Here is a 57671-nt window from a genome sequence, read left to right as displayed (position 1 = left end):
ATAATAAGCTGAATAGCCATCGCACGTCTAACCGAAGCTTCTGTTGGCGTGGTGATCGCCTCGTCGTAAGCATTGGTGTGCAGTGAATTACAGTTATCGTAGATCGCGTAAAGCGCCTGAAGTGTGGTCCTGATATCATTAAAATCGATCTCCTGCGCGTGAAGCGAACGTCCTGAAGTCTGAATATGATACTTCAGCATCTGGGCTCTCGGGTTGGCTCCATATTTATATTTCAAAGCCTTAGACCAGATCTTACGTGCCACACGGCCAATTACGGCATATTCGGGATCGATCCCGTTAGAGAAGAAGAAGGAAAGGTTAGGCCCGAATTTATTGATATCCATTCCCCTGCTCAGGTAATATTCCACATAAGTGAACCCGTTTGCCAGCGTAAAAGCCAGCTGGGTAATTGGGTTCGCACCTGCTTCGGCAATGTGATATCCTGAAATTGAAACCGAATAAAAGTTCCTTACCTTTTCCCTGATGAAGTATTCCTGTACGTCACCCATAAGGCGAAGCGCGAATTCGGTAGAGAAGATACAGGTGTTCTGCGCCTGGTCTTCCTTAAGAATATCGGCCTGTACTGTACCTCTTACCACGCTTATGGTCTTCTTTTTAATATCTTCATAAACCTCCTTCGGAAGCACCTGATCTCCGGTAACACCAAGCAGCATCAGACCAAGGCCGTCATTCCCTTCCGGAAGTTCACCCCTGTAAACAGGACGATCGATATCCTGATCGTCATAAAGCTCTTTCAGCTTGGCTTCCACCTTATCCTCAAGTCCGTTTTCCTTGATGTATTTCTCACACTGCTGATCTATGGCCGCATTCATAAAGAATCCGAGCAACATTGGCGCAGGTCCGTTAATGGTCATACTCACCGAGGTCTTAGGATCGGCAAGATCGAACCCGGAATACAGTTTCTTGGCATCATCAAGACAGCAGATAGAAACCCCGGCATTACCTATTTTCCCGTAAATATCGGGACGGTGATCAGGATCATTTCCGTAAAGAGTTACCGAATCGAAAGCCGTAGAAAGCCTTTTGGCTGGAAGACCCAGACTCACATAATGGAATCTCCTGTTGGTACGCTCAGGTCCACCTTCCCCGGCGAACATCCTGGTTGGATCCTCACCCTGTCTTTTGAAAGGATACAGTCCTGCTGTATATGGGAACTCTCCGGGTACATTTTCCTGAAGGCACCATTTAAGGATATCTCCCCAGGCTTTATATTTTGGCAAGGCAACTTTTGGGATCTGGGTATGAGAAAGAGACTCGGTATGCGTTTCTATCTTGATCTCCTTATCCCGTACCTTAAAGGAATATATGGGTTCTACATATTTATTCACTTTTTCCTGCCAGCCAAGGATCACTTCCCAATTATAAGGGTCAAGGTCCATTTTTACACGGTCAAATTCAGCGAATAAAAGCTTTAGGAAGTCTTTCTGATCTTCCTCTGCCATCTCTGAAATTCCATCCTGATCCAGGCCGTGTTTATCCAAATACTGAGACTGATCACTGTCCTTATGGATCCCGGCAACCCCTTCTATGGTTTTATAAATTCCATAGAGTCTTTGGGCAATTTCAGACTGTGTCGCTGCTTTTTCATCGTAGCTGCGATTATTCTCCGCAATTTCAGAAAGGTAACGGGTACGTTTCGGCGGGATCACGAAGATCTTTTCGCTCATCTCGCGGGAAACTTCAAAAGTCGAATTAAGATCGGAATTGGTCTTTTCATCGATCTTATCCATAATATTCCTGTAAAGGGTATTCATTCCCGGGTCGTTGAACTGGGAAGCTATAGTTCCAAAAACAGGAAGTTTATCGGCATCTTCGTGCCATAGCTGGTGGTTTCGCTGATATTGTTTTTTCACATCGCGTAGCGCATCCTGAGCTCCTCTTTTATCAAATTTGTTGATCGCTACCAGGTCGGCAAAATCAAGCATATCGATCTTCTCCAGCTGAGTTGCCGCACCAAATTCAGGCGTCATCACGTATAAGGATACATCAGAATGATCAATGATCTCTGTATCGCTCTGGCCGATTCCGGAAGTCTCCAGAATAATTAGATCGTATTCTGAAGCCTTTAAAATATCAACGGCTTCAGCAACATATTTGGATAGCGCAAGGTTGGCCTGGCGGGTTGCCAGAGAACGCATATATACGCGCTTGTTATTGATGGAATTCATACGAATCCTGTCTCCCAACAGGGCTCCGCCGGTCTTTTTCTTGGATGGATCAACCGAAATGATCCCAACATTTTTTTCAGGGAAGTCCACAAGGAATCTGCGGACCAGTTCATCCACAAGGCTGGATTTCCCGGAGCCTCCGGTTCCTGTAATTCCCAGAACAGGGATTCCTGATTTTTCCTTTTTTTCTATTTGTGAGAAGTTCTTCTCAAACTCTTCCCGGTCATTTTCGGCAAGGGAGATAAGCCTGGCAATAGTATTTACGTCTTTCTTTTTCAGGGATTCCTGAAGGCAGTCCTGTTTCGGCAACGCCGGCGTAGGTTCATCCAGCTGCTGGATCATATCATTGATCATACCCTGAAGTCCCATTTCCCGACCATCATCGGGAGAATAGATACGGGTGATGCCGTAATCCATCAATTCCTTGATCTCTTCGGGAAGGATAACTCCTCCTCCGCCTCCAAAGATCTTGATATTACCTGCCCCCTTTTCATTGAGCAGGTCATACATATATTTAAAATATTCATTGTGTCCGCCCTGATAAGAAGTCATCGCGATGGCATCGGCATCTTCCTGGATCGCGCAGTTCACAACCTCATCTACGCTACGATCGTGACCAAGGTGTATCACCTCAACTCCCGTAGCCTGAATTATACGACGCATAATATTAATAGCCGCATCGTGACCGTCGAAAAGGGAAGCGGCGGTTACTATTCTAACTTTATTCTTGGGTTTATAAGGACTTTGTTGTTCCATTTGTAACAATATCAAATTTTAGGGTCTGCAATTTACGAAAATCGCAATGAAATTCCGGGATTTTAATATTATTTCAAGAAGAGGAGGTTGAATTAAAAAGCCGTGAATTTAAGCTCAGAAAAGTTTCTGTTATATTTGAAAAAACTCTTATGAAAAAGATCCTCTTACTTTCTGTTCTTATTTTTTTCACTTCCTGTGCCGAGCTACAGGATATTGCCAGTCAACTCCCGCAAAACGGGTATGGCGTAACCAATGCAGAAATAGCCTCCGGGCTTAGGCAAGCCCTGGATTTTGGTATTGACAAGCAGGTGAGTAAGCTTACCCAAGAGAACGGGTTTTACAATAATGAGCTGGTCAGGATCACCCTGCCTCCGGAACTTCAGAAGGTAGATAAAACTTTAAGGGATGTAGGCCTGGGCTCTTTGGCCGATGAAGGTTTAAAGGTGCTTAACCGTGCAGCCGAAGAAGGTGTTAAGGAAGCTACACCTATCTTCGTAGACGCCGTTAAGGAGATCACTTTTGCGGACGCCCGAAATATCCTGATGGGACCAAATGATGCGGCTACCACTTACCTGAACAATAAAACCGAAGATGAATTATACGCGAAATTCAATCCGGTGATCACCCGTTCTTTGGAAAAGGTTGGCGCAAACAGGGTATGGAGCAATATCATTGAGCGATACAACCAGCTCCCGCTTACCAGCGATGTAAACCCGGACCTGCCGGACTACGTTACCAACGAAGCCCTGGATGGCGTGTTCACTATGATCGCTATTGAAGAAAACCAGATAAGGGAAGATATCTCCTCCAGAACAACCGACCTGCTAAAACGGGTTTTTTCTCTTCAGGACAGGGGCTAAAGCCCCAGACAGCAAGGAATTAATTAAAATTTTAACATAACCAATCCATATCTGATATTTTTTACAACAAGCTTAACTTTAGATTAGCACATCTTACAATAGCCTAACTCTATATTTGTACCGTAGAGAGAATGCAGAAAAGGATATGTTTAAGCTTTTTGAAAATAAAACCAAAGAGGAATGTATGTGCGATAAGTACACTCAGCTTATGCATCGCGCATACAAACTGGCCCTTGTGGATAAGGAGGAGAGCGACAGAGTGAATGCCAAGGCCAAAAAGATCCTTAGAGAATTACGCCGAATGAACTACGACAAGATCGATAGCTGATCCTGTAATTTTTTAAAATAGTCCATAGCGTCTATAAGGCGTGAACCATACCAGCTGAAATACTCCCCATCCACAAATAATACCTTCGAATTCATTTCAGAGAATATTTCCCTATGCTTTTCCCTGAAGGGGAAGGGTTCAGATGACAACAGGAGCAGATCAGGATTTCTTTTCTTCAGTTGATCAACACTAATTTCCGGATACCTTTCTTCCCAAATTACGTTTTCAAAGCCATTAAGTTCAAGCATTTTATCAATAAAGGTATTTACCCCTACGGCCATTAAAGGGCGATTCCAGATGAAATATGCGACCTTTAATTTTGGTCTTTCCTCAACCAGCTTTTTTAATTCTTCCTTTTTCCTTTCAATAGAACTTATAAATGTATCAGCTAAAGGTCCTTTTCCAAAAAGCTTCCCGTATTGTGCTATAAGTTCTTCGGCCTCATCTAAGTTATTGACATCTGAAACGTGAACAGGCGCGATCGTCTCCAGCTCCTCCACCATTTCTTTAGTATTCTCTTCCTTGTTACAAAGAATAATATCCGGCTTCAACTCCTTTATCTTATCCAGGTGAACTTCTTTGGTTCCTCCAACCACTTTTTTGACTTTTCGCAGAGCTTTCGGGTGAACACAGAATTTGGTTATTCCCACAAGTTCCTTCTCCAAACCAAGATCAACAAGTAACTCGGTCTGGCTTGGCACCAGGGAAACGATCCTTTCAGGCCTGGAAGAAAGCATTATTTTTCTACCTAACTGGTCCTGAAATTCCATAAAAAAGAGTTTAGAGTTGTTTCAGCTCTTCAGCCATTTGCTTCTGAAGCACTTCAGCCTTAGCTCCTGCTATTTCAGCGAAATTTGAAGATTCGGAAGCGTAGATGATCTTTCGGGAAGAATTGACCAGCAAGCCTACATCTTTGGTCATCCCGTATTTGCAAACATCCTCGAGTTTCCCGCCCTGGGCACCCACCCCGGGAACCAGAAGAAAACTATTCGGAATGATCTTGCGAATATCGGCAAGAAATTCAGCCTTGGTAGCTCCCACCACGTACATAAGGTTTTCTGAATTCTTCCAGGTTTTAGAAGTCTCCAAGACCTTTTTATAAAGTTCTTTATCTCCCACCTTCTGGGTCTGAAAGTCAAATGCTCCTTCATTGGAAGTTAAAGCCAGAAGAATGGTATGCCTGTTTTGAAATTCAAGGAAAGGCTCTACAGAATCTTTACCCATATAAGGCGCCACGGTAATAGAATCGAAACCGAGATCTTTCAGAAAAGTTTTCGCATACATCCTTGAAGTATTCCCAATATCCCCGCGTTTGGCATCGGCAATAGTAAAGATCTCCGGATACTCCTTGTGGATATAATTCACCGTTTTCTCCAGGGCTTTCCAGCCTTCCAGGCCGTTCGCTTCATAAAAAGCAATATTGGGCTTATAAGCCACACAAAATTTATGGGTGGCATCTATGATCGCTTTATTGAAACTGAAGATAGGATCTTCTTCAGACAGCAGATAAGTCGGGATCCGCTCAAGATCCACATCAAGACCTACGCATAAAAATGATTTTTTCTTATGAATTTGTTCGACCAGTTCGGCAGTTGTCATTAAAGCTGATTTTTCTTTATTACTCAGGCTAAGGTATAAAAAAAAGCTCCTGCCATAAAGCAGGAGCTATTATCTGTTTTAAAATATATCGGAATTTTCTTTGAGCTTTTCGGTGTTTTCCACCAGCTGCAGCTCGTCGATGATCTTCTGAATATCTCCGTTTATGATATTGGAAAGATCATAAAGGGTAAGGTTGATACGGTGATCGGTCACCCTTCCCTGGGAGTAGTTATACGTCCTGATCTTCGCACTACGGTCTCCGCTGGAAACCATCGAGTTCCTTTTCGCGGCATCGGCTTCCATCTTTTTAGCCAGTTCCATTTCATATAATCTGGAACGCAGTACCCTGAAAGCTTTCTCTTTGTTCTTGTGCTGCGATTTCTGATCCTGACATTGAGCTACCAGCCCAGTAGGCTCGTGGGTTAAACGTACGGCCGAATAAGTAGTGTTTACCGACTGACCTCCGGGTCCTGAAGAACAGAAGTAATCTATTCGCACATCTTTCGGATCGATCTCCACATCAAATTCTTCAGCTTCGGGCAATACCATTACTGTTGCGGCAGAAGTATGCACACGACCCTGGGTTTCGGTTTGCGGCACTCGTTGTACACGGTGCACTCCGGCTTCGAACTTTAAGGTCCCATAAACATCCTCTCCCGAAACCTCGAAGATCATCTCTTTAAATCCGCCACTGGTACCTTCGCTAAAATCCACGATCTGGTGCTTCCAGCCTTTGCTTTCTATATATTTGGTATACATACGGTAAAGGTCCCCGGCAAAAATACTGGCCTCGTCCCCGCCGGTACCGGCACGAATCTCCATTACCACGTTCTTTGCGTCCTCGGGGTCTTTAGGCACAAGCATCATCCTGATCTTTTCTTCCAAAGCGGGAAGTTCCTCCTTAGCCTCTTCCAGTTGAAGTTTGGCCATTTCGGTCATCTCAGGATCGCTGCCATCGGCGATGATCTCTTCGGCTTCCTGGATGTTGTTGGTGAGTTCCATATACTTCTCACGCTCCTCCATTAAAGCCTTAAGATCTTTATATTCCTTGTTTAATTCTATATATCGTTTCTGATCGGCAATTATATCCGGTTGAATGATCAGATCATTCACCTCATCAAAACGCTGCTTTACTACATTAAGCTTCTCAATCATATTAACCTCACTGATTTTAAGATAGCAAATTTACGATATTTTGAGGGATTTACAGGAGTCAAAAATCAGAGTTCCCCCATCAAAGGTAAGCAACGACCTTTCTCTTTCTGAACAGAGAAAGCCAACAAGCCTGAAAGCCCGACCAAATAAAAAATCCTGTCCGGATAATGGAATTCTGAAAAGCCCAAATAATAAGCTATAAATGAAGTGATATCAGAAAAAGCCAGACAAAGGCCTGTTTTACCGGAAAGAAATATGGATCAGAAAGATCCTGCTTATGAATAATTAAATTCTCCGAATTCGCTTTTTATGGTGAGTTTCTTTTCTTCTGAAGCTTCTACCCTTCCCACGATCTTCGCATCTACATCAAAAGACTTTGAAATCGTGATGATTTCATCGGCAACTTCTTCATCTACATAAAGCTCCATCCGGTGCCCCATATTAAAGACCTGGTACATTTCTTTCCAGTCGGTCTTGCTCTCTTCCCTTATAAGTTTGAATAAAGGAGGAACTTCGAACATATTGTCTTTAATGATATGCAGGTTCTCTACAAAATGAAGGATCTTGGTCTGGGCGCCACCACTGCAGTGCACCATCCCGTTTATCTCTTTATTGCTGAACTTTGAAAGGATCTTCTTGATCACAGGCGCATAGGTACGCGTTGGAGAAAGCACGAGTTTTCCGGCATCCAGCGGAGCATCTTCCACCTTATCGGTTAGTTTCTTGGTTCCTGAATAGATGAGCTCTTCAGGAATATCATTATCAAAACTCTCAGGATATTTTTCGGCAAGGATTTTAGAGAATACATCGTGGCGTGCAGAAGTCAATCCGTTGCTTCCCATCCCGCCGTTATACTCCTTTTCATAAGACGCCTGCCCGAAAGAAGACAATCCTACGATCACATTGCCGGGTTTGATATTTGAGTTATCTATCACGTCACTGCGTTTCATCCTCGCGGTAACCGTAGAATCTACGATAATGGTTCTTACCAGGTCCCCAACATCGGCAGTTTCTCCACCGGTAGAATGTATCTCCACCCCAAAATCCATTAATTCAGAAATAAGCTCTTCGGTACCGTTGATGATAGCAGAGATCACTTCTCCCGGCACAAGATTTTTATTTCTTCCAATGGTTGAAGAAAGCAGGATCTTATCGGTCGCGCCCACGCACAGCAGGTCATCTATATTCATAATAAGCGCATCCTGGGCGATCCCTTTCCAAACCGAAAGATCTCCAGTCTCTTTCCAGTACATATAAGCCAGGGAAGATTTTGTTCCGGCACCATCGGCGTGCATAATGAGGCAGTAATCATCGTCCCCTGTTAGATGATCTGGAACGATCTTACAAAAAGCTTTTGGAAAAAGTCCTTTATCAACATTTTTGATCGCCTTATGGACATCCTCTTTTCCTGCTGAAACTCCTCTTTGTGCATATCTTTTACTTATTTCCTGGCTCATAAGATAGTTTTAAAGGTCTCAAAGATAATCAGATTTGAAATTTTGGAATAATAAGTGAGCTACATATTTAAACAAAAAAACCACGGAATAATGCTCCGTGGTTCTTTCTTTCTGCAATTCAACAGATTTATCTGGTAAACAGTAATTCTCTGTATTTGGTCAATGGCCAGATCTCATCATCTACCATTAATTCCAGTTTATCGCAATGATATCTAATTTCATCAAAGAAAGGCTTCACATCATTACAGTAAGCAAAAGCTTTCTTCTCAGGATCATCGATCTTATTAGCCACTTTTCTGGCTTCAATCATTTCGTTCACCTTAGAGTTGATGGTTGCAATATGAGCTGAAATATTCTCAAGGATGTTCATCTGCTCCTTTGAGTGCTTCTTGAAATCATCATTGTAAATATGCTTAAGCCCTTCCACATTCTCAATAAGAACGTTCTGGTACTTGATAGCCGTTGGGATAATGTGGTTTCTTGCAATGTCTCCAAGGATACGGCCTTCAATCTGAACCCTCATTGCATACTCTTCAAGTTCGATCTCGTGACGTGCTTCGATCTCCACCTTATTCATTACCCCCATCTCTTTATAAAGATCGATGGTTTTCTTGGCAGTCTGAATTTTCAATGCTTCAGGAGTGGTTCTGTTATTGCTTAAACCACGCTTTTCAGCTTCTTTCTCCCACTCTTCTCCATAGTTATTTCCTTCAAAACGGATCTTCTTAGACTTCTTAATGTAATCTCTAAGTACGTTAAAGATCGCATCGTCTTTCTTCATCTTCTTGCTCTTCACAAGCTTATCTACCTCTTTCTTGAAGTCTTTAAGCTGCTTGGCCACGATCGTGTTCAACACGGTCATTGGGTTAGCACAGTTGGCCGTTGATCCTACCGCTCTGAATTCGAATTTATTTCCGGTGAAGGCGAATGGAGAAGTCCTGTTCCTGTCGGTATTATCCAGAAGGATTTCAGGGATCTTACCTACAACATTCAGTTTAAGGTCGGTTTTTTCCTGTGGAGAAAGTTTCCCGTCGGTCACTTTTTCAAGTTCATCAAGAACCTCGGTTAGCTGAGAACCAATGAAAGCTGAAATAATTGCCGGCGGAGCTTCGTTGGCTCCAAGCCGGTAATCATTAGAAGCGCTGGCAATAGCGGCACGTAATAATTCCTCATTATCATATACTGCTTTAATGGTATTGATAAAGAAGGTCAGGAACTGAAGGTTCTTCATTGGAGTACTTCCAGGCCCTAACAAATTCACACCCGTATCGGTACTAAGCGACCAGTTGTTATGTTTACCACTACCGTTAATTCCTGCAAACGGCTTTTCGTGGAATAATACTTTAAAATGGTGTTTTTCGGCGATCTTGGTCATCACATCCATAATAAGGGAGTTGTGATCTACCGCAAGGTTGGCCTCTTCAAAAATAGGCGCAAGCTCAAACTGGTTAGGGGCAACCTCATTGTGACGGGTTTTTACCGGGATTCCCAGTTTCATACATTCAATTTCCAGTTCACGCATAAAAGCAAGAACTCTTGACGGAATTGAACCAAAATAGTGATCATCCAGTTGCTGACCTTTAGCCGGAGAATGACCTAATAAGGTTCTACCTGAAAGCTGAAGATCGGGACGGGTTGCAGCCAAGGCTGAATCTATAAGGAAATATTCCTGCTCCCAACCCAGGGTTGCATTTACTTTACTTACGTTTTTGTCAAAATATTTAGCCACATCTGTAGCTGCGTGATCTACAGCCTGTAATGCACGAAGAAGCGGAGTTTTATAATCCAGAGCCTCTCCGGTATAGGAAACGAAAATCGTTGGGATACAAAGGGTAGTTCCCCAGATAAATGCAGGAGAAGTAGGGTCCCAGGCTGTATACCCACGGGCTTCAAAAGTATTTCTAATCCCCCCGCTCGGGAAGCTGGAAGCATCAGGTTCCTGTTGTACCAGCTGGCTACCGCCAAATTTCTCAATGGCTTCACCATCTCCTATGGTTTCAAAAAAGGCATCATGTTTTTCTGCTGTAGTTCCGGTAAGAGGCTGGAACCAGTGGGTGTAGTGAGTCACACCTTTAGCAATAGCCCATTCTTTCATTCCTGTAGAGATGTGATCGGCTACCACACGCTCAATTTTAGCGCCGGTTTTAATGGCATCCATTACATTTTTATACGCCTCCTTTGTAAGGAACTGGCGCATTACTCTTTCATCGAATACGTTTGTACCAAAAAGCTGAGATCTTCTGCTTGGCTCTTCGATTTCCACCGGTTTACGGTTAAAGGTTTCTTTTAAGGCTTCAAATCTTAAAGTTGACATATTGTGTTGTATAGATTTAAAATTTAGAAGCCAAATGTATGTATTTTTATTCACACCCCCTCAAACCGAGGGGTATATTCATAAAAAAATTAACATTATTTAATATCACCCCCTAAATTTAACCCAAAAATGTCAATCCCGTAAAAATAGCGTATGCTGCAAACAATATCGCACCTTTATAACGACTCATTTCATATTTACGGGGTAAAAATGTGAAAGGAATTAACACAAATGCGAAGCCAAGCATCCAAAAAATGTCATTGGTAAGAATTTCCTGTGAATTCACAGAAATAGGACTAATAAGAGCCGTAATCCCTAAAACCGATGCTATGTTGAAGATATTAGAACCAATAAGATTCCCCAAAGAAAGTGCCTTCTCACTCTTAAGGGCTGCGATCACAGAAGCTGCAAGCTCCGGCACACTGGTCCCAACAGCGATCATCGTTACCGAGATCACCCGTTCACTAACGCCCAATGCCGTGGCAAGATCTACGGCGCCGCTCACAAGCAATTCAGATCCTCCCCATAAAGCGCCACCTCCAATAAGCAGCCAGATGGCCATCCTAAAGGCAGAGGTCTTCTTCAAAGACTCATCTACTTCTTCAACAACTATGTCTGACTTATATCTTGCTCTCCTGATAAGGACAACAAGATATAAAGCGATCGCCAGTACAAGAATGAGCCCCTCTATGCGGGAAAGATCTCCGCTGTTCCAAAGGAAATAATACAGGGCCAGCGAAAAGGCCATCATTACGTGCCAGTTAAAAGTATAGAAATCCCTGTCTACAATAAGCGGTGAGATGATCGCGGTAATCCCCAGCACGAGACCTATATTAGCAATATTAGAGCCTATAATATTCCCCAGGGAAATATCAGAAAAACCATTTAGGGCTGCCTGCAGACTCACAAGAAGTTCGGGAGCAGAAGTAGCAAAAGACACCACCGTAAGCCCGATCACCATTCGGGAAATATTAAGCCTGAAAGAAAGTGCGACAGAGGCTCTTACAAGGAATTCTCCGCCAATCACCAATAGTGCAAAACCGGCTAAAATGTAAATTAAACTCATTCAAAAAATTTTGCAGCGAAGATATGAGAAAGATAAGACTTTATTAAAATAGTAGACTTAAAGAATGTTCAAAATACAGGAGTCTAAAAATTCGGTTGAAAGTATGGCAGGATATTCCAGTTTTCAGTTATTCCCTCAATTTCAATATCTTTGAAGGAAACCAACCAATTATGAAAAAGAAATTTTTCAAATTCCTGTCACGCCTTAATAAGAAAGTGCTCCCCAGTTATTCCAAGAAAGGCCTGGACCTTCAAAAAGCCAGTAAGGTTCAAATGGCCATTATTGGCTGGAAACTCTGGGTAACAAAAAACGCGCTGGATTAGCGCGCTAATATTTTAAAAGGGATTCTATCTGATATCCTTTAAGCTTTTCCCGCCCATTCAGGAATTCAAGCTCGACGAGAAAATCACACTGGGCAATTTCACCCCCCATTCTTTCCACCAGTTTACAGGCAGCCAGGGCAGTTCCTCCTGTAGCGAGCACATCGTCATGAATAAGAATTTTCTCTCCTCTTTCAAATGCATCTTCGTGAATCTCAAGAGAATCGGTTCCGTATTCCAGTGCATATTCTTCTTTAATGGTTTTATACGGAAGTTTGCCGGGTTTTCTAAGAGGAATAAAGCCTGCATTCAGCTTTTCGGCCAAGAGAGTTGCGAAAAAGAATCCCCGTGCTTCGATCCCTATTACTTTATCTATTTTAATTCCGTCCAGTTTCTCCAGAAATAATTCTACGGCACGATGCATTGCCTCTGGATCCTGCAGCAAAGGACTTATATCCTTATAGACTACTCCCTCTTTGGGAAAGTCGGGTATATCTCTTACAAACTCCTTTAGATCTTTCATAAGCGCAAGATAAAAAACTGCATAAAATCTAAGCTCAAATTCATAAGGTCATTTTTAGCCCTAATACATAGATTTATTATTTCATTTAACATACAAAACCCGGTTATTTTAAGAGCTTAGAAGCTGGACCACAACTCCGTACAGGGTATTAACCCCGTATTATAGCTTAACAAGCCTGAGAAAGATTATATTTTTTTTAAAAAAAACTTGTCAGAAGATTCTCTAACTTACGGGAAACTGAAAATTTCACAGGACTCCAATGGGCGAAACATTCTACCTCATCTCAGGGACTATACTTCTGGTCCTTCTTATTTACGATTTCTTTTTCACCACCCTTTCGGGAAGTGGAGCCGGCCTGATCTCAAGACCTATAGCCTTCTTCTCTCACTGGATAATTAAACATTCGGCCGCCTTCTTCGGAAGGAGGGTCTACAGTTTTAGCGGAATGTTTGTCAATTTAATGGTACTCGCTGTTTGGATCTTTATCATCTGGATTGGACTCTACTTTATTTTTTCTTCAGATCCTGCCGGCCTCACTAATGGAAGTGGCAGGATCGCGAATTCGGTTGAACGCCTGTATTACACAGGCTATACCCTTTCAACCTTGGGCCTGGGAGATTTCCAGCCCAAGACCTCGTCTTTTAAAATTCTTACGAGCCTTTTCTCCTTTTTCGGGTTTATCTTTTTCACGAGTTCAATGACCTACCTGATCTCAGTATCTGCTGCGGTAACCACTAAACGTTCACTGGCAAGAAGCATTCAGAACCTTGGAAAGACCCCCCAGGAGATCGCCACTACTTTTCTAAACCTTAACCAATCCTACAGTTCACAGCAGATAGCTACCCTGCAGGAACTGATAGACCGGCACGCAGTTAATCACCAGGCATACCCTGTAGTTCATTTTTACAGTCACCGGACTCCTGAAATTTGTCTTAGCATAAACATCACCCGGCTTGATGAAGCGCTAAGTATCCTGCTGAGTTCAAAGGAAGCTGAAAGACTCCATAACGAATTGCGGGTATTGCGCAGGGCTGTGACCCAGTTCCTGAATCATATTGACAAGCATTACTCCCGCTCTATTATAAAAACAGCCACGCACTCCCTTCCCCTCCCTTACCAGGTAAAAGGAGAGGATTCTGAAGAAATGCATTACAGAAGATCTATCCTGGGAGGCCTGCTCCAAAGCGAAAGTTTTACCTGGAAAGATGTGAGCGCCAAGGAAGATGAAGAATAATCTCCGGGATCCAGTTAAAATATCTCAATACAAACACCCGCCGGCCTCGCGGGTATTTTAAGGTAATAAGAGTATTGTTTACAACTTAGAAATTATTTCCTGGGACACAGTCTGCAGGGAATTAAAAAAGAAATTTAAAATGGGCTTTGAGAGTCAGCTTTTCTAGGGAAGCCTGAAGGTATAAAGTATAAGACTGAAATTAAAAGCTTCATAAAATATGGGGGAAATCCCCCATAATAAGAAAGATATATAAATAAAAAAATCCGCAGCTTTCACTGCGGATTTTTTGTTTTTTGTGACCTCGCCAGGATTCAAACCTGGAACCTTCTGAGCCGTAATCAGATGCGCTATTCAGTTGCGCCACGAGGCCTTTATTTACTGCTCTCCCGTAATGGTTAAGCGGCTGCAAATATATTGTTTATTTTAAAATCTGAAAAGAATAGAAAGATTTTTTTCCATCAAATTAATTCGGCGCTCAGTCCGGCGTCAAGAAGTTTGGAACAACGAGGCTTCAGTTCCTCATAAGGACCGGTCTTCACGGTACATTTACCTTTATAATGAACAAGAATAGAACATTGCTCGGCCTGCTCCGGAGTATGGTCACAGGCGTAAATAAGGGTCTCTATAACGTGATCAAACGTATTATGATCGTCATTATACAGAATTATCTCATTCTGTTTTTTCTTTTTGGTATCGGTTACAACCTTCTCTAAAACTTCTTCTTTCGTACTCATCATCATCTGTTTACAGTAGAAACCTAAGGCTTCAAAGATACAAATTCTTTATAAATATTTCAGCGTGAAAATTTTACAGCCACCCAGTTATCCCTTTCAAAATGTTCCACATAATCCAGGCCAAGATCGCGGCAAGCCTTCTCTATTACCGGCAGATCATCCTGATAGAAACCGCTAAGATAAAGGTCTGCTTCAGGCTTCATACTTTGTACATACACCGGAAGGTCCCTTAAAAGAATATTCCGGTTTATATTGACAAGGATCACATCAAAACTTCTTCCTTCCAGCAGTTCTGCCCCGCCTTCATCTACATTAATATGTTCGCAGTTGTTGCGCTCAATATTTTCAAGAGTATTCAAATAACACCAGTTATCAATATCTATGGCGTCTATATTCTTAGCTCCCTTGAGCGCGGTAAGAATGGCCAGCACCCCGGTTCCACAGCCCATATCCAGCACATCTTTTCCTTCCCAGTCATTCTTCAGGATATGCTGAATCATCATATGCGTGGTTGCGTGATGCCCCGTCCCGAAAGACATTTTTGGCTCTATCACTATATCGAACTCCACATCGGGTTGGGGATGGAAAGGCGCTCTCACGCTGCATTTATCATCTACCAGAATAGGACTAAAATTCTTTTCCCACTCCTCATTCCAGTTCACCTGTTCAATTTCTTCAGAAGAATAAGTGATCTCAAATTCTTCAGACTGAAGTATATGCACCCCGGCCAGAAGATCGTCTTCAAATTCTTCCTTCGGAATATAGGCGGTTACCCCGTCTTCCTCTTCCACAAAACTTTCAAAGCCCAGATAACCCAACTCGGCGATAAGAATCTCAGCAGCCGGCTGAAGCGGCTCTATCTGAAACTTAAACTCGAGGTAACTCGTAGCCATAATTAAAAGGAATTAACGATCTCAAGGAAGTCTACGGCCTTCAGACTGGCACCACCAATAAGGCCACCGTCTACGTCTTTCTTCGCGAAGATCTCTTTGGCGTTATTCGGCTTCACACTACCTCCGTAAAGAATAGATACATTTTCAGCAATATCAGCATTGAAATTATCGGCGATATTCTTTCTTATAAAAGCGTGCATTTCCTGCGCCTGTTCAGGAGAAGCGGTCTCCCCGGTACCAATTGCCCAAACCGGCTCATAGGCAAGAATGATGTTTTTCCAGGCCTCAGCAGAAATCTGGTACAGGCTTTCTTTTAGTTGTTTTTCGACTACATCAAAATGTTTATCGCTTTTTCTGTCTTCCAGCTCCTCCCCAAAACAAAAGATCACTTCCATCCCGTTCTCCAGAGCTGCATCTACCTTTTCTTTAAGGATTTCGTTGGTTTCGTGAAAATGTGCACGGCGTTCACTGTGCCCAAGGATCACGGTATTTACACCAATGCTTTTAAGCATAGCAGCTGAGACCTCTCCGGTAAAAGCCCCGTTCTTGCTCTGGTGCATATTCTGGGCGGCCACCTTAACAGGGGTGTCTTTAAGATTCTCGAATGCGGTATAAAGATTTGTAAAAGAAGGCGCCACCATCACGGTCGCTTTTGGTTCTTTTACCATTTGCATCTTAAGCTGACCAAGCAACTCCTGGGTTTCGGCAAGGTCATTATTCATTTTCCAGTTTCCGGCTACTATGTTTTTTCTCATAATTTTCTGATTGTCCCCTAGGGAAATTCTACTTGAATTTTATCCGAAAGCATTGATATTCTTCCGAAGCAATACAAATATATCGATAAGATAACACATAGCCGTCCACAGGAGACCTCATCCTCCTGTTTTTAAGGATTTTTTAAAATAAATTCGGATTGATTTATAATTTGATATCGGAAGCATCGAACCAGTGCTCTTTTTGGGTAATAGTTCCCTTTTCCAGCGTTAAGAATCCGGGGTTAGAGCGAACAATGGTCTTTAAGGCAGTTTCGTCGCTTTGATAGAATTCGAAATCAAGGTCATATTCCTCTATTATGGACTGCTGCCTCTCCTCTCCTGAGGCGGTAAGCCCAATTACCATATAGCCCTTAGAAAGCGCTTCTTCACTCAGCCTTTTTACGGCCACATAGCCGTCGCGTTCAGTAAGCCGAAGATCATAGGCAATTATCAGTAAAACCTTTTCAGCAGAAAGGACATCTGCTGTAATATTCTCTCCGTTCTTCTCTATATAAAAATCGTGGATCGGTGGTTTATAGCCTTCTCTGATCATTCTTGTCTCCACCCCCAGCAGCTCTCCTTTTCCCTGCGGGAAATTTCCGTTATTGGTAATCAGTACCTCTTCGCCATTCTGCTTAAAGCGCCAGTCATACTCATAAACCGCTTCGGGAGCTCCTTCAGGCACACTCATTTTTTCAGAAATATTATTCCCGACCTTATACGGACGGAAATCAAATAAAGGAAGATGCATCAACACCTGGTAACAGAAAAGAAAGGCCAGCATAAAAGCCAGGAAGATGATCCACCGGTGTGAAGCGGGAGCAAAGACAGGCCCGATTAGTTTTCGGTTAAAGACAAGGACCAGAATTAGCAAAAGCAAGATCACGTCCTTATAGAAAGACTGCCAGGGAGTTAAGGGAATGGCGTCTCCAAAGCACCCGCAATCAGTCACTTTATTGAAATAAGCCGAATAGAAAGTTAGAAAAGTAAAAAAGATGATCATTCCCAAAAGGCTCCAGACCGTGAACTTAGGCAGGTAACCAATAAGCAGCATTATGCCCAGGACCATCTCAAAAACTACCAGAAAGATCGCAATAACCAGCGCGAAAGGAGCCAGAAACTCCAGGTCCAGAACCTGTGGACTAAAATACTCCTGCAACTTATAGGAAAAACCAACAGGGTCATTAAGTTTTATAAATCCTGAAAAAATAAATAAAGCTCCTACCAGTATCCTGGCGATTACCACGAGTAGTTTCATATTCTTAGTTTAATTCCCTTATAAAGATAGAATTATTCCTGAGTTTGCTCATTCATAAGGATAAGTGCGAAAATGGAATAATTGATCATATCCTGGTAATTGGCATCTATCCCTTCACTAACAAGGGTTTTACCTTTATTGTCTTCAATTTGCTTTACCCTTAAGAGCTTCTGCATAATAAGGTCGGTAAGCGAGCTGATACGCATCTCGCGCCAGGCCTCCCCATAATCGTGATTCTTATTCTCCATAAGCTGCTTGGTCTCGGCAATCTTCTCATCATACAGAGCAGAAGCTTCCTCAAGGCTGAGATCGGGCTGCTCCACTACTCCCTTCTCCAGCTGAATAAGGGCCATAACCGAATAATTGATAATGCCAATAAATTCTCCGCGTTCATCCTCATCCACTTTTCGCACTTCATTTTCCTGAAGTTTCCTGATGCGCTGTGCTTTTATGAAAATCTGATCGGTAAGTGACGGAAGCCTTAAGATGCGCCAGGCGCTCCCGTAATCTTTCATTTTATTTACAAACAGACTGCGGCACGTTTCCACCACCGCATCATATTGCGTCGAAGTATCCTGCATAAAGAAGTAGTAATTTGCGTAAATTTCGGGCAAATATTCCAAACTGTCAAAGTTATTTTTTCATCCATAAAGCCACAGATTAGTAATGACGATTAATTGCAAAGGCCAGCTTATAGATCTTTCCAGCCCGAAAATAATGGGCATTCTTAATACCACTCCCGATTCATTTTACGAAGGAAGCCGTTCTCAAAATGAAAGCGACCTCCTTAAAAGAGCAGAAAAAATGCTAAAAGAAGGTGCCGATTTTATCGATATTGGCGGGTACAGCAGTCGTCCCGATGCCGAAGAGGTTTCGGTGGAAGAAGAACTACAAAGAGTGGTTCCTGCCATTGAAGCATTAGTGAAAAACTTTCCCGAGATCCTTATTTCTGTGGATACCTTCAGAAGCAAAGTGGCCGATGAGAGCCTGAAAGCAGGAGGGGCTATGGTAAACGATATTGCAGCAGGTAATCTCGACAAGGAAATGATGAATGTGGTAGCCGGACACCAGGTGCCTTATATTATGATGCATATGCGTGGCAACCCGGCTACGATGAAAAAACTGAACCAATATGAAAATATGCTTCAGGAGATCCTTCAGTATTTTTCAGGCAAGATCAGGGAAGCAAGGTCGGCAGGAATTAATGACCTGATGATAGATCCCGGCTTCGGCTTCTCTAAAAATATCGAGCAAAATTTCGAATTACTTTCTAAAGCAGACTTATTTCAAACCTTAGAGCTACCTGTTCTCATAGGCATCAGCAGAAAATCTATGATCTATAAAACCCTGGGGACAAATCCATCAGAAGCCCTTAACGGCACTACGGTCCTGAACAGCATTGCGCTTCAGAAAGGCGCCTCCATTTTAAGGGTTCACGATGTAAAAGAAGCCGTAGAATGTGTGAATTTAGTTTCACGAGTTAAAAAGTAGTTTTATATTTTCTATTTTTACAGAAAACCCATCGAATTTGGATATAATAAACCTACGCATTCTCGATATACTCGATATTGTATTTATAGCAGCCCTGCTTTATTACATCTATAAACTGGTAAAAGGCACCGTTGCTGTAAACATTTTTGTAGGGATCGTTATTATATATCTGGTCTGGAAGCTCACCCAACTACTGCAAATGGAGCTTCTAAGCAGCGTTCTCGGGCAGTTTATAGGAGTGGGGATGTTTGCTTTAATTGTGGTTTTCCAGCAGGAGATAAGGAAATTTCTCCTGATGATTGGTTCTACCAACTTTGCCTATAACGGTAAATTCTTCAAACAGCTTCGTTTCATTAAAGATGATCTTGAAGTCCAAACCGATATTGATGCCATTGTAAAAGCCTGTGAAGTGATGGGCCGAAGTTTTACCGGGGCCCTGATGGTGATCCAGAAAAGCACCAATCTTGACTTTGTAAAGAATTCGGGCGATAAAATGGATATCGAACTCAACCAGCCGATAATTGAAGCCGTTTTCTTTAAGAACAGTCCGTTGCACGACGGAGCAATGATCATAGAAGACAATCGTATCACGGCTACAAGGGTGATTTTACCTGTTTCCAACGACCGTTCCATCCCGTTAAGATTCGGGTTAAGACACCGTGCTGCTGTGGGGATCACCGAAAAAACCGATGCCTTGGCTCTTGTGGTAAGCGAAGAGACCGGGCAAATCTCCTACATTAAGGACGGTGAATTCGTGATGTTCGAGACCAATGAAGAGTTAAAAGAAAGACTTAAGGAAGACCTGCTTTAAGATCTGAGTGATTCTTCAGCCATAAACTGGACTTCATATAATTTCTTATAATAACCATCCTTCTGCTGAAGCAACTGCTCGTGATTTCCAATTTCCACGATCCTTCCGGCATCCATTACAATGATCTTATCGGCCTTCTTAATGGTGGCAAGCCTGTGCGCGATAACAATAGAGGTTCGCCCCTCGGTGATCTTATCTGTCGCATCCTGGATTAGCTGTTCGCTATATGAATCTACCGAAGAGGTGGCCTCATCCAGCACCAGGATACTCGGGTTGCTAACATAAGCTCTCAGGAAAGAGATCAACTGTCGTTGCCCGGAAGAAAGCATCACTCCTCTTTCTTTTACATTATAATGGTATCCATTAGGAAGCGTATTGATAAATTCGTGAATTCCTATCTGTTTCGCTGCCGTGATCACATCCTCTTCGGTAATATCGGGATGGTCCAGCGTGATATTGCTCATAATGGTATCGGCAAACAAAAAGACATTCTGCAGTACCACCGCGATCTGGGATCTCAGTGATTTCAGCTTCACATCTTTAATATCGATATCATCCACCAGGATCTGCCCGCTGTCTATTTCATAAAACCTGTTCAGCAAATTAATGACGGTAGATTTCCCGGCGCCGGTAGCTCCCACGATCGCAACCGTCTCTCCCGGATTTGCTTTAAACGAAACTCCTTTCAGCACCTCCTCATCGTCAACATAACTGAAATGAACATCTTTAAATTCGATCTTTCCGTTAAGTTTTCCTACTTCCCTGCTGCCTTCGTCACTGATAAAAGACCGGGTATCCAGGATTCCGAAGACACGATTGGCAGCAACCATTCCCATTTGCAGGGTATTGAATTTATCGGCGATCTGGCGCAATGGTCTGAAAAGCATCTGTGACAGCTCAATGAACATAATAATCACCCCAAGGCTCAAGGAATCATTCTCTATAGCCCTTAGCCCCCCGAACCACACGATAAGACCTATGGTAATAGAGGTGGACATTTCAGCGATAGGGAAAAATATAGAGTTATACCAAACAGTCTTCACCCAGGCTTTTCTGTGCTTGTCATTAATCCCTTTAAACTTTTCATATTCGGCCTTTTCACGGGTAAAAAGCTGAACGATCTTCATTCCGGTAATACGCTCCTGCACGAAAGTGTTCAAATCGGCAACCTGGTTACGAACATCTTCAAAGGCCACCTTCATCTTTTTCTGAAAAACCCTGGTTGCATATATAATAAAAGGAAGCACCGTTAAAACGAGAAGGGTTAACTGCCAGCTCTTATAGAACATAAACCCGAGCACCACCAGCATCTTCAAAAGATCACTTATGATCATAAAAAGTCCCTGGCTAAAAATACTGGAGATGGTTTCAATATCGCTAACCGCCCTGGTCACCAATCGACCTACGGCTGACTTATCGAAATATTTCATTTTGAACTTGAGCATATGCTCAAAAAGATTCACCCTAAGGTCCCGAACCACTTCCTGCCCCAGCCAGTTGGCATAATAGATAAAGAGGAACTGAGAGATCACCTCGAGCAAAAGCACGCCAAGCATCAGCGCCACATAAAACACAAGACCTTCATTGTCAGACGGCATTATTGCGTCATCTATAGTGACCTGCAAAAGATAAGGGCGCAGCACCGAAAAGAAAGACAGCAACACCGCCGCAACCCCTACAAAATAAAAGGTCCCTTTGTAAGGGTTTGTGTATTTAAGCAATCGCTTAAACAGATTAAAATCGAAAGCATTTCCCGTATTTGACGCCATTTAATTCACTTCTATATTAGGGTATTCAATTTTCGTAAGATAAAGTCCGTGGGCCGGCACCGAAGTACCTGCTTTCCCGCGATCCTGGCTTTTTATAACCTCGTGCATCTCTTCAACCTCTATTTTCCCAAGGCCTATTTCCAGCAAAGTCCCCACTATGGCCCGAACCATATTCCTTAAGAACCTGTCTGCAGTAATGTAAAACACAAGTTTGCCATTTTCTTTTTTCCAGACAGCCTCTTCGATTTTACAATTATAAGTCATCACATCGGTTTTAGACTTTGAAAAACATTTAAAATTGGTATAATTTTTCAGAAAGCCTGCTGCCTTGTTCATTTTTTTTAGATCCGGTTCTCTTTTCAGATAATAAGAATATTCATACTGAAAAGGATCCTTCAAATGATGAATATGATATTCATAGCTTCTGCTGGTTGCATCGAATCTCGCGTGAGCATCAGGCTTAACTTTAAAGATTCGCTTTAAAGCAATGTCCCGGCTCAGCAAAGAATTACACCTGAAGACCAAATGCTCTTCATCAAACTCCTGTTCCAGATCAAAATGAGCATACAACTGTTTGGCGTGCACCCCGGCATCGGTCCTTCCTGCACCCACAATCTCAATCTCTTTTTGCAGGACGGTAGACAATGCCTTTTCTACTGCTTCCTGAACTGAAGGAGCATTTGGCTGAATTTGCCACCCGTGAAAAGCCTTACCAAAATATGCCAGTTCTATGAAATATCTCAACCTAAATTGATTAATTTTACATTCGCGATCTGCAAAGATAAGGCATTTATTATAAGCCTGAAGCCTTCCTTGACACAGGATTTCTAAATGATTTTATAAATAAACCCGATAGTATTTTGAAAAAAATTCTGCTTTTAAGTGACACTCACGGACATATGGACGACCGCATCCTTCATTACGCCAGCCAGTCAGATGAAATATGGCACGCGGGAGACATTGGCACTGTGGCAGTAACCGATGCGCTAAAAAAAATAAAGCCATTAAGGGCTGTTTACGGGAATATAGACGGAACAGAAATCAGAAAGGAGTTTCCGCTCAACCAAAGATTCGACTGTGAAGGGGTTGATGTGTGGATAACCCATATTGGCGGCTATCCCAAGAAATATTCTCCGGCAGTCAGGGAAGAAATCAAGAAGAATCCGCCCCAGTTATTTATTTGTGGGCATTCACATATTCTAAAAGTAATGAACGATGCAGACCTCCAGTTACTACATATGAACCCCGGGGCAGCAGGCAAGCAGGGCTTTCATAAAAAGAGGACTATGCTTCGTTTCAAACTGGACAAGGGAGATATTTCAGAGCTGGAAGTCATTGAACTGGAATAGGAAACATCTAAAAATATAAAAAACCCGAAGTCTTCACTTCGGGTTTTTCACGCACTAATACTACTAAGATGATAGGCTTATCGCAATCGGTCTACAGATTTTACGAGATCTTCGTCCTTTTTAATGGCTTTATTCGCCAACACTAGAAAAACGATAGAAACAATAGGAAGAATCATCCCAATACCCTTCTCTGAGATATCCATCTCTCCAGGTAGTCTTAGAGACCAATAAACAAACACTCCTAGTAAAAAAAAGTTTAATAATATATTGAGACGCCCCAGCACGAACTGAAGCTTTCTGTTCTTGAACATAAATATACTTATTAAAGACAAAGCCGCCGAGCCAAGAAACATGGCAAGGATGGTTAAATGGTCCTGTGCGTATACCTCAACCCCATTAGCATTTTCCCAAAGAGAAAAGGCGAATATGAGTCCGGCACTACAAATAACGGCTATTAATAAGTAGATAGTTTGAATACGTTGTAGCATAGTCAAATCTGAGATTCGCAGACAAAAATAATAGATTCTTTTTAGAAAACAGGTTTAAAAATTAAAATAAAGTCGTATAATTGCAAGTACATTTCGTAACCAATTCAAAACAGGTTACTTAAGACTCCAAATTTTTCGATTCTTCCTCGAGAAGTTTTAAAATCAACCCAAACACAAATTTTTTATTCTTAGTTATTCATGTTTGAAATTTCAGAATTAAAAGCTAAAAAGCTGCCTGAGTTACAGGAAATTGCAAAATCTCTGAACGTTCCTAAATTCAGAAGTCTTAAAAAACTGGACTTGGTATACCAAATTTTAGATTACCAGGCAGCAAACCCTACAAAAGTGAAAGAAGTTCTGACAGAAGAATCTGAAGCAAAGCCACAGGCGAAACCCGAAAGGAAAAGTAAGCCTGCAAAAATTGGCGGCGACAAAAGGCCACCAAAAAGCCAGAAACCAGATTCCAAAAAACCCGAAAGAAAAGACACTTCTCATAAAACGGGGTCGGAAAAACCCAAAGAAACCGATAAAAAGGATTCGAAAGCACCTTCTAAAGACGACAGCAGCAACGCTCCCAAGCAACGCAGCAGTAACAGGGACAACAAAAAAGAGCCTCGTCATAAAAAGGACAGCAACCATAAAAACAACGGGAACCGTGATAACCGCAACCGCTACCGTGAGCCGGATTATGAGTTTGATGCCATAATCGAGAGTGAAGGAGTACTGGATATTATGCAGGACAACTACGGGTTCCTTAGATCTTCAGATTACAACTACCTGACCTCTCCTGATGATATTTATGTGTCTCAGTCACAGATCAGGCTTTTCGGATTAAAGACCGGGGATACCGTATTAGGACAAATTCGTCCGCCAAAAGAAGGTGAAAAATATTTCCCTTTAATCAAGATCAATAAAATTAACGGCCTTGACCCACAGGTGGTTCGCGACCGTGTTTCTTTTGAGCACCTTACCCCTCTTTTCCCTAAAGAAAAGTTCAATATTGCTGAAAAACAAAGCACCATTTCCACACGGATTATGGATATGTTCTCTCCTATCGGGAAAGGACAACGTGGAATGATCGTTTCTCAGCCAAAGACCGGTAAGACCATGTTGCTTAAGGATATTGCAAATGCCATTGCAGCCAATCATCCTGAAGTATACCAGATCGTACTTCTTATAGACGAGCGTCCTGAAGAGGTTACCGATATGCAACGTAACGTAAAAGGGGAAGTAGTTGCTTCTACCTTCGACAAGGAAGCTCACGAACACGTGAGGGTTGCCAATATCGTTCTCGAAAAAGCCAAACGTCTTGTAGAGTGCGGGCACGATGTAGTGATCTTACTCGACTCCATTACAAGACTTGCGCGTGCTTATAACACCGTACAACCTGCCAGTGGTAAGGTGTTAAGTGGTGGTGTAGATGCAAATGCACTTCACAAGCCTAAGAGATTCTTTGGTGCGGCCCGTAACATAGAGAACGGAGGTTCGCTTTCTATTATCGCTACCGCGCTTACCGATACCGGTTCTAAGATGGACGAGGTGATCTTCGAGGAATTTAAAGGAACAGGTAATATGGAGCTTCAGCTGGACAGAAGAATTGCCAACAGAAGAGTATTCCCGGCAATCGATCTTATCTCTTCAAGCACCCGTCGCGACGACCTGCTGCTTGATGAAAACACCATCCAAAGAATGTGGATTATGCGCAAATATCTTGCAGACATGAACCCTGTTGAAGCAATGGAATTCATTAACGACAGGATTAAACAAACCAAGAACAATGAAGAGTTTTTAATCTCTATGAACGGTTAAAACTCTGTTTCCATAAATCAAAAAAACCGGATGCTAACACATCCGGTTTTTTTATTCAATAGCAGCATTAAAAAAGCCCCAAGGTTTCCGATGGGGCTTTTCTTAGAGCGGGAGACCGGGTTCGAACCGGCGACATTCAGCTTGGAAGGCTGACGCTCTACCAACTGAGCTACTCCCGCCTTTGCCCTGCAAATATAGCCCATATGTTTTTCAACTTCCAAAAATTTTACGGGATTTTTTTGACTGAAAATTATGCCTGAAAAAATCTGAATTTAAAATCTTGTTAAATCAGGCCTTTACGGTTTAGAATTCTAATAAAATAGCCCTATTTTTAGCTGACTTAAATAGACCAATAACAAAATTATGAAAGATAAACCCGGAAAGATACAGGACCTTATAGATGCAAAATTCCTTGAAGAACGAAAAGTATTCCTTTGGGGAGAGGTAAACGATAAATCTGCCAAACATGTAATAGACAGACTGCTTTATCTTGATCTTGTAGAGAAAAAGGAAATTCAACTTTTTATAAACAGTCCGGGCGGATATGTTACCGACGGATTTGCTATCTATGACACCCTGCTTTCCCTTAACAGCCCGGTATCGACAGTCTGCACCGGTCTTGCTGCCTCTATGGGATCTATTCTGCTTTCCGCAGGCAATAAAGGACACCGTTTTATACAACCTCACGCCAAAGTGATGATCCATCAACCAAGCGGTGGTGCCAGAGGTCAGGCTTCCAATATCGAAATTCAGGCTACAGAGATCCTGAAGACAAAAGAATTGTCTGCAAAGATCCTTGCCGAAAACTGCGGCCAGCCAGTGGAAAAAGTAATGAAAGACTTTAACCGTGACTACTGGATGAATGCCGAAGAATCTATAGAGTATGGCATAGTAGATGGTATTATAAGTAAATAGTTATGGAAGTTAAGCACAAAGAAAACAACAGCCGGGGGATGTTTTACATTGAAGGGGAAAAAGGCATCATTGCCGAACTCACCTATTCAAAGAAGGAGAACGATGTAATCACCATAGATTATGTAGAGGTTGACGAGAAGCTGGAAGGAGAAGGTCTGGGCACAAAACTCGTGAAAGAAAGCGTAGATTACGCCAGAGGAAATAAACTGAAGATCGACCCTCTTTGTCCTTTTGCAGAAGTTCAGTTCGACCGAAATGCATCTTACGAAGATGTGAAGGTTTCCTGACCTGGCATTATTATCTAACCCGATACTACCAATTCCGGTCTTAAAAATCATTAAATGATCCTGATCAAAAACCTAACAAGGCTATTTCTAATTGCCTCGGTAATGCTTGCCTGCAATGATTCGGAAAAGACAGGAAATAAAAATCCGGTTCAGGGCTCGGAAGCTTCTGAAGTAAGGATAGTAAAAGAACTCACCTCTTCGGGAAAAATAAAAAACCTTCTGGAAAAAGTATCAGATTCAACTTACACCGGAAAACTTGAACTGGATAATTTCAAAGAGGTCTCTGAATTCTATGAAGCTCGTGACAACGAGCCCATCTGGAATGACCCGATACTACGCAAGAGCTTGCTATCTCAAGTAGATTCCGCGAAAAATGAAGGCCTTTTTCCTGAAGATTACCACCGGGAATATCTTTACAATTCCCTGGAGAATATCGGAACCCTTAACATAGAACAGCTAAACGAGCTGGAACTGGGGTTAACAGACGCCTACTTCAGTCTTGCAGGTGACCTGAGCACGGGGAAACTGGACCCTAAAAAGCTATATTCCATCTGGGACATAAAAAGTTACTCCCCTAACCTCTTTAAGCTATTAGACAGCGCTCTCACCAAACAGGATATCCAATGGGCCCTGGACTCAGTTAAGCCAAAGCACCTAGTCTACCAGGGGCTTAAGAAATCCCTGAAAGAATATGAGGTCCTGAAAGACTCAGAGAAAGAGATCACCCGTATCTCTTTAGGGAAACTGGTAAGACCCGGAGAAATCGATCCAAGGATCCCCCGGATAAAAAAAAGACTTCAGGAACTAAACCTGATCAGCACTATAATCAATCCCGACTCCCTAAGCACCACCTATAACCGCAATATAGAAGAAGGAATCAGGACCTTTCAAAAACAAAGCGACCTGGAAATAGATGGAATAATAGGAAACACTACCATTGAAAACCTGAACAAGAATTACGAGGACCGCTACAACCAGATCCTGGCCAACCTGGAGCGCTGGAGATGGCATCCAAGGGATTTTGGGGATCATTACATCATCATCAACATCGCTAATTACCGCCTGCATATCATTAAGGACAAGGATACAGTCGGGACTCATAAAACTATGGTAGGAACGGAAGCCCGTAAGACCCCGGTTTTCTCAAAAGACCTGGGCTATGTAGTATATAATCCTACCTGGACGATCCCTCCTACAATTAAAAAAAGGGATGTCATTCCATCAGCCACAAAAGACCCTTCCTATTTAAAGAAAAAGAAACTGAATGTTTATGACAGAGACGGAAACAAACTAGATCCCTCTACTATAGACTGGAGCTCCCCGGAAGCACTAAGGTACACCTACAGGCAGAATGCAGGAAGCACCAATCCGCTGGGGCGGGTCAAGATCATCTATCCAAACCGGTATATGATCTATTTACACGATACTCCATCTCAGTCCTTATTCAATAAGAATAAAAGAGCCCAGAGTTCGGGCTGTGTGAGAGTAGAGAATGCCATCCCCCTTTCTAAATACTTATTAAGCGACCAGGAAAAATATTCCGAGGAAAAGATCGAGGAAGTTATTGCTTCAGGAAAGACCACTGAAATAAAAATCACCCAGCCGATACAGATTCATCATTTATACTGGACGGCCTGGCGTGAAAAAGGCATCACACACTTCGCCGATGACGTGTACCACCTGGATGAAGAGATCTTTAGTAAATTAAAGAATTAAGCTTCGTAATTAAGGTAAGAAGACTTGTTCTGGTATTTTTTATCGCTTTTATGAATAAAGACCACAGATTTTCCTTTGATCCTATTGATCAGATCTTTAGCGATCCCGTTAGGAACTGCAGGACATCCGTAACTTCTTCCTAAACGCCCATACCTATTTATGAAATTCTTGGTAGCATAATCTGCTCCGTGAATTACCACATAACGCTTTCTGGCATTACTGTTAAAACCTTTCTCCATTCCGTCTATGAACAAAGACAGTCCGTTTTTACCATAGTAGGTCTCTCCGGTCACATAAAACCCAAGAGAACTCTGGTGAGAATTCACCTGATTAGAAAATTTATTGGCGAATTCCACGCCGGTATTCTTTCCGTGAGAAACAAAAGTGTTGAACAGCACCTTTTTATCTTCCATATCCATAATCCACATCCTCTTCTTACTGGAAGACATATCAAAATCTATCACCGTAAGCAGGCGGTTCGCAACGCGACCGGCCTTATCTAATTTGGCATAACCTTTCATCGCCTGCTCGAAAACACTTAATGCAGGCATACTGCTATTAGCCGCTTTAAAATCGCCATAAAGGTTTTTCACCTCTTCTTTAAAACTTAATGGAGCCGGCTTCACAGGAATCTCTGAAGCCGTAATATTGGAATTTGAAGTATTCAGTTTTTCTGTACTGGTAAAAGCAAATGAAAAGATCATTACTGCAGCTACCGTCAGGATTCTGTAATTCATATAATTTCTTTTGTTTAAGATTTTGTTAATCAATTCCAAATGTTATGCCAACATACAAAAATCAAATTATAATCCCCCAAATAGCCTTTAAAAGTTGAAATTTTAACATACAGGGCGGTATATATTGGATTTTCAAGGTTTTAGACACAAACACACAATTCCAAAAACGCCGGAAGTTTCAAATTATTACTTCAGGTTTCTTAAAATTTAATGTTAAATTTTAAGTTTGGATTTAGAAATCATAAGTCCTGTAGATCATCCTGGTAAAACATTTTAGTAAAACATTATAGTCTGGATTTTACTCGGGCAGCAATTTGTTTTTATATTTATCTCAAAATTTTATTTGTCTTATGAATAAGAAGGTGCTTCTAATGATATTAGATGGCTGGGGTATTACTCAAGACCCGAAAGTTTCAGCCATCGCTCAGGCTAAAACTCCCTTTATGGATTCAGTAACCGAAAAATATCCGCACGCCGAATTGCGTACCGACGGAATGAACGTTGGTTTGCCTGAAGGCCAAATGGGGAACAGTGAAGTTGGACATATGAATCTTGGAGCCGGAAGAGTGGTATACCAGGACCTGGTAAAGATCAATCAGGCAGTAAAGAACGATTCATTAAAAGATGAACCCGTTCTCGAGGAAGCCTTTACCTATGCCATAAAAAATAACAAGCCTGTGCATTTTATGGGCTTAGTGAGTGACGGTGGAGTTCATTCCCACATCAATCATTTAAAAGGACTTTTGACCGCAGCAGAAGAATTTGGGGTAAAAGAAAAATACGTTCACGCTTTTACCGATGGCCGTGATGTAGATCCGCATTCCGGAAAAGGCTTTATAAAAGAACTGGGAGAACACCTGGAAAAGACCAACGGAAAACTGGCTTCCATAATTGGAAGGTATTATGCTATGGACCGTGATAAACGCTGGGAAAGGGTGAAAAAGGCCTACGACCTTATCACCAAAGGAGAAGGGTATAAAACCACCAATGCTGTTGAAGCTATAGAAAAAAGCTACGAAAATAACGTAAGCGATGAGTTTATAGAACCTATTGTAATGACCAATGACGCCGGTGAGCCGGTAGCAAAACTTAAGGAGAAGGAAGTAGTGATCTTCTTCAATTTCAGAACAGACCGTGGTCGCCAGTTAACACAGGCATTAACCCAACAGGATTTCCCTGAATATGAAATGAAAAAGATGCCCCTATACTATGTGACCCTCACCAAGTATGATGATAGCTTCGAAAATATAAACGTGGTATTCAAAAAGGACAATATTAAATCTACACTTGGAGAAGTACTTGAGTATACCGGCAAGAAACAGATAAGGATTGCAGAAACGGAAAAATATCCACACGTAACCTTTTTCTTTTCCGGTGGAAGAGAGAAACCGTTTAAAGGAGAAAAGCGCATTATGTGCAATTCCCCAAAAGTTGCCACTTATGACCTTCAGCCCGAAATGAGCGCCGGAGAGATAAAGGACAAGATCATTCCAGAGATCAAGGATCATTCCGCAGACTTTATCTGTCTGAATTTTGCCAATCCGGATATGGTAGGCCACACCGGAGTATTTGAAGCCGCTGTAAAAGCCTGTGAAACGGTGGACTCCTGTGCCAAAGAAGTCGCTGAAACTGCTGTAGACAATGATTATTCGGTAATCATTATTGCAGATCACGGGAACAGTGATGTGATGATTAATCCTGACGGAAGTCCGAATACCGCACATACTACAAACCCGGTTCCGCTCGTTTTAATGGATAAAGACGTGAAAGCAATAAAAAGTGGTAAGTTAGGCAACATCGCTCCGACTATTTTAGAGCTTATGGGTATCGATAAACCCGATTTAATGACCGAAGATTCTTTAATTTAAATTTAATTATGCACAAATTACTCTTGATATTCCTGGCATTAGCACTAGGAGGAAACTCAGATAAGACTAAAGAAATATCAAAAACCACTACCGGGACAAAAATCCAGACCGATATGCTTATCGGGGAATTTGAACCTGAAGAATTGAAGGAAGAACCTTACGCAGGCTGGTTTAATTCGGTTTATGACGACTATACCCCTGAAGAAAAAGCCCTTCAGACAATAGACGAAAATATTTCGGACTATGAAATTACCGTTTTTATGGGAACCTGGTGTGGAGACAGTAAACGTGAAACACCTAAACTGTTGAAGATACTTGAAGAAACCGGATATGATATGGATAAGTTCACCATTATAGGTGTTAACCACAGCAAATCTACGCCGGGAAATATGGAAGAAGAATTTCAGGTGCACAGAGTACCAACTATCATTTTCAGTAAAAACGGAAAAGAAGTAAATAGATTTGTGGAATATGCCCAGCAAAGCCTAGCAAAAGATATTGCCAAAATAGTAAGCGGAAAAGATTATTCTAATTCGTACGCCAAATAAACAGAAAGGCGACTTAATATAAATTAAGCTTAAAACTTCTATTTTTGCACTATGCCCAGATCATTAACCATAGCAGTTGATTTTGATGGAACAATTGTAGATAACAGGTATCCGGAGATCGGAAAACCTAAACTCTTTGCCTTTGAAACCCTGAAGAAACTTCAGGAAGAAGGACACCAATTGATCCTTTGGACGTACAGACACGGACCAGCGTTGGAAGAAGCTGTAGAGTTTTGTGAATCTAAAGGCATAAGTTTTTATGCCGTGAATAAAAGTTATCCTGAAGAGGAGTTTGATCACACAATAAGCAGAAAGATCCTGGCCGATTTTTTTATTGATGACCGTAATATCCAGGGACTTTTAGGATGGGGTGAAATTTATCAGAAACTATCGAATAATAAGCCCAAAAGAATGTCCAAAAAGAAAGGCATTTTAAAATGGTTTTAAAGTAATATTATGATTATACCTAAAACAAGGGAAGAGATTGAACTTATACGAGAGAGCGCACTAATTGTATCGAAAACCCTTGGAATGCTGGCTCCAAAAATAAAACCGGGAGTCACCACCTTAGAACTTGATAAGTATGCGGAAGAATTTATAAGAGACCACGGGGCAGAACCGGGTTTTCTTGGCTTATACGACTTCCCTAATTCATTGTGTATGAGCCCTAATGCCCAGGTTGTACACGGAATTCCGAATGACAAACCTCTGGAAGAAGGAGACATTATCTCCATAGACTGCGGAGCACTTAAGAACGGCTTTTACGGAGATCATGCTTATACTTTTCCTGTTGGCGAAATTGCCCCGGAAACAGCCGAATTACTTAAGGTTACCAAGGAATCTCTTTATGTGGGGATTAGAGAATTCAGACTAGGAAATCGTGTAGGTGATGTAGGATATGCTATCCAAAAATATACCGAAGACCGAGGGTACGGGGTAGTACGGGAATTAGTTGGTCACGGCCTGGGCAGTAAGATGCATGAAGACCCGGAAATGCCGAATTACGGTAAAAGAGGAAGAGGTAAAAAATTCAAAGAAGGAATGGTTGTAGCCATAGAACCTATGATCAATCAGGGAACAAAAAGGATTAAGCAATTAGCTGACGGGTGGACCATCCTGACAGCGGACAACAAACCAAGCGCCCATTTTGAACACGATATTGCACTGGTAGATGGCAAGCCCGAGCTTCTCTCTACCTTTAAATATATTTATGATGCCTTAGGTATCGAATCTGATGAAGAAGAAGAATTTAGAGCAAAAATTTATGATTAAGAGCTATAGACAGGAGCAGTGGAAAACTCTGCACAAAGAGGAATGGGAAGATAGATTTGTCTATAAAATTTCCAACTACGGGAGACTGATAAGTTATCTGAAAAACCCCGAAGGTGAACTGGTAGGAGGTGGTAAACCGGGAAGTTACCATAACTTCGCCGTAAAACTCAAGAACGGAAAGCACAAGACCTATTATGTTCACCGTATGGTCGCAGAACTCTTTTTGAATAAAAAGGAAGACGATAAATACGTGATCCATAAGAACTTCAAAAAAGATGACAACAGGGTTTCAAACCTGGCCTGGACCAACAAGAGAGAATGGGTTAAACATCAGTTCGATAACCCGAATGTAAAAGAGAACAAGAAAAAGCGAAAGCTGAGAAAAGTGGTTTCTTACTCTAAACTCACCTATGCCCAGGCCGTGATCCTGAAGAAAAAACTTCTTGACCCGAATCGAAAAACAAGAATCAAAGTACTAGCCAAGCAATTTGGCGTTTCAGAGATGCAGTTATACCGTATTAAATCGGGTGAAAACTGGGGTGATATTGAAGTATAAATGAAGAAGCTTTTTAAATTCTTTCTTAATGCTCTCCCCCGCCCGCTTTTAATTCGATTAAGTTACTGGGTTCAACCCATCTTTATTTTCAGCCTCCGTGGGAACAGGTATACAGATCCTATAGATGGCCGCAGTTTCTCTAAATTCCTGCCATACGGCTACGAAAACCAGAGAGAAAATGTTCTCTCCCCCTCTACTCTTTCCCTTGAAAGACATCGATTGCTTTGGCTTTACCTTGAAAATGAAACAGATTTTTTTGAGAAGCCCCTAAAAGTACTTCATTTCGCACCAGAGCAGGCTTTCTATAAACGCTTCAGAAAATTAAAGAATCTCGACTACACCACCACTGACCTTAATTCCCCTTTGGCTGATGTAAAGGCCGATATATGTGACCTCCCGTTCGAAGATAATAGTTTCGATTTTATATTATGCAACCACGTTTTGGAACATATTCCTGACGACACGAAGGCAATGCAGGAAATTTACAGGGTTCTTAAACGCAAAGGCACGGCAATTCTTCAGATTCCGCAGGATCTAAACAGAGAAAAGACCTTTGAAGACAACTCTATTACCGACCCTAAAGAAAGAACAAGAATTTTTGGGCAATATGACCACGTAAGGGTTTATGGAAGAGATTATTTCAACAAGTTAAGAAATATAGGTTTTGAGGTCGATGAAGCCGATTACACCAAGGAATTGAGTCCTGCCCAAATTGACAAGTTCCGACTGGCAAAAGGCGAGATTATTCCCGTCTGCTATAAGCCCTGATTTATTCCCGTAATGCCTTCTTAAATCCTTCAGAGGCAAATACCGAAACTTTTTGCTTGTCATCTTCAGCATAGATAAAATATACCTCCACACCATCCAGCTTTTCCAACATTTCTCTGGAACGTTCCAGCCCTAGAGCCATAAACGCGGTAGCATAAGCATCGGCCAGCATACAATTCTCAGCAAGTACAGATGCGCTTAGAAGATTGCTCTTTTCAGCCAGACCAGTCAACGGATTAATGGTGTGAACATATCGGTTACCTGTTGCGGAATCAACCCGAAATTTCCTGTAATTCCCAGAAGTTGCCATAGCCTGATCTTTCAAAGCCAGGATCGCCTGGAATTTACGCTCTCCTTTTTCCTGCCTTGGATCATCTATTGCTACCAACCATTCATCTTGTTTAGCTAAATTTCGCCCTTTGGCCACCAGCTCTCCACCCAATTCAATCAAATAGTTATCTATAGCCTTCGAATCCAGATAACGGGCTATAACATCTATGGTAAAGCCCTTGGCTATTGCATTAAAATCAAGGTATACTTTTGCTGAATCCTTTTTCACCTTATTGTCGCTGCTCAATTGAAGCCTATTAAATCCTACATAGGCCCTAAGTGAATCCAAAGTAGCTTTCTCAGGCTCTTCTAATTGCTTTTCGGGACCAAAACCATAGGCATTGACAAGAATGCCAACAGTAGGATCAAAATACCCGTTGCTTTCTTGGTACACCCTTCTTGAGGCTTCAAAAACTTCCCTAAAGTGATCGTTTACCGTTACTAAGGTATCACCAGCGTTGATCCTGGAAATATCGGACTCCTCCCGATAAGTACTCATTGAAGCATTAATGTCTTCAAAAATGGAATCAAGCGCCTTTTCCATTCCTATCTGCTCTCCAAAATATTTTACCTGATAGGTAGTTCCCAGGGCCTCCCCCCTGTAGACCATTACCTCTTCTTCCGAAGATTTACAGGCCATAAACAGCTGAAAGACGCATAAAAGTACTATTGTTTTTCTCATATTTTAGATTTCCTGCCAGCCATCATAATTAACCACGTAATCATCTTCGGCCGTAATGGGTTGTTCATAATCCTTATTATTGGCAAGACCAACCCCGGCATAAAAAGTACGGGCATTGAATTTAAGCGCGTGTTGCTTTATGCTTTCCAGGAATACAGGATCAAACTCTCTGGGGTTATGGGGATATTCTATGGCCCTGACAATCACAAAATGAAGTTTCTTGTTTTTAAGAGCAACAAACTGCGGGTCCCTTTTTAGCTCACTATTCACCCCTAAGAATTCATAGCCATTAGCCTCGAGGTCCTTCCCCACAATATTCATTGCAAGATTATGTAATTCCTGATCACTTAGTTTTGCCATAGCGCAAAAATAAAAAAATCCCGCCTTTAAAGGCGGGATTTCAATTTATTAATATTATCCTCCGAAATCATCGAACCTGATATTCTCAGGCGGGATTCCGAAATCTTCTCCCATCTTCTGAACAGCCTTGTTCATTAATGGAGGCCCACAGAAATACAATTCTATTTCTTCCGGCTCTTCGTGATGATTCAGATAATTATCTATTACTACCTGGTGAATAAAGCCAACGAATCCGTCTCCTTCATCCTCAAGGCTTTTCTTCTCCTTCCAGTTATCTTCTTCCATAGGTTCAGATAACGCAAGGTAAAACTTAAAGTTCGGGAAATCCTTCTCCAGTGCTCTGAAGTGATCTATGTAGAACAATTCTCTTTTAGAACGCCCACCGTACCAGTAAGTAACTTTTCTTCCTGTTTTAAGGGTTCTGAAAAGGTGATAGAGGTGAGAACGCATTGGGGCCATTCCTGCTCCCCCTCCTACGTACAGCATTTCAGCTTCACTCTGGTTGATGAAGAATTCACCATAAGGCCCAGAAATTGTCACTTTATCTCCCTTTTTCCTTGAGAAAATATAAGAAGAAGCAATACCAGGATTAACGCTTGTCCAGGTGTTTTTAGCTCTATCCCAAGGCGGAGTGGCGATACGCACGTTAAGCATAATCTCACGTCCCTCTGCAGGGTAAGAAGCCATAGAGTAAGCACGTTCTACCGGCTCTGCATTTTTCATTACAAGTGGCCAAAGGTCGAATTTATCCCACTCTGCCTTGAACTTTTCCGGTTCTCCCGGGTGTTCTTCAGGGTGAGCTTCAATATCCATCTCCTTAAACGGCACCTCACATTTAGGAACCTCGATCTGAATATATCCTCCGGCTTTGTAATCCATATCTTCAGGAATCTCCACTACGAATTCCTTGATAAAAGATGCTACGTTATAGTTTCTTACTACGGTAGCTTCCCATTTCTTAATACCAAACACCTCTTCAGGTATCTCGATCTTCATATCTTCTTTCACCTTAACCTGGCAACCAAGACGCCATCCATCGGCAATCTCTTTACGTGTAAAGTGAGGCTCTTCGGTAGGAAGAATGGCTCCTCCTCCTTCTTTAACGATACACTTACACTGGATACAGGTTCCACCTCCACCACAGGCAGAGGGAAGAAATAATTTATTGTCACCTAAAGTAGAAAGAAGAGTTCCTCCCGATCCTACTTCAAGGTTTTTTTCGTTGTTTACGTTTATTGTTACCGGCCCTGATGGAGACAGCTTGGCTTTAGCCCCCAACAGAATGGAAACCAACAATAATATTAAAACTAAAAATACAACTACACTTGCTATTACAACTGTCATAATCTTTCTTTTTCGATTATAATTTAATTCCCATAAAACTCATAAAACCTAAAGCCATAAGACCGGTAATTATAAAAGTAATTCCAAGTCCCTTTAACGGCGCAGGTACGTTTGAATAAGCGATCTTCTCACGGATAGCTGCAATAGCCAGGATAGCAAGGAACCATCCAATTCCACTACCTAATCCGTAGGTGATGGCTTCGCTCATAGCTCCGAAATCCTTTTGCTGCATAAACAAAGAGCCACCAAGAATGGCACAGTTAACCGCAATAAGCGGAAGGAAGATCCCAAGAGCCCCATAAAGAGCCGGTGCGAATTTCTCAACAATCATCTCAACCAGCTGTACCATAGAGGCAATTACCGCAATAAACATAATAAAGCTCAGGAAACTAAGGTCTATACTGGCATATTCAGCACCTAACCAGCTTAAGGCTCCGGGCCTTAAAAGATAAGTATCCAGCAAGTAGTTAATAGGCACGGTGATCGCCAATACAAAGATCACGGCCGCACCAAGCCCAACAGCTGTCTTTACGGTTTTTGACACTGCTAAATAGGAACACATCCCTAAGAAGTAGGCAAAAATCATATTTTCGATGAAAATACTTCTTACAAATAAGTTTACTAATTCCATTTTTTATTTTTTTAAGCTGTTGCGCTATTAATTTTCTTCAATCAGTTTACGGTTACGTGCCCGCTGTACCCAAATAATGATTCCCACCACAATAAGGGCCATTGGCGAGAGCAACATTAAACCGTTGTTTTCATATCCAAAGGCATAAAGTCCTGTAGAATCAGCAAGGGTTGCTCCCTGGTGTCCTAAAACTTCATAACCGAATAATTTCCCTGAACCTAAAAGCTCTCTGAAGAATGCAACAATAATAAGGATAAGTCCGTATCCTGCTGCGTTCCCGATACCATCAAGGAAAGATTTATAAACCCCGTTACCAAGAGCGAAAGCCTCAAGACGTCCCATCACGATACAGTTGGTGATAATAAGACCAATGAAAACCGACAGCTGCTTACTAACATCATAAGCGTAGGCCTTCAGTATCTGGTCTACAAGCACCACTAAAGATGCAACCACCACAAGCTGAACGATAATCCTGATTCGGCTGGGGATTAAATTACGTAACATCGAAATGATCATATTACTAAACGCCATTACCGCCATTACCGCAATAGCCATCACCACTGCGGGCTCAAGCTGAACCGTAATCGCAAGTGCCGAACAGATACCCAGTACCTGTACGGTAATAGGGTTGTTATCGTCTAACGGATCTGATAATAACTTTCTGTTTTTCTTCGACAAGAAATGTTCTTTTTCATCAGAACTAGACAGGAAAAAGATCATTTCTTTTTTCTTTGCTTCCTTTTCTTCGGAAGTATGTGTTTTCTCTTTAGCCATAATTATCGAGTTGCTACTTTAAATCCTTTTTGCTTTTCAAAATAAGGCAGATAATGCTTCAGCCTTTCTGAAATCATATTGGAAACTCCGTCACCGGTAATAGTGGCTCCGGAAATTGCGTCTACCTTATTGTCGTCTTTGTTTGAAGGATCTATATCTCCTTTAACAACAGACACCCCTACAAGGTTTCCGTTGTCGTCAAAGATCTTCTCTTCTTCAAAGCTCTTCTTGAACCAATCCTTGGTGATTTCAGCTCCAAGACCCGGAGTCTCTCCAAGGTGATCGAAGGTTGCACCCTTAACGGTATTCACATCGTCTTTAAGAGAAATATATCCAAAGATCGCGTTCCATAATCCGTTCCCTCTTAAAGGAACTATATAGTACTTTTTCCCCTCAACATCTGCCACGTATAAAGGAAACACCTGCTTCTCTACCGGCTTTTTAAGTTCTTTAGCAAGATCTACACTAAACGCGTCCACATCTTCTGCTACAGAACCATCTTTATTAAGAGCTACCTCTTCGGTAATATATTGGTCATACAACTTCTGCGCCCCGGCCCTGTCGGTTTCAATACCTATGGTAGCAAGGATACTTTGCATTTTCTCCTGGCGCACGTTTTCTTTTTGAGTAGGTTGCAGAGAGGTTGCCGTAAAGGCAAGAACCGCAGCAACAACCACTACAAGGATAATGGCAAACATAAAAGTATAGCCATTACTATTTGTTTTATTTACTGATTTCTCTTCCATAACTAAACTGCTGTTTGAGCGTTTACACTTTTTAATCTTTTCTTTCTTCTCTTCACGTTAGCCTCAACAACATAGTGGTCTATGGTTGGAGCGAACACGTTCATAAGAAGGATCGCAAGCATTACCCCTTCCGGATAAGCCGGGTTGAACACCCTGATCATAATAGAAAGAAATCCGATCAAGAATCCGTAAATCCATTTCCCTCTATAGGTTTGTGCTGCAGAAACCGGGTCGGTTGCCATAAACACAATACCAAAGGCAAGACCACCAACAATCAGGTGATTATACCAGGCGAAATTTGTAAGATCATTTCCTTCAACTCCCATAGCCGGAAGCGCATTAAAGATAAGCCCCATAACTGCGGCTCCTATAAAGGCACTCAGCATAATTCTCCAGCTTCCAACTTTGGTCAATACAAGAAGTAAAGCTCCAAGCAGGATAAATAAAGTTGAAGTCTCAGCTATAGATCCCGGAATAACACCGGTAAACATATTCATTGAATTGTAGGCCACTTCATTTCCTGAAGCCAAAGAACCTAAGATGGTTTCTCCAGAAATCGCATCTACATTGCCTGCTTCACTAACCCAAACTTTATTTCCAGACATAAAGGTAGGATAAGCGAAGAAAGCAAAAGCTCTTGCCGTCAAGGCCGGGTTTAGGATATTCATCCCGGTTCCCCCGAATGCTTCTTTCCCCACGACCACTGCGAAAACAACAGAAACTGCCACCATCCAAAGCGGGATATCTATTGGCATAATCATAGGAATAAGCAATCCTGTTACCAGGTATCCTTCGTTTACTTCGTGACCTCTGAAGATCGCAAAGGCGAATTCAATACCAAGACCAACCACGTAAGAAACCACGATCATCGGTACAATTTTCCAGGCTCCGTGAATAAGGGCATCTATAAAGGACGGCTCCTCACCCAACTGAGTGAAATGCTGGTAACCGGCATTCCACATCCCAAAAATAAGAGCAGGAATTAACGCCAGTACCACAGTGATCATAGTTCTCTTAAGGTCTACAGCATCACGTATATGAGCACCTTTTTTGGTAGTATGATTGGGAGTATACAGGAAAGTATCCAAAGCATTGATTGCCGGAGAAAACTTTTCGTATTTCTTCCCTGGACCAAAAGGCTCTTTTATTTTATCTAATTTTTGTCTAATCCATTCCATAACTTAAACTGCTTTTTAACCTACTTCAGTAATCATTAAATCCAAACCAAGACGAATAATCTCCTGGATCTCCAACTTAGAAGTATTCACATACTCCACAAGCGCGAAATCCTGAGGAGAAACCTCGTAAATACCAAGGTTTTCCATCTTTTCGATATCTCCGGCAAGGCAGGCTTTAATAAGCTGCATCGGGTAAATATCCATAGGAAGTACTTCTTCCATTTCTCCCGTTACAACCAAAGCACGCTCTTCTCCGTTAAGGTTTGTGGTAGGTTTGTATTTTTTATTCGGAAACAACCAGGACAGGGAAGTTCTGGAGTTTGAGTGAATATTATTGTAGGTAAATGGCAACCAGCCAAACATTCTGTAATTATCTCCTTCCGGAATAAGAGTCACCTCATTGTTGAAGAAACCAACATATTGATTATTGCTAAGTTTCTGTCCTGTAAGCACATTTCCTGAAATGATCCTTACACTATCGGGAGCCTGACCAATAAGATCGCTTACGTTAGCTCCGATTTTGGTAGTGTAATATTTCCTGTTTTCAGCTTCACTTCCGGTAACGGCAACAGTTCTGCTAGCTTCATACCTTCCGGTAAGGAACAAATTACCAATTATCGCCAAATCATCAGGACTAACGGTCCAAACACGCTCTCCCTGATTGATAGGATCTATTTTATGAATCTGAACTCCAACATTTCCTGCCGGGTGTGGCCCGCTTACATTGTGAAGCTCTACTCCTTTCAGGTCCCCAAGAACCTTGGCAGAACTACTATCTACTGAAAGATGAACTTTTCCGGGAGTAAGTTTTTGCAAGGCATAAATACCTTCCTGGATTTCTGCCACCTTATCTTTAAGAATAAAGCCCCAGTCCGGAGCCAAAGGTGCAGTGCTTACTGCTGAAATAAAAATCGCTTTTGGAGTATCTTTAGGATCGGCTACAATATCATAAGGCCTTTGGTTGATAAAAGCTCCGCAACCGCTTTCAAGAATACGGTTTTTAACCGCTTCGGCATCAGAACTTGAAGCATCCATTTTCCCAAAATCCTTATAAGAATCTTCGGGGTCGGCTTCAATGATCACCTCCATTATTTTACGCTTTTCACCTCTCTTAATCTCCTTAAGAGTCCCGCTTACCGGGCTTGTGAAACGTATTTGGTCGGTGTATTTTGAAAAGAAAATTTCATCGCCTGCAAGAAGTTTAGCTCCTTCTTTTACAACCATTTTTGGTACAACAGAATGAAAATCGGGTGGTTTGATTCCAAAGGTTTTAGACCTTGGAGCTTCTACCAGCTCCTTTTCTGCCTCCCCTTCTAATCGTAGAGATAGTCCTCTTTTAATTCGAATGTCTTTTGACATAGGATGGAGTGTATGTTAAAAAGTTTATTTAAAAGTCGTGCAAATTTATGAATTTTCACCTCACTTATCCCAAGAAAACCAAGTTTTTTACGGTCCGAAATTTGTTAAAATGAAATGTTAAAAAAGCTTGTATTAATTTTGTAATTACATTTGAGTTAATCAAAACCCGCTTATGAGAACTTTTTTGCTTTTAATTCTTTTCTTCCAATTCCCTCTTCACTTCCTTGCTCAGGAAGAAAAAGAAGTGCTCCCTCCCAACTACATCAGAAGCATAAAATTTCACGGGGATTCCCTGTTTCAGAATGGTAATCCCATCTTGAGGCTTGGTGAAACCATTAACCTGAGCTTTGACGATATTATTGGTGATGAAGCCAATTATTATTACACCATAGAGCATTTCAACTATGACTGGACCCCCTCACAGCTGGCAAAATCTGAATACCTGAATGGATTTGACGATATAAGAATATTCAATTACCAGAATTCCTATAACACCCTTCAGCCCTATTCTCATTATGAGCTTCAGATCCCCAACGAAGACACAAAAGGGCTGAAGGTTTCCGGGAATTATATGCTGAAGATCTTCAACGAGAATGACGAGCTTGTCTTTTCCAGGAAATTTATGGTCTATGAGAATCTTGCAAGAGTTCCGGTGGAGGTCAAGCGTGCCCGCGACCTGAAATATATAGACACCAGGCAGGTTGTGAATTTTAGTGTGGAGTCACCAAACCTGCTGCTTAAGAATCCTGACCAGACCGTAAATGTGGTGATCATTCAGAATTACAATCTGAAAACCGCCATCAAAAATATCCAGCCGCAGTACACTATTGCCAATGACCTTATCTACAAATATGACCAGGAAACCTCTTTTCCCGGCGGTAACGAGTTTATGCAGTTTGACAATAAAGACCTTAGGGCAACCACTATAGACATTAATTATATTGAAGTGAAAGACCTTTACCATCATTTTTTGTTCCCGGACGCTATTCGGTCCGATGACCCGTACACCTATAATCCGGATCTTAACGGCGGTTTTTTAATAAACAGCATAGGGGCTCAAAACCCGGATATTGAAGCTGAATATATCTGGATGCATTTCAAACTTCAGGATTTTCAAGTTCCCGAGGGGAGCGAAGTCCACCTCTACGGTAATTTCAACAATTATACTTTAGACAACAGCACCAGGCTTTCTTATAACCCTGAAAGCGGCTATTTTGAAACCGGAAGGCTTTTCAAACAGGGCTATTATAATTATAAGTATATTGTACTGAAACAGGACGGCACTATAGACGAAGGTGTTATTAGCGGGAATTTTGACGAGACCGAAAATCAGTACCAGGTGTTGGTTTATTATACCGAAATTGGAGGGCGTTATGACAGGATTATAGGTATAGGCCAGGCCAATTCGAAGAACATAAGAAACTAACCAGGATCAAAACAGATGAAGATCAAACGCTCTTTGATGAAATATCGCGGAGACAGATGTCTCAACTGCGATTATCCATTGGAAATCAGCGACCGCTATTGCCCACGCTGCGGCCAGATGAACAGCACCAAGAAATTAACTTTCGACGATTTTTTTTCGGAATTCTTTTCCGGTCTCTTTGCATACGATTCCCGGCTGCACCGAACACTTAGAGCCCTGCTTTTTAAACCGGGTAAAATATCCAAAGACTACATCCAGGGGAAGCGAATGCGCTATGCCAACCCTTTCAGGTTTTACCTTAGCGCTTCCATTATCTTCTTTTTAATATGGAGCTTCTTAAATCCTTTGGAGTTCGACACCCAGGCCTTTGATAATGTCGCTCCCGAAGTAGCGTATATAAGCCAGGACAGTATTCAAAAACTGCAACCACGACTGGATAAAATAGCAACCGAGGAGGAAGTTCCGGCTTTTCTTGACTCCCTGAAGCTTGCTGCTGAAAAAAAGCAAAAAAGAACTTACAAAGACGTTTATATTACGGAAGCTCACCTGGACACTTTAGGCTTTTTTGAAAAGGAATATAAGAAACTGGATATTTTTTCGAGATTCAACAAAGAGACCTTAATAATGAATGCCAATACGGCAATGGACAGCCTGAAATATTCCCAGACAGGAATAAACCACTGGACTTATAAAAAAGCGGCAGACTGGAACGCTATAAAATCAAACCCGAATATATTCTTCAATTACTTCTTAAGCAAGCTCCCATTTATCATCTTCTTTTACCTGCCGGTCTTTGCAGTCTTTATCTGGTTACTTTATATAAGAAGAGCCTTCAGTTATATGGAACACCTTATTTTTACATTCCACGTACAAACCACTTTCTTTATCCTGTTCGCCCTGGCAGTATTCATAGACTTCTTTTTAAAAGGAGACTGGGGGACAATTATCGCTACCACCATATTTGCTTACTACCTTTACAAAGCAATGCGCAATTTTTACAGGCAGGGACGTGTTAAAACCATTGTAAAGTTCACTCTTTTAAACCTATTATTTTTTATTTTAGCAATAGTTGCAGGGATAATTTCAATCTTTGCCTCTTTCGCAATTTACTAGTGATGATTCAACAAGTAACAAGAGGGATAAGAATTTCGGTAGAAACCAATTTTGAAGGTGCGTTCTATAAGAACTACAAGATGCGCTTTGCCTTCGGTTACCAGATCACTATAGAAAATCAAAGCAACGATTCTGTTCAGCTCACCTCAAGATTCTGGGAAATTAAGGACGCCCTTAACCGGACTGAAATTGTGGAAGGAGAAGGAGTTATCGGAAAGAAACCAGTGCTGAAACCCGGGGAAACCCATTCTTACAGAAGCGGTTGCTTACTCACTGCTCCTTTTGGTGCTATGAGCGGGCACTTTAATATGGTCAACTTTACATCTACCAGAAAGTTCAAGGTTAAGATCCCAACATTTAAATTAAGCGCTCCTTTCGCTATCAACTAGGTTCCATTTTTCTTTAGTCACCTTATGGTCTTTCAGGTTTTCGTACCAAAAGTCTATTTCTGAATTCACACTTTTGATCTGCGTGATACTTTGGGTCTTCAAAAATCCCCGGTCAATAATAAGGTCGGTATTCTTATCTCCCGTTCCCGCATTATGATGAAATTTCAGGATGTTTTCTGCAGTGAGCTCTTTACTCCTTTTAAACTCTTCGAACCAGTCTTTTCTCATACGCTTTGCTGTTTTATCATACAAAGGCGAAGAAGACCAAATATGATCCCTTAGTTCCAGCTGCTTAAAATGCTTTTTTTGGCCGTCCCATACAAGCTGATAAAACTCCAGCCCTTTTTTCCAGTCGACAAGGATCAGCGTAAAAGGCTCGATATCCTGAAAATTATAATTTTCTATAGTATCAACTGCATCCTGAGCTTCCAGCAAGTCGGTCACGATCAAGCCGCGGCTTTTCCTGTAATTATCTTTTCTTTCGTGCTTCTCGAAAGCTCCGTTCATAAGGCAAATCGCATGCTTATATTCACTCACTCCTATCCACGTACCACCGGCGACTTTATCCTGGGGAAAAAGCGCTTTAACGCCATTTAGCGATTTAAACTCCGGAGGCAGGGTTTCACGCCCTACCGCCTCGTCTCTGTTGGACGTTAAAATAAAGGAGTTTTTAAAACCTGATAAAGGCACAAGGCTTATAGTACACATAAAATTTTCTTAAGGATAATTCATAATTTACGAAAAAAGTTAAGCTTTCGTGAATGCGATTTACAGGTCACTCAAAATCACTTAATTTTTTTACCTTTAACATCACAATTTTCAAAAACATTTAAAAACAAAATATTATTATGGGAAAAGGATTTTTTCAAGTTCCTATTGCGGTCAATGAACCCGTAAAAACTTATGCACCGGGAACCCCGGAAAGAGAAGAAGTATTACTTACATACAAAGACCTTTTTAATACGAAGACAGAGGTTCCTTTATATATTGGATCCGAGGAAATTAAAACAGGAGACACAAAAACCATTAATCCTCCTCACGACCATAAACACGAGGTGGGAACTTACCACCTTGCGAAGAAAAAACATGTTGAAAAAGCTATAGAAGAAGCTTTAGAAGCCAGAAAAAAATGGTCTAAGCTAGAATGGGAACAGCGTGCCGCTATTTTCCTTAAAGCTGCCGATCTTATTTCAGGCCCATACCGACAAAAAATGAATGCCGCGACTATGATCGGGCAGTCAAAAAACATTTACCAGGCCGAGATCGATTCAGCCTGTGAGATCTGCGATTTTCTTAGGTTCAATGTTGAGTATATGTCTCAGATTTACAACGACCAGCCGGAATCTTCTGACGGAAACTGGAACCGTGTAGAATACAGACCTCTTGAAGGATTTGTTTACGCGATCACTCCTTTCAACTTTACAGCAATTGCAGGAAACCTTCCGTCAAGTGCTGCGTTAATGGGTAACGTTGCCGTATGGAAACCAAGTGACAGCCAGATGCTTTCCGCACAGGTGATTATGGAAGTATTTAAGGAAGCAGGTCTTCCTGACGGAGTTATCAATATGATTAACGGTGACCCGGAAATGATCACCGATGCCGTACTCGCCAGCCCTGATTTTGCAGGAATTCACTTCACAGGTAGTACCAATGTCTTCAAAGGAATCTGGGAAAAAATAGGTAAGAATATTCACAACTATAAAACTTACCCTAGAATAGTTGGGGAAACAGGAGGAAAAGACTTTATCCTTGCTCACCCGACCGCCAATGCAAAACAAGTAGCCACGGCAATCTCGAGAGGTGCCTTCGAATACCAGGGACAAAAATGTAGTGCTGCTTCCCGTGTTTACATCCCTAAGAGTCTTTGGCCGGAGATCAAGGACTATGTAGTTGAAGACGTAGAATCCTTTAAAATGGGATCTCCTGAAGATATGAACAACTTCATTAATGCAGTTATTCACGAAGGAGCCTTCGATAAACTGGCCGGCTATATTGACAAAGCTAAAAAAGACGACAAGGCCGAGATCGTAGTAGGAGGTAATTATGACAAATCTAAAGGTTACTTTATCGAACCTACCGTTATTCTTACTACAGATCCGCATTATACAACTATGGAAACCGAATTATTTGGTCCGGTTGTCACGGTGTATGTGTATGACGACAAAAATTTTAATGAAAAGAAATGGGCTGACATCTGTGAAATTGTAGATAACACAAGTATTTATGGCCTTACCGGTGCAATTTTATCAGGAGACCGTTATGCAGCTGCTCAGGCTACAGATCTGCTTCAGAATGCTGCCGGTAACTTCTACATCAATGACAAGCCTACAGGAGCTGTTGTTGGACAACAACCATTTGGTGGAGCAAGATCCAGTGGTACAAACGACAAAGCCGGTTCTAAAATGAATCTTATGAGATGGGTCTCAGTAAGATTGATCAAAGAAACTTTTGTTCCTGCAACAGATTACAGGTATCCATTTATGGGCGAATAATCTGCTCAACTAAAATGACAAAAAAAGCCACAGCAATTGCTGTGGCTTTTTTTGTCTTATTATCCAGCTCTCATTCCAGCTCTTCCCATAAGGTCATTATCTGCAAATAACCATTATTAATTTTTAAGCATTAATGCTTTCCGGTATAGCTTTCAAAGCTTTTGAAATTAAAAACTGATAAGATTCCAGGCATTTAAAAATCTTTTTATCGAATAAAAGCACATTTTATCGATTAAAACTCTAGTTTTCAGTAAAATAGACTATTTTTATTTGTTAATCAGCTCTTCCCCAAAGAGATTTCTTGAGCTCTTTACCACTTAGAATTACCCCTACGTACTTGATGAAACCTTAAAATCTTTGCGATTATGGGAATAAAATTACTTGAGCAAAAACTATTCTTTCTGATCTTTATTTTGGCCCTCCTTCCTGAACTTTCGATGGGCCAGTGTACCGATATTGATAGTAATACTACGGTTAGTATTTCTACCAATGACCCCACTACTTTCTGTGAGGGTCAAAGCATAACATTTACCTCTTCACTAACCAATGCCGGAAGCGGAATCAGCTATCAATGGCAAAGAAACAATACCGATATTGGAGGACAAACAGGCACTACCTTTACCTCGACTTCCCTATCCAACAACGATAAGATTCGCTTAAAAATCATTTGCGATGCCGACAATTCGGTCACTAAATTGAGTAATTCAATCACTGTTACTGTTAACCAAAACCGAACGGGAACGGCTACAATTTCGGCTAATCAAACAAATATTTGTCCCGGCGAAACCGTGAACTTTTCTGCTTCACTCACGAATGCCGGAAGCAGCCCGGTTTATGACTGGAAGGTGAACGGAGTGAGCCAGGGTTCAGGAAGTAGCTTTAGCAGTTTAACTCTTAGTGGAGGAGACCAAGTACAACTTTTTGTACAATCCAGCCTTCCCTGTACTCCCAATTTCTCAAGTAACACTATTACTATCACAGAAAAACCAGGTACGCCGGCCCAGCCTGGAGCCATTAGTGGAACTGATGAAGTTTGTCCCGGTGTTTCGGAGACCTACACTGTCTCAACTGTAGCAGATGCTACCGAATATATATGGACTCTCCCCTCCGGCTGGAGCGGATCAAGTTCAACAAATTCGATCACAGTAACCACCGGCAGTTCCGGATCCGGAAATATTAGCGTAGCCGCAAAAAATAGTTGTGGGACAAGTCCTACGTCCACGTTATCGGTCAATGTTAAAGACGGCACCCCGTCACAACCTGGGAATATTACAGGTCCTACAGAGGTTTGTCCGGGAAGCCTTACAACTCCTGTTGAGTATTCCGTAAGCAATGATCCTACTACAACAAGCTACAACTGGACCTTACCTTCAGGATGGAGTTTTGACACCAACAACGGGTCTACAATTACAGTAATCCCTGGAAACTCAGGACAAAATGGAAATATCTCGGTAACCGCTGAAAATGACTGCGGAATAAGCTCTGCTCGCAGTATATCGGTAAGCGTTAAACCCGGCACTCCGGCCACACCAGGTCCTTCTTCCGGACCATCGGAAGTCTGCCCGGGCACATCGGTCACCTATAGCGTTTCACCGGTCTCCAATGCAACAGAATATATCTGGACTTTACCATCAGGATGGACGGGATCAAGTACTACAAACTCTATCACAGTAACCACCGGAACTACCGGAACAGCAGATTTAAGTGTCGCCGCCAAGAACGATTGTGACACCGGTGCCGCTTACACCTGGAATATTACTGTTAAAGATGGTACTCCGGTAAGCTCCGGAAGCATTACACAAACAATTACAAGTGGCAATACGGTAATCTGCCCGGGAGATGAGGTCAAGTATTCCGTTAGTGGACCTGCAGAAGCAACCCAATTCAACTGGACCGTTCCAAACGGCTGGAGCATTACTGCCGGAAGCGGAACGAGCGAAATTACTGTTAATGCAGGAAATTACGGACAAGACGGAAATATAAGCGTTAAGCCGGAAAACTCCTGCGGGATAGGGCCTGAAAGCAATCTTTCAGTTAGTGTTGATCCTCCTGCACCGGAGACGCCCGGAGCAATTGACGGCCCTGTTGAAGTTTGCCAGGGAACAAGCCAAACCTATACGATAGATCCGGTAGAGAACGCCACAGAATATATCTGGAGCCTGCCAGGTGGCTGGTCCGGCAGTAGCACCAGCAACTCGATTACGGTAACTACCGGCCCATCCGGGGATATTTCAGTCGCTGCAAAAAACAATTGCGGAACAAGCGCCCTGGCAAGTTTAAGTGTTACCGGAGTTTCCGGAGCACCTGCTCAACCGGGCAGCATTTCTGGAACAGACAGTAATGGGAACCCGGTAATAAATATTTGTCCGGTTATAAACGGGCTTACCTTTGAAGTAGCTCCGGTAGCTAATGCTGACAGTTATAACTGGGATCTTCCTTCCGGCTGGGTTATTACTAATGGAAGCGACACCGAAAAAATAACCGTGAATGTACCAGCCAATTCAAATTATCCCAACAGTGTTTTTGTAAAGGTTGCAGCGGTGAATATCTGTGGAGAAAGCAGCTTTACAACTTATTATACCGATGTCAATAATACCGAAGGTATTAATATTGGAAATTATGTAGAAGTTAATGCCGGCGAAGATCAAACGGTATGCAGAACACCAAATCCGGTGAGCATTTCAGGAAATATAGATTTCAACGGAGCCAAGCTTAAGATCGTTCCCGAAATTATTAGCGGATCCGGAACCTTTAATAATGTACCTAATGGAAAGGTTGGTAATTTCACATTTCAATATATCCCAAGTAATAATGACATTCAAAATCTCAACGAGGTAATCATTAGAGTTTCTCCGGATGCCACTCCAGGTGGTTCCTGTACCGGTGATTTTTACGATGAAATGAAGATTATCTTTCGTGATGCACCAAGTGCAAGTATTTCCGGAGATGCCACCATTTGTGAAGGAGATGCTTCTCCAATAACATTCACCGGCTCTCCAAATATCCAGGTTACTTATACAATTAACGGAGGAGCTAACCAGAATATTACTTTGGATGCTTCCGGGCAGGCAAGTCTTGACAGCGGAGTTCTGATTAACACTACAACTTTTCAGCTTGTATCAGCAATATATACTGACGACCCTACCTGCTCAGGATCAGTAACGGGTTCAGCCACAATTACGGTGACACCTACTCCTTCTGCAGCAATATCCTATGAAGATGCGTGTACCTCCAGCACAAGCCTGGCAGTAGATTTAACCGGCACCGGAGATTACACAGGTGGCACTTTCTCCGCAGATTCGGGATTAAGTATAGATGCCAGTTCGGGAGAAATCAATCCTTCCCTAAGCACACCGGGCAATTATACCATAATATACACTATTCCTGCGTCCGGAGGTTGTGAAGAAATTGACGTTACTACCGATGTAAATATTATCCAAAAGGTGGTCATTACATCTGAACCTTCTGAGGTGAGAGCCTGTGAAGCCGGAGGTGCACAATTTGAAGTTGCCGCTACAGGAGAAGGTCTTACATACCAATGGTTTAAGAGCAGCGCGACTCCAGGGAACGAGGTTCCAGGTGGTACCGCCAATGTTTTAAATTTGAGCAATCTTGACATTTCTGATGCAGGAGATTATATTGTTGTGGTTAGCGGCACGGCTCCCTGCTCTTCCGTGACCTCGGCCTCCGCAAGTCTTATCATAGACCAAAATATCACTATAGATACCCAACCCGAATCACAGAGCGTTTGCGAAAATGGGGTTGCAAGCATTAGCGTTTCGGCATCAGTTGGCGGAGCTGCTTTAGGTTCAGGTTTCACTTATCAGTGGTTTAAAGGCAGCCCGGGTTCCAGCTCAGCTGTTTCAGGAGGAACCTCTGCAACTCTGAATATAGATCCTGCTAGCCTGGCCGATACAGGGGATTATTATGTAGAAATTACAGGGCCTTCAGATTATGAATGTGAACCTGTTTCTTCATCTTCAGCTTCACTAATTGTAAGACCTACCCCTACGGTAACAATTAGCGGTGATGCTGAAATCTGTAGCGGATCTGATGCAGACATTTCCTTTAGCGATGGAATTCCTAACGGGATAGTAACTTATACCATTAACGGCGACAACACCAACCCATATACTTTCAATCTCGACGCTAACGGGGACGGTACTTTAAATACCGGTGCCCTTTCAGCAACTTCAAATAGTGATACAGATTTTGTATACGCAGTACAATCGGTAGCATATCCGGATGCCCCGGACTGTTCCACCGGAGTGAGCGGATCGGTTACAATTACTGTAGCTCCGGATCCGGTGGTCACCATTGCTTTTCCTGATAATCAAACCGAATTTTGTAATACCTCCTCTCCCGGATTAACCTTCACCCCTACATTGACGGGAACGGGAACTTACGAAGGCGGAACTTTCACTGCAACAGGATTAACTATAGATCCGAATGACGGAAGTATAAATCCCGGCAATGAGAATTCGGGTGATTATACTATAACCTATACAATCCCTGCATTTGGTGGATGTCCTGAAGAAGTGGCCACCTTAGACATCTCCATTTACGAGGAGGTGAAAATTACTTCCCAGCCATTCAACATTGGAATCTGCTCCACTCAGGATGCTGAATTTTCTGTCACAGCTACGGGAGATGACCTTACTTATCAGTGGTATAAGGACGGCAGCGCCATACCCGGAGCTGAATCTCCAGTACTTTCCTTACCAGTAGCTACTTCTGAAGATGCAGGAGAATACTACGTAATGGTATCGGGTACCAATGCCTGCACTCCTACCGAAGCTTCTCAGGTACAGTCTGATATTGTGACATTAAATGTAGATGAGGATATTGTGATCGTAGAACCTGCAGTGGATGTGGTGGTTTGTGAAACAGGAAATGAAACGGTGAGCTTCAGGTTTGTAGTTCACGCCAATGGCGCACCTCTTGATTTTGAGTGGATCGACTCAAACGGAAATCCAATCGCAATTGACGGAACCAGGGTAACAAGCCAAATTCAGTCTCTCAGTAATTATGAAGATTACACGTTTGATGTATATGAAGGAATTCTAACCATTAACAATGTCACAGAGTCTGATGAAGGTTCCTACGCAGTTAAGGTTGACGGATCCCAAAACAATTTTACCTGCCCGGAAGCAATTTCAAATTCTTTCAAACTGGAAGTAAATCCGGTTCCGGATGCTCCGGTGGTAGAAAATGTTCAGTATTGTACAGGTGAAACAGCGGTTGCTTTAACAGCAAACGGCACTAATCTGGAATGGTATGATGAAAATATGAATCCTCTATCCAGTGCCCCTGTTCCGGTTACCGACAGTCCGGCTGAATTCACTTATTATGTCACACAAACGCCTGTTTTTTGTGAAAGTGATCCTGCTATGATCAAAGTCTTTGTTTATGCAAGACCAGATAAACCCACAGTTGATGGAACTACCATAAATTATTGTCTTGGGGAAACAGCTTCTGCCCTAACTGCCACTCCGGAGACTGATGCCACTCTCAACTGGTATGATAGTGCTTCTTCAACTACTCCATTGACCGAAGCTCCGAGCCCGCAGACAACGGCCGCCGGAACTCTTGAATATTGGGTGAGCCAGACAAATATTAATAATTGTGAAGGAGAAAGAGAGAAGATCACTGTAAATATTAATAAACTTCCACTAATTGTTCCTCCGGCTGACGCTACAATTTGTGAGGGAGACACGGTTTCAGCAGAAGTATCTGACACGAATGACTCCGGTAATTCCACCACTTTCCTCTGGGAGGATGCTAACGGAAATAGCTTCACCGGCAGTTCTGCAGATCTTTCTCCAACGGAAACCACAACCTATACCATTACGGCAACCAACTCTGCCGGTTGTATAAATACCGATGAATTTACGATCACGGTAGACCCTCTCCCCGTTGGCGGCACCCTGGACGGACCATCCAGCCTGTGTATCACCAACACCAGCGGAAGTCTTGAGCTTACCGGCCAGGAAGGGAACATCGAGCAATGGGAATACAACAATGCTTCGGTTTCCGCCTGGACTCCAATCGCAAATTCTGCCGGACTTACAACTTTCGATTTTACTGATATGAACCTGCAGGAAGCTACAAGCTTCAGGGTCCTTTTAAGCAGCGGGGTTTGTACCGACGTTTATTCAGCAGAATTTGACATTCAAATAGACCCCGTTCCTGAAGGTGGAGAACTGAATTTTGCAACAGGGGACCGCGTATTTCTCGTATGTGAAAATCCGGGGGCCGGTTATGCAGCACCTCTAAACCTTACCGGAATTATTGGTGAGGTGGTACAATGGCAATACAGGGGTGCTTCTGCCACCAGCTGGTCGACGATTTCAGGCTTTACCGGCCTTAGTCTTTCGGCTAATGAGATCGAAAACTTAAATATCTCCGAGACTACCGTGTTCCGTGTTGAAATAGCCAGCGGGGCCTGTACTCCAAATGTATTTTCAGAAACAGCTATCATCAGTGTGATCCCTTCAGATATTAAACCTAATCCGGTAACAGTAGACCCCGGAGTTGTATGTTTTGGTGAGGAAGTACGTTTAAGTTCTGAAACCGGTTACCAGAGCGGATCTACCATTAATGATGACGGTTATTTCGATAATGCCGGGATAACCAATCACGGATGGAGAGTAAGAAGAAACGGAAGTACAACGGATATCGGGTTTGATACAGATGCGAATAACACGAGGCCTGACAGGTGGAAACGTGCAACTCCTCACCCGTTCACTACCGCAAATCTCACACCGCCCTATAGCTTTTATGATACGGAGTGGGGATCCGGAATTGAGGATGGGAACAAAGGTTTCGCCGTAGTATCGAGCAATAATTCGGCTACTATGGAAACTCCTGTATTCGGCATTTCAGCAACAGACCCCGGAATCCTTACTTTTGACCAGGCATACAACCTTACCCCAGGAGCCTCCATAAGCGTGGAAATCTCAACCGATGGTGGTAACACCTATACAACACTATACTACAAAACTCCTACTGAAACCGACCAGGGAATAACCAGTGATCATTTAGCAGATTTCGGATTGGGAACAATAGACACAAGGCCCGAAAACAAGATCCAAATTGATCTTGGTGATTATGTAGGCTTTAATAACCTCAGAATAAGATTCAGCTATGTAGGAACAAGAATTGGTGATGTCTGGGCGATAGATAATATAGCTATCCCTGAAGGGCCGCAAGGGCTTACGATGGAATGGACAGATTATACTGACCCGGATAACCCTATCCTGATAGGTACTAATAATACAGAAACTTACACTCCAACTTTAATTGGATGGAATAATTTTGAGGTAAGAACAAAAGTAGTTCTTGACTCAAATGGTAATACCTGCTCCAATGTCGAAAATTTCGAAACGATAAGTGTTTATGTATTTGACAACTATACTTCGACAGCCACTGCTATAGAAGATGATTGCGGCGATGATAAAATTCAGCTTAATGGAGTGATCACAGGCGCATATCAGGGTGAAGTAACAGAATTCCCCGAAGATGATGAATCTACCGCATCCTGGGAATTGGTTTCAGGACCGGCAGGATATACTTATTCACCCAGCCACTTCACAAATGATGATCCTTCTATAGAGCCGATCAATGACCCTAATGCTGTATTTACCCCCGGCGTGCCCGGACAATATGTTGTACGATGGAAGATAACCCAGGACCCGGACAGTCCCTGCGAGGTCACTTATGATGATCTTACCTTCGGCGTTCTTGATTGCACGACTCTCGATTTCGATGGAATTGATGATTATGTTGCCATAGAAGATTCTTATTCCGGCGCCCAAAGTATTGAAGCCTGGGTGCGCCCGGAGTCTGAGAATGGTCCCGGAACAGGTAAAGTCGCAACCATACTTGCCGGTGAAGGATATGAATTATACCTGAATGCAGGCGCTAAGCCTGTCTTTAAATGGAGCGGTACACCCATTACCTCTAATAAAAGTTTAGATTTAGATGGAAGATGGTATCACCTGGCAGTCACCTTCGGAGGAGGAACCGCTAAATTATATATTGATGGAATTGAAATTTCCGACTCTAAAGAAACTTCTGGGAGTAGTCAAGGTTCCGGAGGTATTTTCCCATTCCTTATCGGCGCGGGATATGACGACACTACTCAACAGCCAGATAATTATTTTTCCGGATGGATTGAAGAAGTGAGGATATGGAATCAGCCGCTTACAGAAAACCAGATCAGGTTTATGATGAACCAGCGATTGATAGACAACGGTGCCCAAATGGGAGAACTAATTCCTATGGATGTACCGGATGGTCTTGTTTATTCAGATCTTTTGGGCTATTACCGATTAATCTCGTCAAACCCAGACCCGGCAAATCTTGTTGCATTTGATCCTGCTCTTATGCCTAATAATGGACTAACCCCAGACCTGGCTCAAACATCAGAACCCGGAAGAATGCACAATATGGAGACCAATCAGCAAAATACCGCTCCCCTACCATATATTTCTGCAACAGATGGCCAAACCTGGGGAACAGATAATACATGGATTCGGCCAGCAGTCTGGGATCCACCACACAGCACCGGGGTAGACGGAACCCCTATTGAGTGGAATATCGCTCAGGTTTCTCATAATATTGACTCTGGATCGCGGGACATTACTGTCTTAGGTTTATTATCTGATACTCCCGGAAAACTACTTACTATGGCCGCAGGAGGAGCTTTAAATGAGAATAACACCGGACAAATGTTGAGGGTTACAAATTACTTACTCCTTGACGGAAACATAGATCTTGTAGGAGAATCCCAGTTACTTCAGGACCAGGGCAGCCTATTGGCAGAAGCCAGCCAAGGATGGCTAGAACGTGACCAACAGGGAACAAAACGCAGTTACAATTATAACTACTGGTCAAGCCCGGTAAGCCTTCAGGGAGCAGCAAATAATGCAGATTATTCAATAAACCAGGTATTATATGACGGAACGAATTCTGTCAACCCCGGTCCAATTAATTACCAATATCCTTATGCCGCTGCGGATGGTGCCCTTACCTCTCCAATTACCCTCAGCACCTACTGGATGTGGAGATTTAGAGGTACTGCCGATGTGTATGAAGAATGGATCTGGATTGGAGCTAACGGCAATTTGAGAACCGGTGAGGGTTACACAATGAAAGGAACCGAAGGTAGTGCAGCCATTAGTGACCGTCAGAACTATGTCTTTAAAGGTAAACCTCACAATGGGGATTTTACCAGAAACATAGGAATGACTCAAAACTATTTGATAGGGAATCCTTACCCAAGTGCTATGGATGCCGATCTCTTTATATTAGACAATCTCAACTCTGCACAAGTAGCCGGTGCTACTAATACAAGTAATATCTTTAACGGAGCTATCTATTTCTGGGATCATTTTGCAGGGCAAACGCACATTCTAAGAGAATATGTTGGTGGTTATGCCACCTACACCCTTGCAGGAGGGATCCCTGCTATTTCGAATGATGAAAGAATAAATGACAATGATGCAAAAGGAACAAAAGAACCGCAACGATATATTCCAGTTGCTCAGGGCTTCTTTGTGAATACGGGATTAGACGATAACTTAAATAATGGAATAAATGTACAGGGAGGAGATATTGTATTTAAGAATAGTCAAAGAGCAGGGATCAGAGAAGGCGCATCCTCGATATTCCTGATGCACAGATCTCAAAACAGGCAAACGGCAGAACTTGACACCAGAGCCAAAATAAGGCTGAAGTTTCATTCTCCTTTAGGCTACCACAGGCAATTATTAGCTACTGAAGATGAAATCACCACAGATGGTTTTGATCTTGGCTATGATGCCCCTCTAATTGAGAATAATGCTGAAGATATGTACTGGCTGATTGACAGTCAAAAACTTGTGATACAAGCCGTACCGGACTTTGACAAGGATCAAGTTTTACCCCTTGGGCTAAAGGTCAAGGAAAATGGATGGTTCAAAATTCAGATCGATTCCCTCCAAAACTGGCCGGCAAAAAAACAGGTATACTTACGAGATAAAGCCTTAGACAGTGTACATAACCTAACAGAACGATTCTATGATGCAATTGCAGAACCTGGAGATGTGCATAACAGGTTCGAAATCATATTTGCTCCTCAGGTAGAAACTGAACCCGAAGCTCCATTATCAGAGAGTGTAGATCTTAGGTATTACCGTAATACCAGAGAATTGAAGGTATTTAATCCTGATGAACTTGAAATTTCGGAGGTAATGATCTATGACCTCAACGGCAGAATGATCCAGTCATTTGATGATATTGAACAGGCTAAAGAGTTCATTCTTAAAGTTAGACAGTTTAGATCTGCTGTTTATATAGTTAAACTGAAAAGCGAAAAAGGAGTAATAGATAAAAAGTTCATTATGAAGTAGTTCCTACATAAATGTAAGTTTTATCTTACAAAATAGGTGTGTAGAGAATAAATCAAACCTTTCATCCTGTTTTTTAGACACTTAAACCTGTATTTTTTTAAGAAAAACTGCTTTGATTAATTAATAATATGTAATTTTATCCCTGATTTGCAACTACCAATTGCCTATGGGAAAAATTACTCTGCCCAAAATATTCAAAAATTGCCTGGTGTTATTTTTAATATTTTCGGGAACATATTTATCAGCCTCAAACGAATACGCAGCTCCTGCTATAACAGTTGACTCTGCCGTAAATGTTTCCTGTAACGGGGCATCAGACGGTTCGATCTCAATTTCAATTTCCGGAGGTGCTACTCCCTATTCTTATTCCTGGTCAGGTCCTGGCAGTTATTCTTCAACTAATCAGGACATTTCAAATCTCGCTCCGGGAACCTATACTATAACTGTTACCGATAGCAATAATGATCCAGCAGTAAAAGAGATTAATTTAGTTGTCGAGGACAACCTAGATCCAACTATCACCGCTCCTTCAAAAGTAAATGTAAATAATGATCCTGGAGCTTGTAGCGCTTCTGGAGTGACCCTCGGTAATCCAACAACAAGTGATAATTGCGGGGTTAAGCAGGTG

Annotated in this window: 48 protein-coding genes, 2 tRNA genes and 1 pseudogene (1 of these 51 only partly in view); 23 read left to right on the top strand and 28 right to left on the bottom strand. The window is 42.1% G+C overall.

All coding sequences use genetic code 11. The features are described 5' to 3' along the window. Positions 1–2945, bottom strand: partial view of a methylmalonyl-CoA mutase family protein gene (locus ACFQ3Q_RS05350; RefSeq protein ID WP_380743672.1) — the 5' portion only. Its footprint begins 508 nt before the window's first position; only the first 2945 of its 3453 coding nucleotides appear in the window; its start codon is at positions 2943–2945; its stop codon lies off the left edge, out of view. 149 nt (positions 2946–3094) lie between these two features. Between ACFQ3Q_RS05350 and ACFQ3Q_RS05345 the strand changes: the two genes are divergently transcribed. Together ACFQ3Q_RS05345 and ACFQ3Q_RS05340 are read left to right on the top strand one after the other, a co-directional pair. Continuing rightward, positions 3095–3805, top strand: a complete 711-nt coding sequence (locus ACFQ3Q_RS05345) for a DUF4197 domain-containing protein (RefSeq protein ID WP_380743670.1) — start codon at positions 3095–3097, stop codon at positions 3803–3805. Between the two features lie 115 nt (positions 3806–3920). Next, positions 3921–4133 carry a Lacal_2735 family protein gene (locus tag ACFQ3Q_RS05340; RefSeq protein WP_380743668.1) on the top strand — a complete coding sequence of 71 codons (213 nt, stop codon included), beginning with the start codon at positions 3921–3923 and terminating at the stop codon, positions 4131–4133. On the opposite strand, the gene ACFQ3Q_RS05335 is transcribed toward ACFQ3Q_RS05340, so the two are convergent. The 6 genes from ACFQ3Q_RS05335 to ACFQ3Q_RS05310 form a co-directional block, all read right to left on the bottom strand. Then, positions 4112–4903, bottom strand: coding sequence for an ABC transporter substrate-binding protein (locus ACFQ3Q_RS05335; RefSeq protein ID WP_380743666.1), 792 nt, complete (start codon positions 4901–4903; stop codon positions 4112–4114). The genes ACFQ3Q_RS05340 and ACFQ3Q_RS05335 overlap by 22 nt on opposite strands. Positions 4904–4913: 10 nt before the next feature. Next, positions 4914–5732, bottom strand: a complete 819-nt coding sequence (gene pyrF, locus ACFQ3Q_RS05330; RefSeq protein ID WP_380743664.1) for an orotidine-5'-phosphate decarboxylase — start codon at positions 5730–5732, stop codon at positions 4914–4916. 78 nt (positions 5733–5810) lie between these two features. Further along, positions 5811–6887, bottom strand: a complete 1077-nt coding sequence (prfA, locus tag ACFQ3Q_RS05325; RefSeq protein WP_380743663.1) for a peptide chain release factor 1 — start codon at positions 6885–6887, stop codon at positions 5811–5813. A gap of 275 nt (positions 6888–7162) precedes the next feature. Then, positions 7163–8344, bottom strand: coding sequence for an AIR synthase related protein (locus tag ACFQ3Q_RS05320; protein ID WP_380743661.1), 1182 nt, complete (start codon positions 8342–8344; stop codon positions 7163–7165). Positions 8345–8471: 127 nt separating this feature from the next. Then, entirely contained in the window at positions 8472–10658 is a 2187-nt protein-coding gene (locus tag ACFQ3Q_RS05315) for a glutamine synthetase III family protein (protein ID WP_380743659.1), read from the bottom strand. A 118-nt stretch (positions 10659–10776) separates the two neighbouring features. Next, complete coding sequence (locus ACFQ3Q_RS05310; RefSeq protein WP_380743657.1) at positions 10777–11724, bottom strand: calcium/sodium antiporter; 948 nt, start codon at positions 11722–11724, stop codon at positions 10777–10779. 170 nt (positions 11725–11894) lie between these two features. Between ACFQ3Q_RS05310 and ACFQ3Q_RS05305 the strand changes: the two genes are divergently transcribed. Beyond that, positions 11895–12047 carry an SsrA-binding protein gene (locus ACFQ3Q_RS05305; protein WP_380743655.1) on the top strand — a complete coding sequence of 51 codons (153 nt, stop codon included), beginning with the start codon at positions 11895–11897 and terminating at the stop codon, positions 12045–12047. Positions 12048–12051: 4 nt separating this feature from the next. Here the strand turns inward: ACFQ3Q_RS05305 and ACFQ3Q_RS05300 are convergent, their stop codons facing one another. After that, complete coding sequence (locus ACFQ3Q_RS05300; RefSeq protein WP_380743653.1) at positions 12052–12567, bottom strand: adenine phosphoribosyltransferase; 516 nt, start codon at positions 12565–12567, stop codon at positions 12052–12054. 259 nt (positions 12568–12826) lie between these two features. Between ACFQ3Q_RS05300 and ACFQ3Q_RS05295 the strand changes: the two genes are divergently transcribed. Next, positions 12827–13801, top strand: a complete 975-nt coding sequence (locus ACFQ3Q_RS05295) for an ion channel (protein WP_380743652.1) — start codon at positions 12827–12829, stop codon at positions 13799–13801. A gap of 296 nt (positions 13802–14097) precedes the next feature. Here the strand turns inward: ACFQ3Q_RS05295 and ACFQ3Q_RS05290 are convergent. From ACFQ3Q_RS05290 to ACFQ3Q_RS05265, 6 genes are all read right to left on the bottom strand, one after another. Beyond that, a tRNA-Arg gene (locus ACFQ3Q_RS05290) sits at positions 14098–14171 on the bottom strand. A gap of 88 nt (positions 14172–14259) precedes the next feature. Further along, positions 14260–14535, bottom strand: a complete 276-nt coding sequence (locus ACFQ3Q_RS05285) for an ATP-dependent Clp protease adaptor ClpS (protein ID WP_380743650.1) — start codon at positions 14533–14535, stop codon at positions 14260–14262. A gap of 59 nt (positions 14536–14594) precedes the next feature. Continuing rightward, entirely contained in the window at positions 14595–15428 is an 834-nt protein-coding gene (gene prmA, locus ACFQ3Q_RS05280; RefSeq protein ID WP_380743648.1) for a 50S ribosomal protein L11 methyltransferase, read from the bottom strand. A 2-nt stretch (positions 15429–15430) separates the two neighbouring features. After that, positions 15431–16183: a triose-phosphate isomerase gene (gene tpiA, locus ACFQ3Q_RS05275; RefSeq protein ID WP_380743646.1), complete on the bottom strand. Its 753-nt coding sequence runs from the start codon at positions 16181–16183 to the stop codon at positions 15431–15433. Between the two features lie 163 nt (positions 16184–16346). Further along, complete coding sequence (locus ACFQ3Q_RS05270) at positions 16347–17441, bottom strand: BT_3928 family protein (RefSeq protein WP_380743644.1); 1095 nt, start codon at positions 17439–17441, stop codon at positions 16347–16349. 32 nt (positions 17442–17473) lie between these two features. Further along, positions 17474–18022 carry a DUF1599 domain-containing protein gene (locus tag ACFQ3Q_RS05265; RefSeq protein ID WP_380743642.1) on the bottom strand — a complete coding sequence of 183 codons (549 nt, stop codon included), beginning with the start codon at positions 18020–18022 and terminating at the stop codon, positions 17474–17476. Between the two features lie 85 nt (positions 18023–18107). On the opposite strand from ACFQ3Q_RS05265, the gene folP reads away from it, so the two are divergent. After that, positions 18108–18932 (top strand): dihydropteroate synthase, encoded by an 825-nt coding sequence (gene folP / locus ACFQ3Q_RS05260; RefSeq protein WP_380743640.1) that lies wholly within the window; start codon positions 18108–18110, stop codon positions 18930–18932. A 37-nt stretch (positions 18933–18969) separates the two neighbouring features. Next, complete coding sequence (gene cdaA / locus ACFQ3Q_RS05255) at positions 18970–19743, top strand: diadenylate cyclase CdaA (RefSeq protein ID WP_380743638.1); 774 nt, start codon at positions 18970–18972, stop codon at positions 19741–19743. On the opposite strand, the gene ACFQ3Q_RS05250 is transcribed toward cdaA, so the two are convergent. Both ACFQ3Q_RS05250 and truA read right to left on the bottom strand, forming a co-directional pair. Further along, positions 19740–21512 carry an ABC transporter ATP-binding protein gene (locus ACFQ3Q_RS05250; RefSeq protein WP_380743636.1) on the bottom strand — a complete coding sequence of 591 codons (1773 nt, stop codon included), beginning with the start codon at positions 21510–21512 and terminating at the stop codon, positions 19740–19742. The genes cdaA and ACFQ3Q_RS05250 overlap by 4 nt on opposite strands. Beyond that, a complete protein-coding gene (gene truA, locus ACFQ3Q_RS05245; RefSeq protein WP_380743634.1) occupies positions 21513–22256 on the bottom strand; it encodes a tRNA pseudouridine(38-40) synthase TruA in 744 nt (247 codons plus the stop codon). It lies immediately after the preceding gene. Positions 22257–22372: 116 nt separating this feature from the next. On the opposite strand from truA, the gene ACFQ3Q_RS05240 reads away from it, so the two are divergent. Continuing rightward, the gene (locus ACFQ3Q_RS05240) at positions 22373–22861 is read left to right on the top strand and encodes a metallophosphoesterase family protein (RefSeq protein ID WP_380743632.1); all 489 of its coding nucleotides are present in this window, start codon (positions 22373–22375) and stop codon (positions 22859–22861) included. A gap of 77 nt (positions 22862–22938) precedes the next feature. Here ACFQ3Q_RS05240 and ACFQ3Q_RS05235 read toward each other — a convergent pair whose 3' ends face one another. Continuing rightward, a complete protein-coding gene (locus ACFQ3Q_RS05235) occupies positions 22939–23349 on the bottom strand; it encodes a DUF4293 domain-containing protein (RefSeq protein WP_380743630.1) in 411 nt (136 codons plus the stop codon). Between the two features lie 198 nt (positions 23350–23547). Here ACFQ3Q_RS05235 and rho point away from each other — a divergent pair, with 198 nt between their 5' ends. Beyond that, on the top strand, positions 23548–25158 hold the full coding sequence (gene rho, locus ACFQ3Q_RS05230; protein WP_380743628.1) for a transcription termination factor Rho: 1611 nt from the start codon (positions 23548–23550) through the stop codon (positions 25156–25158). 106 nt (positions 25159–25264) lie between these two features. On the opposite strand, the gene ACFQ3Q_RS05225 is transcribed toward rho, so the two are convergent. After that, a tRNA-Gly gene (locus ACFQ3Q_RS05225) sits at positions 25265–25337 on the bottom strand. A 184-nt stretch (positions 25338–25521) separates the two neighbouring features. On the opposite strand from ACFQ3Q_RS05225, the gene ACFQ3Q_RS05220 reads away from it, so the two are divergent. The 3 genes from ACFQ3Q_RS05220 to ACFQ3Q_RS05210 are packed head-to-tail and all read left to right on the top strand — an operon-like array spanning position 25522 to position 28076. Beyond that, positions 25522–26073: a ClpP family protease gene (locus ACFQ3Q_RS05220; RefSeq protein ID WP_380743626.1), complete on the top strand. Its 552-nt coding sequence runs from the start codon at positions 25522–25524 to the stop codon at positions 26071–26073. A gap of 2 nt (positions 26074–26075) precedes the next feature. Further along, positions 26076–26360: a GNAT family N-acetyltransferase gene (locus ACFQ3Q_RS05215; RefSeq protein ID WP_380743624.1), complete on the top strand. Its 285-nt coding sequence runs from the start codon at positions 26076–26078 to the stop codon at positions 26358–26360. Between the two features lie 54 nt (positions 26361–26414). Further along, entirely contained in the window at positions 26415–28076 is a 1662-nt protein-coding gene (locus ACFQ3Q_RS05210) for a L,D-transpeptidase family protein (RefSeq protein ID WP_380743622.1), read from the top strand. Here the strand turns inward: ACFQ3Q_RS05210 and ACFQ3Q_RS05205 are convergent. After that, positions 28073–28813 carry a murein L,D-transpeptidase catalytic domain family protein gene (locus tag ACFQ3Q_RS05205; RefSeq protein ID WP_380743620.1) on the bottom strand — a complete coding sequence of 247 codons (741 nt, stop codon included), beginning with the start codon at positions 28811–28813 and terminating at the stop codon, positions 28073–28075. The genes ACFQ3Q_RS05210 and ACFQ3Q_RS05205 overlap by 4 nt on opposite strands. 350 nt (positions 28814–29163) lie before the next feature. On the opposite strand from ACFQ3Q_RS05205, the gene gpmI reads away from it, so the two are divergent. The 6 genes from gpmI to ACFQ3Q_RS05175 are packed head-to-tail and all read left to right on the top strand — an operon-like array spanning position 29164 to position 33825. Then, positions 29164–30681, top strand: a complete 1518-nt coding sequence (gene gpmI, locus ACFQ3Q_RS05200; RefSeq protein ID WP_380743618.1) for a 2,3-bisphosphoglycerate-independent phosphoglycerate mutase — start codon at positions 29164–29166, stop codon at positions 30679–30681. An 8-nt stretch (positions 30682–30689) separates the two neighbouring features. Continuing rightward, the gene (locus tag ACFQ3Q_RS05195) at positions 30690–31229 is read left to right on the top strand and encodes a thioredoxin family protein (RefSeq protein ID WP_380743616.1); all 540 of its coding nucleotides are present in this window, start codon (positions 30690–30692) and stop codon (positions 31227–31229) included. 51 nt (positions 31230–31280) lie between these two features. Further along, positions 31281–31676, top strand: coding sequence for a BT0820 family HAD-type phosphatase (locus tag ACFQ3Q_RS05190; protein WP_380743614.1), 396 nt, complete (start codon positions 31281–31283; stop codon positions 31674–31676). A 9-nt stretch (positions 31677–31685) separates the two neighbouring features. Next, a complete protein-coding gene (map, locus tag ACFQ3Q_RS05185) occupies positions 31686–32501 on the top strand; it encodes a type I methionyl aminopeptidase (RefSeq protein ID WP_380743612.1) in 816 nt (271 codons plus the stop codon). Beyond that, positions 32494–33057, top strand: coding sequence for an HNH endonuclease (locus ACFQ3Q_RS05180; protein ID WP_380743610.1), 564 nt, complete (start codon positions 32494–32496; stop codon positions 33055–33057). Before map ends, ACFQ3Q_RS05180 begins: the two co-directional genes overlap by 8 nt. Beyond that, positions 33058–33825: a class I SAM-dependent methyltransferase gene (locus ACFQ3Q_RS05175; protein ID WP_380743607.1), complete on the top strand. Its 768-nt coding sequence runs from the start codon at positions 33058–33060 to the stop codon at positions 33823–33825. Position 33826: 1 nt separating this feature from the next. Here the strand turns inward: ACFQ3Q_RS05175 and ACFQ3Q_RS05170 are convergent, their stop codons facing one another. From ACFQ3Q_RS05170 to ACFQ3Q_RS05135, 8 genes are read right to left on the bottom strand one after another with little or no spacing between them, the layout of a single operon-like run. After that, a complete protein-coding gene (locus tag ACFQ3Q_RS05170; RefSeq protein WP_380743605.1) occupies positions 33827–34837 on the bottom strand; it encodes an FAD:protein FMN transferase in 1011 nt (336 codons plus the stop codon). 3 nt (positions 34838–34840) lie between these two features. Continuing rightward, entirely contained in the window at positions 34841–35197 is a 357-nt protein-coding gene (locus tag ACFQ3Q_RS05165; protein WP_380743603.1) for a Na(+)-translocating NADH-quinone reductase subunit F, read from the bottom strand. A 54-nt stretch (positions 35198–35251) separates the two neighbouring features. Next, on the bottom strand, positions 35252–36541 hold the full coding sequence (gene nqrF, locus ACFQ3Q_RS05160; RefSeq protein WP_380743601.1) for an NADH:ubiquinone reductase (Na(+)-transporting) subunit F: 1290 nt from the start codon (positions 36539–36541) through the stop codon (positions 35252–35254). Between the two features lie 16 nt (positions 36542–36557). After that, positions 36558–37172, bottom strand: a complete 615-nt coding sequence (gene nqrE / locus ACFQ3Q_RS05155; protein ID WP_380743599.1) for an NADH:ubiquinone reductase (Na(+)-transporting) subunit E — start codon at positions 37170–37172, stop codon at positions 36558–36560. 27 nt (positions 37173–37199) lie between these two features. Continuing rightward, positions 37200–37946 (bottom strand): NADH:ubiquinone reductase (Na(+)-transporting) subunit D, encoded by a 747-nt coding sequence (locus ACFQ3Q_RS05150; RefSeq protein ID WP_380743597.1) that lies wholly within the window; start codon positions 37944–37946, stop codon positions 37200–37202. Positions 37947–37948: 2 nt separating this feature from the next. Continuing rightward, positions 37949–38692 carry a Na(+)-translocating NADH-quinone reductase subunit C gene (locus ACFQ3Q_RS05145; protein WP_380743595.1) on the bottom strand — a complete coding sequence of 248 codons (744 nt, stop codon included), beginning with the start codon at positions 38690–38692 and terminating at the stop codon, positions 37949–37951. A 2-nt stretch (positions 38693–38694) separates the two neighbouring features. After that, positions 38695–39870, bottom strand: a complete 1176-nt coding sequence (locus ACFQ3Q_RS05140; RefSeq protein WP_380743593.1) for an NADH:ubiquinone reductase (Na(+)-transporting) subunit B — start codon at positions 39868–39870, stop codon at positions 38695–38697. 15 nt (positions 39871–39885) lie between these two features. Next, a complete protein-coding gene (locus ACFQ3Q_RS05135; RefSeq protein WP_380743591.1) occupies positions 39886–41229 on the bottom strand; it encodes a Na(+)-translocating NADH-quinone reductase subunit A in 1344 nt (447 codons plus the stop codon). 172 nt (positions 41230–41401) lie between these two features. Between ACFQ3Q_RS05135 and ACFQ3Q_RS05130 the strand changes: the two genes are divergently transcribed. The 3 genes from ACFQ3Q_RS05130 to apaG are packed head-to-tail and all read left to right on the top strand — an operon-like array spanning position 41402 to position 44157. Further along, positions 41402–42655, top strand: a complete 1254-nt coding sequence (locus ACFQ3Q_RS05130) for a type IX secretion system plug protein (RefSeq protein ID WP_380743589.1) — start codon at positions 41402–41404, stop codon at positions 42653–42655. Positions 42656–42670: 15 nt separating this feature from the next. After that, positions 42671–43768 (top strand): DUF3667 domain-containing protein, encoded by a 1098-nt coding sequence (locus tag ACFQ3Q_RS05125; RefSeq protein ID WP_380743588.1) that lies wholly within the window; start codon positions 42671–42673, stop codon positions 43766–43768. A gap of 2 nt (positions 43769–43770) precedes the next feature. Then, positions 43771–44157, top strand: coding sequence for a Co2+/Mg2+ efflux protein ApaG (gene apaG, locus ACFQ3Q_RS05120; protein WP_380743585.1), 387 nt, complete (start codon positions 43771–43773; stop codon positions 44155–44157). Here the strand turns inward: apaG and ACFQ3Q_RS05115 are convergent. Then, positions 44131–44865 (bottom strand): NRDE family protein, encoded by a 735-nt coding sequence (locus tag ACFQ3Q_RS05115; protein WP_380743583.1) that lies wholly within the window; start codon positions 44863–44865, stop codon positions 44131–44133. The genes apaG and ACFQ3Q_RS05115 overlap by 27 nt on opposite strands. Before the next feature lie 140 nt (positions 44866–45005). Between ACFQ3Q_RS05115 and pruA the strand changes: the two genes are divergently transcribed. The 3 genes and pseudogenes from pruA to ACFQ3Q_RS05100 all read left to right on the top strand — a co-directional run. Then, complete coding sequence (pruA, locus tag ACFQ3Q_RS05110) at positions 45006–46649, top strand: L-glutamate gamma-semialdehyde dehydrogenase (RefSeq protein WP_380743581.1); 1644 nt, start codon at positions 45006–45008, stop codon at positions 46647–46649. A 365-nt stretch (positions 46650–47014) separates the two neighbouring features. Further along, positions 47015–57043: an Ig-like domain-containing protein gene (locus ACFQ3Q_RS05105; RefSeq protein ID WP_380743579.1), complete on the top strand. Its 10029-nt coding sequence runs from the start codon at positions 47015–47017 to the stop codon at positions 57041–57043. Between the two features lie 166 nt (positions 57044–57209). Further along, a pseudogene (locus ACFQ3Q_RS05100) lies at positions 57210–57671 on the top strand (hypothetical protein); the annotation flags it as partial.

It is taken from the genome of Salegentibacter chungangensis (assembly GCF_042678405.1).
GTDB lineage: Bacteria > Bacteroidota > Bacteroidia > Flavobacteriales > Flavobacteriaceae > Salegentibacter_A > Salegentibacter_A chungangensis.
Note: the sequence above shows the minus strand (reverse complement) of the source record. Positions and strands in the feature narration are given on the sequence as shown.

What these genes read in the sequence shown, in the direction of transcription:
- ACFQ3Q_RS05150 (WP_380743597.1), bottom strand. Translation starts at nt 37,946, where the DNA reads ATGGCTAAAGAGAAAACACATACTTCCGAAGAAAAGGAAGCAAAGAAA.
- ACFQ3Q_RS05265 (WP_380743642.1), bottom strand. Translation starts at nt 18,022, where the DNA reads ATGCAGGATACTTCGACGCAATATGATGCGGTGGTGGAAACGTGCCGC.
- prmA (WP_380743648.1), bottom strand. Translation starts at nt 15,428, where the DNA reads ATGGCTACGAGTTACCTCGAGTTTAAGTTTCAGATAGAGCCGCTTCAG.
- ACFQ3Q_RS05300 (WP_380743653.1), bottom strand. Translation starts at nt 12,567, where the DNA reads ATGAAAGATCTAAAGGAGTTTGTAAGAGATATACCCGACTTTCCCAAA.
- ACFQ3Q_RS05175 (WP_380743607.1), top strand. Translation starts at nt 33,058, where the DNA reads ATGAAGAAGCTTTTTAAATTCTTTCTTAATGCTCTCCCCCGCCCGCTT.
- pyrF (WP_380743664.1), bottom strand. Translation starts at nt 5,732, where the DNA reads ATGACAACTGCCGAACTGGTCGAACAAATTCATAAGAAAAAATCATTT.
- ACFQ3Q_RS05135 (WP_380743591.1), bottom strand. Translation starts at nt 41,229, where the DNA reads ATGTCAAAAGACATTCGAATTAAAAGAGGACTATCTCTACGATTAGAA.
- ACFQ3Q_RS05320 (WP_380743661.1), bottom strand. Translation starts at nt 8,344, where the DNA reads ATGAGCCAGGAAATAAGTAAAAGATATGCACAAAGAGGAGTTTCAGCA.
- folP (WP_380743640.1), top strand. Translation starts at nt 18,108, where the DNA reads ATGACGATTAATTGCAAAGGCCAGCTTATAGATCTTTCCAGCCCGAAA.
- ACFQ3Q_RS05170 (WP_380743605.1), bottom strand. Translation starts at nt 34,837, where the DNA reads ATGAGAAAAACAATAGTACTTTTATGCGTCTTTCAGCTGTTTATGGCC.
- ACFQ3Q_RS05270 (WP_380743644.1), bottom strand. Translation starts at nt 17,441, where the DNA reads ATGAAACTACTCGTGGTAATCGCCAGGATACTGGTAGGAGCTTTATTT.
- ACFQ3Q_RS05205 (WP_380743620.1), bottom strand. Translation starts at nt 28,813, where the DNA reads ATGAATTACAGAATCCTGACGGTAGCTGCAGTAATGATCTTTTCATTT.
- ACFQ3Q_RS05165 (WP_380743603.1), bottom strand. Translation starts at nt 35,197, where the DNA reads ATGGCAAAACTAAGTGATCAGGAATTACATAATCTTGCAATGAATATT.
- ACFQ3Q_RS05345 (WP_380743670.1), top strand. Translation starts at nt 3,095, where the DNA reads ATGAAAAAGATCCTCTTACTTTCTGTTCTTATTTTTTTCACTTCCTGT.
- gpmI (WP_380743618.1), top strand. Translation starts at nt 29,164, where the DNA reads ATGAATAAGAAGGTGCTTCTAATGATATTAGATGGCTGGGGTATTACT.
- ACFQ3Q_RS05140 (WP_380743593.1), bottom strand. Translation starts at nt 39,870, where the DNA reads ATGGAATGGATTAGACAAAAATTAGATAAAATAAAAGAGCCTTTTGGT.
- ACFQ3Q_RS05105 (WP_380743579.1), top strand. Translation starts at nt 47,015, where the DNA reads ATGGGAATAAAATTACTTGAGCAAAAACTATTCTTTCTGATCTTTATT.
- ACFQ3Q_RS05305 (WP_380743655.1), top strand. Translation starts at nt 11,895, where the DNA reads ATGAAAAAGAAATTTTTCAAATTCCTGTCACGCCTTAATAAGAAAGTG.
- ACFQ3Q_RS05180 (WP_380743610.1), top strand. Translation starts at nt 32,494, where the DNA reads ATGATTAAGAGCTATAGACAGGAGCAGTGGAAAACTCTGCACAAAGAG.
- apaG (WP_380743585.1), top strand. Translation starts at nt 43,771, where the DNA reads ATGATTCAACAAGTAACAAGAGGGATAAGAATTTCGGTAGAAACCAAT.
- ACFQ3Q_RS05215 (WP_380743624.1), top strand. Translation starts at nt 26,076, where the DNA reads ATGGAAGTTAAGCACAAAGAAAACAACAGCCGGGGGATGTTTTACATT.
- ACFQ3Q_RS05295 (WP_380743652.1), top strand. Translation starts at nt 12,827, where the DNA reads ATGGGCGAAACATTCTACCTCATCTCAGGGACTATACTTCTGGTCCTT.
- ACFQ3Q_RS05125 (WP_380743588.1), top strand. Translation starts at nt 42,671, where the DNA reads ATGAAGATCAAACGCTCTTTGATGAAATATCGCGGAGACAGATGTCTC.
- ACFQ3Q_RS05195 (WP_380743616.1), top strand. Translation starts at nt 30,690, where the DNA reads ATGCACAAATTACTCTTGATATTCCTGGCATTAGCACTAGGAGGAAAC.
- ACFQ3Q_RS05250 (WP_380743636.1), bottom strand. Translation starts at nt 21,512, where the DNA reads ATGGCGTCAAATACGGGAAATGCTTTCGATTTTAATCTGTTTAAGCGA.
- pruA (WP_380743581.1), top strand. Translation starts at nt 45,006, where the DNA reads ATGGGAAAAGGATTTTTTCAAGTTCCTATTGCGGTCAATGAACCCGTA.
- rho (WP_380743628.1), top strand. Translation starts at nt 23,548, where the DNA reads ATGTTTGAAATTTCAGAATTAAAAGCTAAAAAGCTGCCTGAGTTACAG.
- ACFQ3Q_RS05145 (WP_380743595.1), bottom strand. Translation starts at nt 38,692, where the DNA reads ATGGAAGAGAAATCAGTAAATAAAACAAATAGTAATGGCTATACTTTT.
- ACFQ3Q_RS05115 (WP_380743583.1), bottom strand. Translation starts at nt 44,865, where the DNA reads ATGTGTACTATAAGCCTTGTGCCTTTATCAGGTTTTAAAAACTCCTTT.
- ACFQ3Q_RS05285 (WP_380743650.1), bottom strand. Translation starts at nt 14,535, where the DNA reads ATGAGTACGAAAGAAGAAGTTTTAGAGAAGGTTGTAACCGATACCAAA.
- tpiA (WP_380743646.1), bottom strand. Translation starts at nt 16,183, where the DNA reads ATGAGAAAAAACATAGTAGCCGGAAACTGGAAAATGAATAATGACCTT.
- nqrE (WP_380743599.1), bottom strand. Translation starts at nt 37,172, where the DNA reads ATGGAATTAGTAAACTTATTTGTAAGAAGTATTTTCATCGAAAATATG.
- ACFQ3Q_RS05130 (WP_380743589.1), top strand. Translation starts at nt 41,402, where the DNA reads ATGAGAACTTTTTTGCTTTTAATTCTTTTCTTCCAATTCCCTCTTCAC.
- ACFQ3Q_RS05310 (WP_380743657.1), bottom strand. Translation starts at nt 11,724, where the DNA reads ATGAGTTTAATTTACATTTTAGCCGGTTTTGCACTATTGGTGATTGGC.
- ACFQ3Q_RS05210 (WP_380743622.1), top strand. Translation starts at nt 26,415, where the DNA reads ATGATCCTGATCAAAAACCTAACAAGGCTATTTCTAATTGCCTCGGTA.
- prfA (WP_380743663.1), bottom strand. Translation starts at nt 6,887, where the DNA reads ATGATTGAGAAGCTTAATGTAGTAAAGCAGCGTTTTGATGAGGTGAAT.
- ACFQ3Q_RS05235 (WP_380743630.1), bottom strand. Translation starts at nt 23,349, where the DNA reads ATGCTACAACGTATTCAAACTATCTACTTATTAATAGCCGTTATTTGT.
- ACFQ3Q_RS05220 (WP_380743626.1), top strand. Translation starts at nt 25,522, where the DNA reads ATGAAAGATAAACCCGGAAAGATACAGGACCTTATAGATGCAAAATTC.
- map (WP_380743612.1), top strand. Translation starts at nt 31,686, where the DNA reads ATGATTATACCTAAAACAAGGGAAGAGATTGAACTTATACGAGAGAGC.
- nqrF (WP_380743601.1), bottom strand. Translation starts at nt 36,541, where the DNA reads ATGACAGTTGTAATAGCAAGTGTAGTTGTATTTTTAGTTTTAATATTA.
- ACFQ3Q_RS05190 (WP_380743614.1), top strand. Translation starts at nt 31,281, where the DNA reads ATGCCCAGATCATTAACCATAGCAGTTGATTTTGATGGAACAATTGTA.
- ACFQ3Q_RS05315 (WP_380743659.1), bottom strand. Translation starts at nt 10,658, where the DNA reads ATGTCAACTTTAAGATTTGAAGCCTTAAAAGAAACCTTTAACCGTAAA.
- ACFQ3Q_RS05335 (WP_380743666.1), bottom strand. Translation starts at nt 4,903, where the DNA reads ATGGAATTTCAGGACCAGTTAGGTAGAAAAATAATGCTTTCTTCCAGG.